The organism is Actinoplanes italicus, assembly GCF_003001815.1.
In the GTDB taxonomy this organism is placed as follows: domain Bacteria; phylum Actinomycetota; class Actinomycetes; order Mycobacteriales; family Micromonosporaceae; genus Actinoplanes; species Actinoplanes italicus.
This window is the reverse complement of record NZ_PVMZ01000018.1, coordinates 1-57,671: the sequence shown is the minus strand read 5'-3', so window position 1 is coordinate 57,671 and position 57,671 is coordinate 1. Positions and strand designations below refer to the sequence as shown.

Sequence of the window (57,671 nt, the reverse complement as noted above, 5' to 3'; positions counted from 1 at the left end):
GGTCCGCCGGTCCGGCAGGCCGAGCAGGTGACCGAACTCGTGCGCGGCGATCCGCGGCTGGTAGTAGCCCTGGTTGACGGCCTGCCGGCCCATGTACCACGAGCCGTTGCCCAGTGAGCTGGTGTAGGCGCGCGGCCAGCCGTTGTCGGCGTACACCCGGATGTTGGGGGTCCGGCCGGCGGTGACCGGCTGCAGGCGCACGTTGGTGACGCGGCTGTTCCAGATCTGGGCGCCCTGGTCCACGACGGACTTGAACTCCTGCGCCTGGCTGGCGTCGTAGTAAAGGATGCGCGGCGCGGCGGTGGCGGGCGCGGCGGTGACCGCTTGCACGCCTCCGAGCGCCAGCACGGCGAAGACGGCCGCCGCGATCTTGCGGATCAGCATGGCTTCCTCCGGGGAACGGGGGTAGGGACAACCCTTTATATCGAGAAATGTCGATGACTGCGGCATATCGGTTGAGCCCTCTGCCTCACGTGATGCCACAGAAGACGATCAAGCGGGTACGGTGCCCCGGTGGAAACCCAGATGCCGCCGCCACAGTGGAACGGCAAGACCAACGGCTTCTCGATCGCGTCGCTGTCGCTCGCCCTGCTCTGCCTCGGCGGAGGCATTCTCAGCATCGTGTTCGGGATCATCGGCCTCGTGCAGAGCCGCCGCAACGGCGACAAGCGCGGCAAGGTCTTCGCGATCGCCGGCCTGACCATCAGCGGACTCGTCCTGGCCGTCATCGTGGGTGCCATCGTCGTCGCGGTGGTCCGCGACGCCGCCGACGGGCCGGACCGCGACGCGAACGGCGCCATCCGCGGCGAGCGCTCCATCTCACTGCGGGAGCTGCAGGCCGGCGACTGTGCGAAGGACCTTGAGGAGCAGACCGGCAACTACATCGACGTGCTGCCCTGCACGTCGCCGCACAGCAGCGAGGTGGTCGGCGTCTTCGACCTGCCGGCGGACACAGCCGACAAGGCCGCCGCCGCGGACGCCGGCTGCGAGCAGCGGTTCGAGCAGTACGCCGGGAAGAAGCGGGAGGTCGGCGACCCCTTCATCGTCTTCACCGCCCGTCTGGAGGAGATCGGCGTGACCGGCGATCCCGGCGTGCTCTGCTTCGCCCATCAGGTCACCGGCACCGTCACCGGTTCGGTCAAGCGCTAGATTCGGCGGATGCCGGAACGCAAGGTCGACGTCCTGGTGGTGCGGTGGTACGAGCGGGCCGCCGGTGCCAGCGGCATCGCCGGCCGCTGGCTGGCCGCCGCCCGTGAGCACCTGCCCGAGGCGATGCCGCGCCGGTTCGGTGACGTGGAACCGCTGCGCGGCCGCCTCGACCGCGACGGCGAGGACGGCTTCCGCCAGGCCCACGAGCGGGCCGAACCGCTGCTGCACCTGGCCGGGACCGCACCCGTCTACAGCGCCTCACTGGCGGCGAATCATCCGGACTGGTTCGGGCCGACCGTCGCGCACTCGCTGAGCGCCGTCCTCGAACCGGGCGACGAGCGGGTGCGCCGGTTCGCGCTCGCGCTGACCTGCCCGGCGACGATCTACGTGTCGGCGTCCGTCGAGGGCGGTCAGACGCTCGACCGGGGGCAGCTGTGGGGGCCCGGCGACCGGCCCGCCGAACCGTTCCTCGCCGGGCTGGGGCAGTGGCTCGGACTGCCACCGGAGCCGCCACACTGGTGCTGGTTCGGCCCGGAATACCTCCGCCTCCTCGGCCGCGGCGTGCCCGGTGAGAAGGTCGGCGGCGGTCTGCTGTGGACGGGCGGGGCGTGGGCCGGTGAGAGTCTGCGGGCCCGACTGGACGAACGGGAACCCTCACACAGGTTCGCCGTCCGGCGGCCGGGAGGACTGCGACCGTCCATCTGGCGCAGAATGTTCTCCAGTTAACTACACCGTCGTCGATAGCCTGCTGGCATGTGGTGGCGGTCGCGGCGGCGAAGACTCGGGGGCATGAAACGCCTCGTCGCCACCGTTCGGTGCATCGTCCTCCTCCTGCTGGCGGTGGCCGGTTGGGCGTACGCCCTCGTTCTCTTGATCGCCCTGACCCTGGTGATCCCGTTTCCGGCCGCCTCGGCGGGCCGGGTGCGGCTCGCCGATCTGGGGCGCCGCCTGGCCCGCGACTGGGCCGGCGCCGGGCTGCCCGACCTCCCGCGCACGCCGCCGCCGGTCCCGCAACGCCGCGACGACGGCTGGTACTCCTACGGTGGCACCCTCTACCGGTCGCCGAGGATCCCGGCCTGGATGTCCCGGATCGATCACTACAGCGACGATCCGGAAGCCGTCCGGGAGTGGCGCTGGCTGGCCCTCACGCCGGTCACCGGCGGGCTCGCCCTCCTGCTCCCGCCGGCGCTGATCGTCCTGGGCGCTGTCGCGGCGGCCACGCGGCCATGGGGGCTGCTCGCGGCTGCTGCGGCGGTCATCGCGGCGTTGCTGGTCGCCCCGAGATCATTGCGATGGTACGGCCGGAGCACCCGGATGATGCTGCTGCCGAGTGACCGCGCACCGCGCCCGGCAGGCCGGATCAGCCGTGCCTGGACCGCGACCTGGCAGCTCGCCGGACTGGCAGGGCTCTCGCTGGCCGCCTTCGGCGCGGCCGCGCTCAGCCTCGTCGCCATCCTGCTGTCGTGGGGCGGCCTGCTGCCGATGGTCACCACGACGACCCGGCCGCTGACCGGAATCTATCGCAGCCGCGCCCGGCAGTGGTTCGGTGTGGACCTGCCCAGCCCGTACCGTCCGCTCCCGCCGCCACCCCAGCCGGAGGCGGACGGCTCCTACCGGGTCGGCCGCGGCCTCTACGACGATCGGGACGTCGCGATCAGCATGCAGCGGTACGGCTGGGCCGGCCGCGACCCGGCCACCTGGCGCGACCTGATCTGGGCGTTCGGCGCGGCCGTACTGGCGCCGCTGTCGTTCCTGCCGTCGATCCTGGTCGCCCTCGGCTTTTTCGGCCTCACCTGGCAGCCGCTGTCGTGGGCGCCGTGGGGCGTGCCGATCGGCCTGTTCACCGGCGAGTGGATCACCCCGTTCTACCTCTGGTACGGCCTGGAGCACGTGCACGTCGTCCCCGCCTGGATCCCGGACTGGACCAGCCTGCTCACCGGCCTCGTCATCGCCCTGCTCGGACTCCTGCTGGCCGCCCCGCTGGCCCGCCTGCACCTCTGGTGGGACCGGGCCATGCTCGGGCCGACCGCCGCCGCCGTCCTGGCCGGCCGGGTCGCCCGCCTGCACACCAGCCGGGCCGTCACCGTCGACGCGGCCGCCGCCGAACTCCGGCGCATCGAGCGCGACCTGCACGACGGCGCGCAGGCGCGGCTCATCGCGGTCGGGCTCGGCCTCGGTGCGGTGGCCCGGCTCATCGACACCGATCCGGTACGGGCCAAGCAGCTGCTCACCCAGGCTCAGGAGACGTCCGCCACGGCCCTTGCGGAACTGCGCGACCTGGTCCGCGGCATCCACCCGCCGGTCCTGGCCGAACGCGGCCTCACCGACGCGGTCCGCGCCATCGCGCTGGACACGCCCCTGCCGGTGACGGTCGACGGCGAGCTGCCCGGACGCCTGGAACCGGCCGTCGAGTCGGCCGTCTACTTCGCCGTCTGCGAGACGCTCGCCAACGCGGCCCGGGTCGCCTCCCACGTGATCCTCACGATGAGCCACCGGGACGGACGGTTGCGTATGGTGGTCACCGACGACGGCCCGGGGGGCGCCGACCCGGCCCGTGGCACCGGACTGGCCGGGATCGAGCGGCGGCTCGGCGCCTTCGACGGCGACCTGACCCTGCACAGCCCGCCCGGCGGGCCGACCGTCGTGATCATGGAGGTGCCGTGCGCGTTGTCCTCGCCGAAGACCTCCACATCCTGAGGGACGGCCTCGCGCTGCTGCTGGAGACGCACGGTTTCACGATCGTCGCGTCGGTCGCCGACGGCCCGTCCCTGCGCGACGCCCTGGCCCGGCACCGTCCGGACGTCGCGGTCGTGGACGTACGCCTGCCGCCGACCCAGACCGACGAGGGCCTGCAGATCGCCCTCGAGGCCCGAGGCGCCCGACCCGGCCTGCCGGTCCTGGTGCTGTCCGCGCACGTCGAGCAGCTGTACGCCCGCGAACTGCTCGCCGACGGCGCCGGAGCGGTCGGCTACCTGCTCAAGGACCGCGTCCTCAACGGCGACCAGTTCGCCGACGCCGTCCGCCGGGTCGCGAACGGCGGCACCGTGATGGACCCGCAGGTGATCGCGAAACTGCTGAACTCCGGCGGCCCCGGGTCCCCGCTCACCGCGCTCACTCCGCGCGAACGCGAGGTGCTGGAACTGATGGCGCAGGGCCGCTCCAACGCGGCGATCGGCCAGCGCCTGTTCCTGAGCGACAGCGCGGTCAGCAAGAACATCGCCGCCATCTTCGGCAAACTGGGCCTGTCCCAGTCCGACGACGACAACCGCCGGGTGATGGCGGTGCTGGCCTTCCTCAACGCCGGTACCTGAACGGGTGAACGCCCCACGGGACGCGACCCTCGACCGGGGCACTGTGGTGCTGTCGGCTACGTGCTGAGAAGGATCGGATCGACGGTCGCGGTGGCGGCCCTGCTGGCGGCGGCGACCACGGGGCCGGTCGCGGCCCGTTCGGCTGCCCCCCAGATCACGCAGCTGACCGCCGGTGGCAACTTCACGTGCGGAGTGGGCAGCGACTTGAAGGGCTACTGCTGGGGCCTCGGCGGCAACGGCCAGCTGGGCAGCGGTGACACCGGGGACCGGTCCCGGCCGCTGGCGGTGAGGGCCCCGGCGGGGGTTACCTTCACCCAGCTCAGCGCGGGCGGTAGCCACACCTGCGGGCTGGCCGGCGACACCCGGATGTACTGCTGGGGCAACGGCCTCTCCGGGCAACTGGGCAACGGCGACACCGGAGTGTGGTCGAGCCCCGTGGCGGTGAACGCCCCGGCCAGGGTGAGCTTCACCTCGCTCACCACCGGCAGCGGCCACTCGTGCGGGTTGGGCAGCGACACCAGGATCTACTGCTGGGGCGGCGGTGAATCCGGCCAGCTCGGCTACGGTGGCACATCAGACCGGGCGGTTCCCGTCGCGGTGAGCAGTCCGGCCGGGGTCACCTTCACCCAGCTCACCTCGGGCAGTAACCATGTCTGCGCATTGGGCCGCAACACCAGGGCCTACTGCTGGGGATATGGCACCCTCGGTCAGCTGGGCGACGGTGTTGTCGAGAACCGGTCGACGCCCGTGACAGTGGACGCTCCGGTCGGATTCACACAGCTCACGGCCAACGGCGCTCACACATGCGGGCTGGGCCTCGACAACAGGGCCTATTGCTGGGGCTACGGTGGCTCCGGTCAACTGGGCACCGGTGACACCGGGGACCGTTCGAGGCCGGCGGCGGTGAACGCCCCGGCCGGAGTCGCGTTCACTCAGCTCGCAGCGGGTTCGGATCACACGTGCGGACTCAGCATCGACACCAGAACCTACTGCTGGGGCAACGGCGGCTTCGGGAAGCTGGGCGACGGTTCCGGCGTCGACCGGTCGGCGCCGGTGGCGGTCAGCGCCCCGCCCGACGTCGTCTTCACCCAGCTCACCGCCGGCTACCACCACACCTGCGGGCTGGGCAGCGACAACCGGGCCTACTGCTGGGGCGCCGGCAACTTCGGTCAGTTGGGCGACGGCGCCACCGGGAACCGGGCGACCCCCGGAGCGGTGCTGCCGCTTCCACTACCGCCGGTCGGCCCGAAACCTCCGACCGTCGTCACCGTGACACCCGGTGACGAGGCGATCGAGGTGTCGTGGACCCGGGGGAATCTCGGTGACGGGTTGCTGAACGACTACATCGCGACCGCGGCCCCGGGTGGAGCCCGCTGCGTCACCAGCACGACGACGTGCGTGATCACCGGCCTGAGCAACGGCACCGCTTACACGGTCACGGTGACCGCCGACACGACCGCGGGAACGGCGACGAGCGCGCCCTCCGAGCCGGTGACCCCACGGCCCACGCCGCCGCCGGACGAGCAGGGCCCGGTCATCACCGTGACTCCGGGCAACCGGACCCTGGTACGCGGCACGCACTTCACCACGACGATCACCGCGTCGGACCCCGCCGGAGTCGACCGGTCCTACCTCGCCGACCCGGACGGCGCGGACCGTCCCCGCTCCTACACCACGGCCAGCGTGCGGAGCGGTGAGGACGGCAACCGGACGGTCACCTGGATCGCGCTGGACACGCTCGGCAATCTGACCAGCGCCGCACGTACCGTGATCGTCGACAACACCCCGCCCAGCGTGGCCCTCGGCAGGACGCCCAAGGACGGTGCCACGGTCGCCAAGGCCACGACGATCACCGCGTCCGCGAGCGACCGAAACGGCATCGCCCGGGTCCAGCTGCTGGTCAACGGCAGAGCGGTGGCCACCGACACCCGGTCCGCGTACACCTTCCGACTGGATCCGGCCCGGTACGGCAAGAGGTTCACCGTGAAGCTCCGCGCCTACGACCGGGCCGGCAACGTCGGGTACAGCGTCCAGCGCACCTACCGCCGGTAGGCGCTCAGCCGGTGGACAGAAGGTGGCTGACCTCGGGCGGGCCGTCGGCCAGGTCCAGGGCCCGCTGCTCGATCGCTCGGTCGGTGCCGGTCAGGCGGCCGGTGTGCTGGCGCAGGTGTTCGTCCCAGCTGGGGACCACGTACGCCTCGACCAGGCGGCCGGGCTGTTCGCCGTCATGGAACAGGCCCCAGCGCTCAGCGCCGGTACGCAACCGGCTGCGGCGTACGCCCGCCATGGCCTCGACGAACGCCGCCTCCCGGTCCGGCCGGACCCGGTAGGCGGCCAGAACCAGCACCGGGCCGCCGTGGTCGTCCGGGTCGATCTCGAGATGGGGTTCCGGCCAGAACACGGCAGGGTCCCGGTCCAGGCCGCTGGTGTCGTGCAGTGGCAGCCGGCGCAGCGTGGCCACCCCGGCCAGCATCAGCACCGCCGCGGCCAGATGCGCCGGCAGCAACCCCCACATGTCCGAGACGACACCCCAGGCCAGGGATCCGGCGGCCTGCGCTCCCGCGAAGACCATCTGGTAGATGGCCAGGCCACGGGCGCGGACCCAGTTCGGCAGGAACAGCTGCATCGCCGCGTTCACACTGGACAGCACCATCACCCACGCGACCCCGGCGGGCAGCAGCACGATCACCACGGCCGCCGTCGACGTCGCCGTCCCGAGCACCGCCAGCACGATGGCGAAGAGCACCCCGGAGATCAGCAGCAGCCGGTTCAGCGACCACCGCGCCCGCAACCGGGGCAGCAGCAGCGCCCCGGCCACCGCGCCCACGCCGACCGCTCCGAGCAGCACGCCGTAACCGCCCGAACCGAGGCCCAGCCCACGGCTCGCGACCAGCGGCAGCAGCGCCCACAGCGCACTGCCGGGCACCAGGAACAGACCGGCACGCAGCAGGATCCGCCGCACCACCGGCGAGTGCCGCACGTAGCGGCCTCCGGACCGGACCGCGGCCGCGAACCGCTCCGGCGTTCCGCCGCCGGTCGGCGCGGCGGGCCGCCAGCGCCACAGCACCAGCGCGAACACCGCGAACGACAGCGTGTTGAGTCCGAACACCACACCGGCGCCGGCCCGTGCGATCAGCGCGCCGGCCACCGCCGGGCCGACCGCCCGGGCCAGGTTCATGCTGATCGCACCGAGCGCCGACGCGGACGCCAGCTGCGGTCGCGGCACCAGCTCCGGAATGAGCGACTGCCACGCCGGCGCGGTCACCGCCTGACCGGCGCCCAGCACGAAGGTGAGCGTCAGCAGCAGGGTGGGCGGCATCTGCCCGGCGACCGTGAGGACGGTCAGCAGGGCGCCGGCCCCGGCCAGGAACACCTGGACGGCGATCAGCAGCCGCCGCCGGTCGAAGATGTCGGCCAGCGCACCGGCCGGCATGGCGAGCAGCACGATCGGCAGCGTGCTGGCGGTCTGCACGACCGCCACCAGGGTGTCGGTCCCGGACTCCTCGACGAGCAGCCACTGGGCGCCGACGGTCTGCATCCACGTGCCGATGTTGCTGGCCAGCAGCGCCAGCCAGAGGGCGCGGAACGCCGCGACCCGTAGCGGCGCCCACGCCGACGGCGGAGCGGTGGTTGCTTCGACGGTCACCTCACGGGGGTTTCCACGAGATCGCCGACCTACACGTGCGCGGGCTACGCGACGCTGAGGCGGAGGACGCTGCCGTCACCGGAGGCGCCCAGCAGGAGGGTGCCGTCCGGGGCGGTGGCCAGGGCCGCGAACTGGCGGGGCACGCCGGGCAGGCCCTCGATGAGCAGATCCGGCAGGGTGTGCCGGGGGACGGCCACCGGCAGATCCTCGGCCACCACCCGGGACGGCGGGCCGACCTCGACCAGGCGGCGGCGACCGGCCTCGACGACGAACAGGCGTTCGCCGCTGAAGGCCAGGCCCTGCGGGGTGTGCAGGTCCTCGGCGAGCGCCAGCGGCTTGCCGTCGTCGAGGCGATGGACGGCACCCCGGTCGGAGTCGGTGACGTGGACGCGGCCGTCGGCGTCGATCGCCACGTCGGCCGGGCGGCCCAGTCCCTCGGCGACGACCGACTTCGTGTCGTCGGGGGCGATCGCCAGCACGCGACCCGCTCCGGCCTCCGCGATCAGCAGGGTGCCGTCCGGCCGTACCGCGATGCCCTGGGGTTGATCGAGGTTCTCCGCCCTGGTCCGTGAGGTCCGCGTGGTCCGATCGAACGTCATCACCTGCCCGTACTGCGAGGTGACGTGCAGCAGGTCGCCGTCGGCGGCGAGCGCGTGGGCGAACGGCTGGTACGCGCCGTCGATCAGGTAGTGGTCGGCGACGGCGACCGTGCCGTCCGCGTCGGCGGTGACACCGTAGGGACCGACCAGGCCGCGCGGCAGCACCTCCCGCAGCCCGCCGCCGGGCAGGATCTCGGTGATGCCGCCGGACGCGAAGCTGGAGACGAACATCCGGCCGCCGGCGTCGAAGGCGGCGTTGTCCAGGCCCGCGATGCCGGTGACGATCTCGGTACGCTCGTCGCCGTCGATCCGGACGATCGTGCCGGCCTCGTCGAACGACAGGACGTACAGCACCCCGTCGCGGCCGAACCGGACGGCGACCGTCTGCGCGGCCTCAGCCACCAGCTCCGGCGTGCCTCCGCCGGGACCGATCCGGAAGACACCACCCGGGAACATGTGCGGGTAGTACAGGTTCCCGTCCGGGCCGAACTGCATGGCGTTGCCCATCACCAGGCCCTCGGCCAGCACCTTCGTACCGCCGGTGATCTCCAGCAGCCGCCCGTCGAAAGTCATCTCGTTGACGAAGATCCGGTTGCCGAGCGCGGCGATGCCGTTGGGGTTGCGCACCCCGTCGGCGGCCACCGTGAACTCGCCGCCGGGCTCGCGCCGCCACACCAGCCCGGGGGCGACATCCGTGACGTACATCGTGCCGTCGGCGTCGAAGACCAGGTCGTCGGGCGACTGCAGCGGACCGCCCGGCCCGGTGATCACCTCGGTCGCCCCGGTCGTGACGTCGACCGCGCTGATCCGGCCGTGCAGGTACTCGGCGACCCAGAGGCGGCCGTCCGGGCCGAACGTGATCCCGTTCGAACCGCGCAGCGGGGTGGGTCCGGTCACTCGTTCCACAGCACCTGCTCCATGCCTCCGTCGGTGCGCCACGTGCGCAGCAGCTGATGAAAGGCGATCGGGCCCGGGCCGAAGGAGAAGCTCATCGGCAGCGGATCGCCCTCGTTGTTGTAGTAGCCGGGCGTGCATTCACTCTGGAACCGGAAACTGTCGTGCGCGCATCGGTCGATCGTCGCGGCCCAGGCGTCCTCCGCCTCCCGGCTCGGTTCGATCCGCCGGGCGCCCCTCTCGAGGGCGGCGCCGACCATCGCGCCGATGTGAATCGCCTGCTCGTGGAGGATGTGCACGAAGTTCACGGCGTTCGCATTGTGCACCGGTCCGAGCTGGAACAGATTCGGAAAACCATGGGAGAAAAAGCCGTGGAGTGTACGGAAACCGTGCGCCCAATGGTCGAAGATGTTCTGCCCGCCGCGCCCGTGCACCTGCAGGGTCCCGGACAGGATGCCGGAGATGCCGACCTCGAACCCGGTCGCGAAGACGACGCAGTCGACCTCGTACTCGTCGTCACCGACGACCACGGCGGTCTCCGTCATCCGGGTGATGCCGCCATGATCGGCCGTGTCGACCAGGGTCACGTTCGGCCGGTTGAACGTCTGCAGGTACTCGTCGCTGAACGTGGGCCGCTTGCACATGTACCGGTACCAGGGCTTCAGCAGCGCCGCCACGGCAGGGTCGGTGACCACCTCGTCGACGCGGGCGCGGATGCCGTTCATCGTGGCGAGGTCGGCCAGCTCCAGCTGCTCCTCGGTGAGCTCGGAGCGGGTGCCGCTCAGGAACATGCGCTGCAGGTTCGCCGTCGCGGTCCACCGGTCGCCGATCAGGTCCACGTCGGCGTGCCCGCCGCTCACGATGGTGAGGAAGTTGTCCATCCGTTCCCGCTGCCAGCCCGGCCGCTGCCCGTCGAGCAGCGCCGGATCGGTGGGCCGGTTGTCGCGGACGTCGACCGTCGACGGGGTGCGCTGGAAGACGTACAGGTGCTTCGCGTCGCGGCCCACGTGCGGCACGACCTGGACGGCCGTGGCACCAGTGCCGACCACCGCCACCCGCTTGTCGGCGAGCCGGTGCAGGCCACCGTTCTGGTCGCCGCCGGTGTAGCCGTAGTCCCAGCGGCTGGTGTGGAAGGTGTGTCCCCGGAACGTCTCGACGCCCGGGATGCCCGGCAGCTTTGCCTGGGTCAGCAGTCCCGACGACAGCACCACGAACCGGGACCGGAACACGTCGCCCCGGTCGGTCGTCACGGTCCACTCGGCCGCGTCGTCGTCCCAGCGCAGGTCGACGACCTTGGTGTGGAACAGCGCGTGCTGGTACAGGTCGAACCGTTTCGCGATCGCGACCGCGTGCTGCCGGATCTCCTCACCCGGCGCATACCGCCACTTCGGTACGTAACCGACCTCCTCCAGCAGCGGCATGTACACGGTGGCCTCGATGTCGCAGTGGATGCCGGGGTAGCGGTTCCAGTACCAGGTGCCGCCGAAGTCACCGGCCTCGTCGACCATCCGGATGTCCTGGACGCCGGCCTGCCGCAGCCGGGCCCCGGTCAGCAGGCCGCCGAACCCGCCGCCCACCACGGTCGCCTCGACCCGGTCGGTCACCGGCTCCCGCTCGACGCGCTCGGTGTACGGGTCCTTCGCGTAGTACCCGAACTCACCGGTCGTCTGCCGGTACTGCCCGCCGCCGCCCGGCCGGATCCGCCGGTCCCGTTCGGCCCTGTACCTGGCTCGGAGGTCTGCGATCTCGGAGGTTGTTGACACCATGCCAGCTAAAACGTAGTGACGGTCATGAATCAAGCCTCTGGCCGAACACGGACATGAAAACGTTCGTACAAGGGGTGTGGCAGACTGCCGCCTCCCGGACAGGTAGGGGGCATGGACCAACAGGAGAGGTTCCGGGCACTGCACCGGGACACGTTCGCCGACCTGCTGAGATTCGTCGAGCGGCGGATCCCGGCGGACGAGGCCGAGGACGTCGTGTCGACCGTCTTCCTCACCGCCTGGCGGCGGTTCGCCGACATCCCCGACGACGCCCGGCCGTGGCTGTTCGCGGTGGCCCGGCGGACCATGGCCAACCAGACCCGCGGCTGGCTGCGGCGGCAGGCATTGGACGTACGGATGGCGGGCGCCGACACCCACGTCCCCGACGGATCGACCGGCGCCGCCGCCCGCATCGACCTCGAACGGGCCTGGAAGAGCCTGAGCGCGGCCGATCGCGAGGTGCTCGCGCTCGTCGCGTTCGACGGCCTGACCTCGGATCAGGCGGCGACCGTCCTGAACTGCCGGCGGTCGACGTTCGCGATGCGGCTCACCCGCGCCCGCAAGCGCCTGGCCGCGGCCCTGGAACCCACCACCCCCCTCGCACCCGTCAAGGAGCAGCAGTCATGGATGAGCGCATGAACGACCTGGACCGTCTCGCCGTGCTCGACCCGGCCCGCGACCGCGAGCCCACCCCCATGGAGCGGACGCGCTCGGAGGCGTTCATCGAGCGCACCATGGCCGGTCAGGCCACCCGTACCGCCCGGCCGCAGGCCCGCCGCTGGCTGATCGCCGGTGCCGGCGCCATGGCGGCCGGCGCAGTCGCCGCCGTCGCGATCCCGGCGCTGGTGCCCGGTGCCGCCGAGCAGGCGGTCGCCTCGTGGACGGCGATGCCGACCGCGCGTACCGGCGACCAGGTGTTGCCGCAGGCCCGGGCCTGTGCGGGCAACGGCGTCGGCGGCACGACCACCGCGAACCCGGCCGACGTCCTGCTCGCCGAGCAGCGCGGCGAGGCCACCTTCCTGATCATGCGCAAGGAGGCCTACCTCGTCGAGTGCCTGATGGTCGACGAGGATGCGGCGGCCTCGATGACCCTGATCGAGGAGTCGGCCGTGGTTGCCCCGCCCGCCGGCACCGTCAACCTGGAGACGTCCAGCTCCCTCGGCGAGGGCGACGGCCAGTGGTCGAACGCGCTCGGGCTGGCCGCGCCGGACGTCACCGCCGTCGAGGTCCGTCTCGCCACCGGTGGGACCGTGCACGCTAGCGTGAAGGCCGGCTGGTGGGCGGCTTGGTGGCCGGGTGCCGAGGGCGGCGAGGCCGACGGCTTCACCGTGATCGTCCACGCCGGCGACCGCACCACCACCCACCGAAGCTCCGACCTCCCGTAACCCACCCGCGCCACCCGCCGCCCGTCCGCGCCACCCGCCGTCCGTCGCGTCGCCGGTCGTTGGTTGCGTCGCCGGTCGTTGGTTGCGTCGCCGGTCGTTGGTTGCGTTGCCGGTCGTGCCGTTTGTCGGCCGCGCCGCGGCCCGCCGCCATTCCTCCGCAGATCTTGTGTGGTTCGGGTCGGTTGGGCGGCTTAGCCCCACAAGATCTCGCGGCTTCTTGCTTCGCTTCGTCCGCGTCGCCGGTCGTTGGTTGCGTCGCCCGTCGGCCATCGCGCCGCCCGTCGTGCCGTTCGTCGGCCGCGCCGCGGCCCGCCGCCATCCCTCCGCAGATCTTGTGTGGTTCGGGTCGGTTGGGCGGCTTAGCCCCACAAGATCTCGCGGCTTCTTGCTTCGCTTCGTCCGCGTCGCCGGTCGTTGGTTGCGTCGCCCGTCGGCCATCGCGCCGCCCGTCGTGCCGTTTGTCGGCCGCGCCGCGGCCCGCCGCCATCCCTCCGCAGATCTTGTGTGGTTCGGGTCGGTTGGGCGGCTTAGCCCCACAAGATCTCGCGGCTTCTTGCTTCGCTTCGTCGATCTTGGGTGGTTCGGGTCGGTTGGGCGGCGCAACCTAACAAGATCTTGCGGCTGCGGCTGCGGCTGCGGCTTTCGGATCTTGTGCGGTTGTGCCGGTGGTGCAATCGCACTGGACCGCCGTCGAGGGGCGCGGGCCGCGGCGGGCCAACATGGCGGCGGTTTGGTCGAAGCACTGCACGGCCATCTCGGGACGGGCTGCGAACTCGACCACCCCGAGACCGGTTTGCGGGTCGTAGCCGGCAGGGCCGGTGTGCCGTTCGGCGATCAGTGCGCCCTGACGGTCAAGTGCGCCCTGACGGTCAAGTGCGCCCTGACGGTCAAGTGCGCCCCTGACGGTCAAGTGCGCCCCTGACGATCAAGTGCGACCCTGACGGGCGACGGGTGCTGAGCCGGGCCTGGTTTGATGTTGTGGCCGAAGGCGGGTTGAGGGGCAACGGGTTCCGGTGGCTATGGGCGTCGTATGCGGTCAGCGCCTACGGGTCGGCGTTCGGGTTCGGGGCTCTGCCGCTGATCGCGGTGCTGGTGCTCGATGCCGGACCGGGCCAGGTGTCTCTGATGGCGCGGTCGGGCCTGCGCGGGGCGCCCTCATCGCGCTGCCGCTCGGGCCCAGGGCCGAAGCACGCCGGACGCGACCCGTGATGATCGCCATGGATGTCGTGCGGTTCGCGGCGCTGCTGACGATCCCTATCGCGTACGCCTTCGGGCCTGAGGTTCGGGCAAATGCTGGTCGTGGCGGCGGCGCGGATCGCGTTCCAGGCGTAGGCGGGCGCGTTCCTCAAGCATCGGGTCCGGCCGGGGGAACTGCTGGTGGCGAACGCCCGGTTCGAGTCGACGAACTGGAGCCCGATCGCGGTCGTCCCGCCGCTGGGCGGTGCGGCGATCGGACACCGGGATCGCCGTCGCCGGGCTGCTCGTCCTGCTCAGCCCGGTGCTGCTGACCGGGATCAGGCGACCAGAGCCCAGCTCTGCCGGCGACCGCGAGGCGGGTAGAGCAGGGTGACGGTGGCGAGCGCCCAGCGCATCCGTGGGACGGCCAGCTCGGGGTGGTCACCGTATTCGGCGGCCACGTCGGCGGCGCAGGCCCGGGTGCCGCCACGGGTGCGGACCGCAGTGCGGATGGCCTCGTCGACGACCTCGAGGGTCGGCCGGCTTCCGGTGGCCAGACCGGTGGTGAACAGTGCCTCGGCGCGAGCGGCGATGAGCATGGTGGTCATGATGGTTCCTCCTTCAGCGCGACGTTCTCGAATGTGGGTTTGATGCTCCCGGTGATGGAGACCGATCGGCGGCCTCGAACTCATCTCTGACGCTAATCCGGGAGTACGACAGTTTCTTCTCCGGCTGTGTCGTACACAGGGGTGAACGCCGCGCCGCCGGGAGTGGTTCAGACCTGCTCGTGCCGTACCGGGAAGTTCACCGAACGGGCGATGTAGCACAGCGTGTGGGCGCGCTCGTGGATGCCCGGCAGCAGGTCCGCCTGGTCCGGGTCGGCCAGCTCCACGCGGGGCCTGAGCACGACCTCGGAGAACTGGCCGCCACCGTCCGCGCTCTCGACCATGGTGCCGGCCGGGTTGTCGGTGTAGCCCGTGACGACCACCCCGTCGGTCGCGCACAGGTGCAGGAACCACAGCATGTGGCACTGGGACAGCGAGGCGACAAGCAGCTCCTCCGGGTTCCAGCGGGCCGGGTCGCCGCGGAACGCCGGGTCGGAGCTGCCCGCGATCGGTGTCTTGCCGTCGGCCGTGACCTCGTGGGCGCGCTCGTACGAGCGGTAGGAGCGGGTCTCCCCGGTCCAGCTCACCGTCACCTCGTAGTGATGTGACCGTGTCATCGACGCCTCCTACACGATGTCGAAGTTGGCCATCATGGCCATGTCCTCGTGCTCGAGATTGTGGCAGTGCAGCATGTAGCGGCCGCGATGGCCGGTGAAGTCGACCAGCACCTGGACGGTTTCGTACGGCCGCACGTCCACCGTGTCCTTCCATCCGGCGTCGGCGGGATCGGGGCCGCTCGCGCCACGGGACAGCACCTGGAAGTGGGCCATGTGCACGTGGACCGGATGGTGGAAGTCACTGGTGAACCGCCACAGTTCGACCGTGCCCAGACGCGGCGCGCACAGTGACGCCGCTGGATCGTACGGCTGATTGTTGATCGTCCACCGGCCCTGGCCGAACCGGAAGTCGAACTGCCGCTCGGTGACGGCCCTGCTCCGGTCGATCGTCTCGACGGAGGAGAGACGGCTCGGCACCGAGGAGGTGTCGGCGGCCGGGCCGGTGATCACGAACCGCATCACGTCCCCCGTCGGGCCCTCACCGAGCGTGTTCGTCACGGTGACTTCGGTTCCGGCCGGCAGTCCGGTGAAGTCGGCGATGACGTCGCAGCGCTCACCCGGCGCCAGCAGTACGTCCTCGCGAGGCAGGGGAGTGGTAAGGAGGCCGGCGTCGCTGCCGATCTGGGTGATCGTCCCGGCCGAGAACGACAGCCGGTAGCGGCGGGCGTTGGAGCCGTTGACCAGGCGCAGCCGGTGGCGGACGGCGGGCACCTCGGCGCGCGGCCACGGCGCGCCGTTGACGAGGACGACGTCGCCGAAGATCCCGGCGTGGAACAGGCCGTCGGCGCCCGGGTGGGTCATGTCGCGCTGCGGGTACTTGAGCGAGCCGTCGGCGGCGAACGACCGGTCGCAGATCATCAGCGGCAGGTCACGGTCGTCGCGGGGCAGCGGCAGCGCGTCCTCCACCTCGTCGGTGACCAGGAACATCCCGGCCAGGCCGCGCCACACCTGCGGGCCGGTGAAGTCCATCCGGTGGTCGTGGTACCAGAGCGTCGCGGCCCGCTGCGTCATCGGGTACGTGTAGTCGCGCGTGGTGTCGTGATGCTTGCCGGAGGCGCTGTGGTGGCCGGGCGGGGCGGGGGAGTAGCCGGCCGGCAGGATCAGGTCGGTGGGGAAGCCGTCCGACTCGGCGGGAGTGACACCGCCGTGCAGGTGCGTCGACGTCGGCACCGGCAGCTCGTTGCGGACGGTGACGACCATCCGCCGCCCTCTACGGCCGCGGAACGTGGGTCCGGGGAAGACTCCGTCGTACCCCCAGATCGGGGTCTTGATGCCGGGGATCAGCTCGACGTTCGCGACACGCTGGGTGACGAGGTAGTGGTCGGCGTCGGCGGTGACCTTGACCGGCCGGGCGACCGGCGGAATCGGCAGCGGCGTCCGGAACCGTTCGGGCGGCGGCAGGTCGCTGGCCAGCAGTTCACCGGTGCCGGGTCCGTCGACCGGCCGGGCGCAACCAGCTAGCGCGGCCGCGCCGGTCAGGGCGAGGACGCTTCGGCGGGACAGTCTCATGCCGCGACCCGCTGCCGGTAGGCGAGCGACCACCAGACGAAACCGCCGCTCAGGGCCATGATCGCTGCGCCGAGCGGGATGTGGGCCCCGACGAGGCGGGCGAAACCGATGCCGACCTGGATCGAGCACACCCACCACAGGGCGACGGAGAACAGGATCGGCCACCACGGGCCGCGGCCGGGCCGGAACAGCAGGATGGTGGCACCGCCCAGGAGCATCACGGTCATGAGGAGCATCGAGCCGTTGATGCTGTGGGCGTTCAGGTAGGTGATCTCGCCGCTGATGAAGCCGCCCGCGAAGGCGGCCTGCAGCAGCACCTGCAGGAGAACGATGATCGCGAACAGGCGGACCAGGGCTATCGGCCACCGGCGGGGCTGGTTTGTGGACACATGAGAAGGCTATTTACCAGGGGAAACTTCCGGATCCGGTGTGATCCCCGATGTCGGCCCCTCTTTTGCGGGCACTCCCGGCACGCCTCACGGCGTACCGGGAGTGGGGGACAACCCTGAGTCAGCGGACCCGGTCCAGGAGCTTCTGCCAGCGGCTGCGGGGGCGGCGCGACTGGGCGTACTTGCGGCCACCGAGCACGCCGGCAGCGGCGACGGCGGCGACCGCGAGGGCGGTCGCCGACGACACGACCGGACGCTTACGGACGGTCTGGACGGCCGCCGTCTCCTTCGTACGGTCGATCGCCTGCTTCACCCGGTCGCCGCTGGTCGCAATGTTCGGCTGGGCGCCCACGGTGCTGTCATAGGTGGTCATGAGAAACCCTTCAGTGGCTTGCAACTCGTACCCCGTCGATGTGCCCACCACCGCCGGGACCTAACCATGGGGTGTACCGACAGGGCACCCCTGGGCCGCGGAACGGGTCGTACCGTTTCAGGGGTGGACAACCGAGCAGAGGTTCGCGACTTCCTCACCACCCGCCGGGCCAAGATCACGCCCGAGCGGGCCGGCATCCCGGCCGGTGGGCAGCGCCGGGTCAAGGGCCTGCGCCGCAGCGAGGTCGCGGCGCTCGCCGGGATGAGCGTGGAGTATTACGCGAAGCTGGAGCGCGGCGCCCTCGCCGGGGTGTCCGCCGGCGTGCTCGACGCGATCGCGCGGGCGCTGCAGCTCGACGAGGCCGAGCGGGCACACCTGGTGAGCCTCGCCCACGAGGCGAACGGCAGCAACGCGATCCTGCGACCCGCCCGCCGCGCCCGGCAGTGGACGCTGCGCCCCAGTCTGCGCTGGTCGCTGGACGCCATCACGAGCCCGGCCATCCTGGTCAACAACCGGCAGGACATGCTGGCCGCCAACCACCTGGGCCGGGCCATGTACAGCGACGCCTACGCCGACCCGTCCGGCGTGCCGAACTTCGCCCGTTTCACCTTCCTGGACAGCGCGGCGCACCGGTTCTACCCGGACTGGTCGCTGGCCGCCGACATGACGGTGGCGAACATCCGCACCGCGGCCGGCAAGGACCCGCACGACAAGGGAGTGCACGACCTGGTCGGCGAGCTGTCGACCCGCAGCGACGAGTTCCGCCGGAGGTGGGGCTCGCACAACGTGCGCACCCACGCCACCGGCACGAAGTACTTCCACCACCACGTGGCCGGCGATCTCACGCTGGCCTGGGAGAGCCTCGACCTGCGGGCCGAGCCGGGCCTGACGCTGACCGTCTACACGGCCGAGCCCGGCTCGCCGACCGAGGAGGCGCTCGGCCTGCTCGCCTCGTGGGCCCTCACCGATCAGGCCCTGCGGTAGCGGAGTACGACCACGCCACTGGCCAGCGGCGTCGCGTCGATGAGCGCGAACCGGTTCGGGTCGAACCCGGTGGCCGCGAGGGGGACGCCGTCACCGGCGATCAGCGGGTTGAGCTTGATCACCAGCTCGTCGACGGCCGGAAGCAGCTGCCCGGCCAGGTTGCCGCCACCGCACAGCCAGATGTCCCTGCCGGGCTGCTCCTTGAGCTTGCGGGCGAAGTCGAGCGGGTCGTCGGCGACGATCCGCACGGCCGGATCCGGTGACTCGGTGAGGGTCCGGGAGAAGACGATCTGATCAAGATGGGCGTACGGACTGGCGATGCCCTCCCGCAACGCCGGCTCATAGGTGTTGCGCCCCATGAGCACGGTGTCGAAGACCCGGTTGGGCCCGTCGACGCCGAAGTGCGCCCGGATGTGCGTTGGCACCGTCTCCGGATATCGCGTGTTCATGAACTCCGTGACGTCCTCATGGATGCCGAAGAACTCCCACGAACCGTCGGGCGCGGCGATGTAGCCGTCGATGGTGGCGGCCACGAAGTACACGATCTTTCGCATCAGGTTCCCCTAACCACTATGGCTGTCGTGGTTCAAACTACAACAGCCGTAGTGGTTTCTGCTAGCCTCCCTCCCATGCCGAGCAACCCCGACCGCCGCCGCCTGCTCGCCGACGCCGGACTGCGGGTGCTCGCCGAGCACGGCGCCCGCGGCCTCACCCACCGGGCCGTCGACGCCGGGGCGGGCGTGCCGGCCGGCACCGCCTCCAACTACTTCCGCTCCCGCGACGCCCTGCTCGGCGCGCTCGGCGAGCGGATCATGGAGCGGTTCGCGCCCGACGAGAAGGTGATCGCCGAGCTCGGCGCCCGCGAGCCCGGCCGCGACCTGTTCGTCGACTACCTGCGCTACATCGTCGAGCGCACCACCCGGCAACCCGAGCTGACCCGGGCGCTGATCGAGCTGCGTCTCGAGGCGGCCCGCCGGCCGGGGCTCGCCGAGATCCTCGGCGGCACGCTGCGCCGCGGTTACGCCGGCGACGTGGCCTTCCACGCCACGACCGGGCTGGCCGGCGGGCCGTTCGAGATCGCGCTGCTGCACTACGCGCTGGACGGGTTGCTGCTCGACATGCTGACCACGTCGATCGGAGCCGACGCCGACCCCGACGACGTGGTCGCCGCGTTCGTCGACCGTCTGGTCGTCTGATCACACCCGCACGGCTCACGCCCGCGCGTCTCACACATGCGTCGATCTGGTGAGGTCTCGCCGCCCCGGCCGCCGGAACCTCACAGGGTCCGCGACAAGGGCGTGACGCGGAGCGTCTCGGCCAGGGTGGTCGCGCAGGTGTGACGGCGGTCGCCGCGCGGCTCCAGCAGGCCCTGCTCGCCGGCCGCGTACAGGTCGACCAGCTCGGTGGCCAGCAGCGGCGGGACGCCCGCCTCGGTGAGCGCGCCCAGCCATGCGGGCCGGGGCAGGGTGACCACCTCGAGCTTGCGGCCCAGCCGTTCACCGAGCTCCTCGGCCACCTGCCGCTCGGTGTAGACCGGCGCCTCCAGGTCGACGATCTCGCTCGCGGCCGGCGGATGCGTCAGCGCGTGCGCCACGGCCGCGCCGATGTCGCGGGTCGCCACCATCGGCACCGGCACGTCGGCGGACTCACCGAACACCGGGTAGATCCCCGCGCCGGTCGCCGCTCCGAGCAGATCCTCCACCTTCTCCTGGAAGTGCGGCGAGCGGATCGCGGTGACGACCGCACCGGTGTCGCGCAGCCGGTTCTCGAGGTGGTGCAGCCAGCGGATCGGCCCGGTCCCCTCGGCCAGGTCGGCGCCGAACGACGACAACATCACCACATGGGGTACGCCACTGTCCGCGACCGCGGCGGCGATGCTGTCCGCCATCGCGCGATGGGCGGCGTCGTCACCGTCCGCAATGGTCGGCAGCAGCACGAACGCACCCCGGCAGCCCGTGAACGCGGCCGCCAGCGCGGCCCGATCGGTGAAGCCGGCGACAACCGCGTCCGCCACTCGCCCGGGGCTGCGGACGACGGCGCGGAACGGCCGGCCCGCCTCGGACAGGGCTCGAGCGGTGGCTCCTCCGACGTGGCCGGTGACTCCCGTGATCGCGTACATGATGTCCTCCTGACTGGTTTTCGATGAATCCAGTCAAGTGGCAATCGGCGAGACGATCCATGTTCCAGGGGCTCCCGCACATGTCCGAGCGTCTACGATCGACCGGCATGGACCCACTCGGTGACCTCCTCGACGGGGTACGGGCCCGCACCGCCGCGTTCTGCCAGGCCGTCCTCGACCCGCCGTGGGGCCTGCGGATCGACGACCGGGCGCCGCTGGCCCTCGCCACCCCGTTGCGCGGACATGCCTGGGTGATCCTCGACGACGGTGAGAAAGTGCTGGTCGAGGCCGGGGGAGTGGCGATCGTTCAAGGCCCCGAGCCCTACACGGTCGCCGACAAACCGACCACTCGACCCCAGATTTCGGTACGGCCTGGCAACCGCCTGATCGACCTGGACGGGGTGGACATCACCGCCGAGACTCTCCAGCGCACCAACACGAGCCGTCTGTGGCGCCGCGCCGGGGTGGACGACGCGGCCGGGTCGACGATCCTGGCCAGCGGTACCTACCAGGTGGCGAACCTCGTCAGCGGACGGCTGCTGGCCGCCCTGCCCCGGATCGTGCACGTGCCCCGCGACCAGATCCACTCGCCGATCATGGACCTGCTCACCGCCGAGGTCGATCGCGACGAACCCGGCCAGCAGGTCGTCCTCGACCGCCTCCTCGATCTTGCGCTGATCGCCACGCTGCGCGCCTGGTTCGCCCGGCCCGCCGCCGATCCGCCCGGCTGGTACCGCGCTCACGGCGACCCGCTGATCGGTCCGGCACTGAGGCTCGTCCACGACGACCCGGCCCGCCCCTGGACCGTCGCCGGCCTGGCCGCCGCCACCGGCGCCTCGCGCGCGGCGTTCGCGAGGCGCTTCACCGACCTGGTCGGGCGGCCGCCCATGACGTACCTGACCCAGTGGCGTCTCGACCTGGCCGCCGAGGCGTTGCGCAACAGCGAGGCCACGGTCGGCGCCATCGCGCGGCAGGTCGGCTACGCCAACGCGTTCGCGCTGACGGTCGCCTTCAAACGCGTCCACGGCACCAGCCCCACAGACTTCCGCCGAGGCCCCGCCCACGACGATGCCCCAGCCCTGGAGCGGGCTGGGGCATCGGTGGATCAGTAACCGAAGTCCTGGGTGTAGTACGGGGTGCCGTCCGCGGCGTAGACGACGCCGACACCGACGGCCTTCGACTTGCAGTTCAGGATGTTGGCGCGGTGGCCCGGGCTGTGCATCCAGCCGTCCACGACCGCGGCCGCCGAGCGGTAGCCCCAGGCGATGTTCTCGGCGGACGGCTGACGGTAGCCGGTCGCCTTCGCGCGGGTGACGAACGACGAGCCGCCGCTGCCGATGTGCGAGAACTTCTTGGTCTGCGCCATCCACGCGCTGTGGGCCCGGGCGGCGGTGGTGAGCTGGTCGTTGACCTTCAGGCTCGAGCAGCCACCCTTGCCGCGCTCGATGTCCACCAGGCGGTTGACCTCGGTCTGCAGCGCCTGCTCGGAAGCCTTCGCCGGTGCGGCTTCGGCCGGGGACGCGATCATCGTCATGGCGCCGGCGGCGGCGGGGGCGAGGAGGGCGGCGACGGCGAGGCGGCGAAGAAGCTGGCGCAAGAGCAAACCCTTTCGGAGTACGTTCCCCGCGGTTCCGCGGGCTCACCATTCCCTTCGGCCCGCCCCCGTCCAGCGGTGATCGCCAACTCGGTGCGTGACGGTCGCGGATCGGTTGCCGCCCGTTCCGGCTGTTCCCGGCCGCGAACGGGGCGCCAGGATCAAGCGCGTCACCGCCTGAGCGGGAGAGGGCACCGGTGCCGGCGGCGGGTGCGCCCGGCGGGCAAGGCCAGGGCGGCGATGATCACCGGCAGGCAGGTGCCGCTGGCGAGCGGATCGGCCACCGCGTCGACCCCGGCCGCGCGCTTCACCCGTACGCCATCGTCTTCAGGGTTTTCGCAGTTTTCCGGCGCCCCGGATGCGGTAACCGTTCTCGCATGATCGATGAGGAGATCTGTCCGGCTGATCCGTGGCAGGTGCGCGAGACCCGTCTGGAGACGGCGCTGCTGGGGCCGATGGAGTCGGTGTTCGCGCTGGCCAACGGCTTTCTGGGGCTGCGCGGGAACCTGGACGAGGGTGAGCCGTTCGAGATCTCGGGGACCTATCTGAACTCGTTCTACGAGGAACGTCCGCTGCCGTATCCGGAGGGTGGCTACGGCTATCCGGAGCAGGGGCAGACGGTCGTGAACGTGACCGACGGCAAGCTGATCCGGCTGACCGTCGACGACGAGCAGTTCCATGTGGGGCGGGGCGTGCTGCACCGGCATGAGCGGGTCCTGGATCTGCGGGCCGGGGTGCTGCGGCGTGAGGTGGACTGGGAGTCACCGGCCGGGCGGCGGGTGACGGTGCGCAGTGTGCGGCTGGTGTCGTTCACGCAGCGTGCGGTGGCGGCGGTCGCCTACGAGGTGGTCGCGGGCGACGAACCGGTGCGGGTGACGGTGCAGTCGTGCCTGGCGGCCGACGAGGAGCAGGTGAGGGTCTCCGACGATCCGCGGGTCGCGGCGGCACTCGGCGATCCGCTGGAGGCGGTCGAGCAGGACACCGAGCAGCACGGCGCGGTGCTGCTGCACCGGACCCGCCGCAGCGGGCTGTCGCTGGCGGCGGGGATGGATCACGTCGTCGAGGCGGACGCCGGCTACGACGAGGAGACCGACGTCCGGGCGGACTGGGCGAGGACGACGGTGGTCACGGTCCTGCCGCCGGGCGGGCGGCTGCGGATCGTCAAATTCCTGGGGTACGCGTGGAGCGCATCGCGGTCCACGGACGCGTTGCGTGACCAGGTGGCGGCGGCGTTGAACGGTGCCCGCTACGCCGGGTGGGACGGTCTCGTGGCGGCGCAGCGTGCCTATCTCGACGACTTCTGGGACGCCGCCGACGTGGAGGTCGACGGTGATCCGGCGTTGCAGCAGGCGGTGCGGTTCGGGTTGTTCCACGTGCTGCAGGCGGGGGCGCGGGCCGAGGGGCGGCCGATCCCGGGCAAGGGCCTGACCGGGCCGGGATACGACGGGCACTCGTTCTGGGACTCCGAGGGGTTCGTGCTGCCGCTGCTGATGTACACGGTGCCGCGGGCGGCGGCGGACGCGCTGCGGTGGCGGTATTCGATCCTGCCGCACGCCAGGGAGCGGGCGCGGACGCTGGGGCTGTCGGGGGCGGCGTTCCCGTGGCGGACGATCGGCGGCGAGGAGTGTTCGGCGTACTGGCCGGCGGGCACGGCGGCCCTGCATCTGAACGCGGTGGTGGCGCGGGCGGTGGACCGTTTCCGGCTGGTCACCGGCGACGACGCGCTGGAGCTCGACTGCGGGCTGGAGATGCTGGTGGAGACGGCCCGGCTGTGGGTGTCGCACGGGCATCACGACGCGACGGGGGTGTGGCACGTCGACGGGGTGACGGGTCCGGACGAGTACAGCGCGGTCGCCGACGACAACGTGTTCACGAACCTGATGGCGGCACGCAACCTGCGGGCGGCGGCGGATGCGTGCGCACGGCATCCGGAGGCGGCGGCCCGGCTGGGAGTGGCGCTGGAGGAGCCGGACGTGTGGCGGGCGTGCGCGCACGCGGTGCACGTGCCGTTCGACGAGCGGCTGGGGGTGCATCCGCAGTCGGAGGGGTTCACCCGGTACGCGCCGTGGCACTTCCCGCAGCAGCGGCCGGAGGAGCCGTTGATGATGCTGGCGCCCTACTTCCAGCTGTATCGGCGGCAGGTGTGCAAGCAGGCCGATCTGGTGCTGGCGATGCACTGGTGCGCCGACGACTTCACGGCCGAGCAGAAGGCCCGCAACGTCGACTACTACGAGCGGATCACGGTGCGGGACTCGTCGCTGTCGGCGTGCACGCAGGCGGTGATGTGCGCGGAGGTGGGCCATCTGGAGCTGGCCCAGGACTACGCCTGGGAGGCGGCCATGGTGGATCTGCGTGACCTGCACGGCAACACCCGCGACGGGTTGCACGTGGCGTCGCTGGCGGGTGCGTGGTCGGCGATCGTCGAGGGCTTCGGCGGACTGCGGGAACGCGATCACGAGCCTGGTCCGGTGCTGGCGCCACGGCTGCCGGCGGGGATCGGGCGGCTGCGGTTCCGGTTGCGGCACAGTGGGGTGCGGCTGGTGGTCGAGGCCGATCACGAGACGGTCCGGGTCAGCGTCCGGGAGGGAAAACTGCCGATTCAGCTGTACGGGGAGGACGTGGAGGTGACGGCCGAGTGTCCGGTGTCCCGCCCGGTGGTGGCGCTCGAGCCGGTTCTGCCGCCGCCGCGTCAGCCTCCGGGTTACGCGCCCCGGCGGGGCTGACGGCCGGCCGTCGACTACCGTGCTGGTGTGTCGATGCCTGAACGGCTGCGCCTGCACGCCTCCCACCTGGACGAATTCAGGGTGCGGCTGGGCCGGGTGCGGGTGCTGGCGCAGCGGTTCGAGAAGGATCAGGCCGCATTCGGGGCACTCTGCGGGTGGATTCTGACCGGACTGGGTGACCGCTATGTGCGGCATGACGAGCTGATCGCCTATGTGGAGGAGACGTTCGTCATCACGGTGCTGGGACTGCGCCGCGTCGCCGGCGGCGGGCAGAGCCTGGCCGCGTTCGTGGGTACTCCGGACGACGGTCCACGGTCGGCCACCGAGATCATCGACGGGGTGCTGGCGACGGTCGCGAGCCGGGAGTGGGTGGAGCCGCTGCTGGCGGAGGCGGCGCCGGTGGCGGAGTTCGCCTTGCCGGTCGACGACGACGTGGCGGTGCTGCGGGCCGGTGGGCTGGATGTGGCGCTGAGCCGGATCCCGCCGCTGCGGCGGATGGTCGACGACCTTGCGGGCATGCCGGACGTGGTGGCCGAGCAGGCGGAGCTGTGGTCGGTGATGGCCGCTGATCTGCGGGTCATCGGCACGGATCTGCGGCGTTGCCTGGACGCCGACTTCGCCGGTCAGTGCGGAGACGACGTCCAGGCCTATCTGACGCTGATGGCGAACAACGTGGAGGCGCTGCGCGGGCTGGTGGCGACCTGCACGGCGATGACGGTGATCACGAAGGCGGCGGGGGATCTGATCCTGCTGGGCCGCGACATCGTGCGGGGACTGATCGCCGATGTGGTGCTGCGGGTGACCGGCTGGGTGGCGGATCCCGCGGTGGTGCCGTTGCCGGTGCTGGTGGCCCGGCTGGGTGTGGTGGTGGCGACGTCGTGGCGCATCGACGCCTATCTGACCGCGCTGGTCACGAGCATCGCCAACCTGTCCCGCACGATCGACGGCTGATCCCGCCGGGTGGGTAGGGTCGGCTCATGAGTGACGGTTGGGTCGACCATGTGATCTGGTGGCACGTGTATCCGCTCGGGTTCACCGGTGCGGAGCCGGCGGCCGAGCCGGGCCGGCCCGTCAGTCACCGGCTGGGTCACCTCGAGGCGTGGCTGGATCATCTGATCGGGCTGGGCTGCAACGGTCTGGCGCTGGGTCCGGTGTTCGCGTCCGGCACGCACGGCTACGACACCGTCGACTACTTCCGGATCGATCCGCGCCTCGGTGACGACGCCGATTTCGACGCGCTGGTGAAGGCGTGCCGGGAGCGCGGCATCCGGGTGCTGCTGGACGGGGTGTTCAACCACGCGGGCCGTGGTTTCGAGCCGGTCCGGCAGGCCCTCGAGGCGGGGTCCGGGGAGTGGGTTCGCTGGAGCGGGGAGTACCCGTACCTGTTCGAGGGCCACGACGGGCTGATCACCCTGAACCACGAGTCGCCGGCGGTGCGTGACTTCGTGGCCGACGTGATGATCCATTGGTTGGAGCGGGGTGCCGACGGGTGGCGGCTGGACGCGGCATACGCCGTGGCGCCGGAGTTCTGGGCCGCGGTGCTGCCGAGGGTCCGCGAGCGGTTCCCGGACGCCTGGTTCGTGGGCGAGATGATCCACGGCGACTACCGGGACTACGTGCACCGGGCCGGCCTGGACGCGGTCACCCAGTACGAGTTGTGGAAGGCGACCTGGTCGTCGCTCAACGACCGGAACCTGTTCGAGCTGGCCTGGGCGCTGGACCGGCACCGGGAGTTGACCGCTGACCTCCTGCCCCTGACGTTCCTCGGCAACCATGACGTGACCCGGATCGCGAGCCGGGTCGCCGACCCGCGGCACGTCGGGCACGCGGTGGCGCTGCTGTTCTTCCTGCCGGGGGTGCCGAGCGTATACTACGGCGACGAGTTCGGGTTCCGGGCGGTCAAGGAGGACCGGCCGGGCGGCGACGACGCGGTGCGCCCGGCCATGCCGGCACGCCCGGAGGAGATCACCGACCCGGGGCTCACCTCGCTCTACCAGGAGCTCATCGGGGTACGGCGGCGCCATCCGTGGCTGACCCGCGCCGCGATCACCGTCGAGCAGCTGGCCAACGAGCACGTCGTCGTGACGGCCGAGGGCGAGGGACGGCTGTCGCTGGCGCTCAACCTGGGCGACGAGCCGTTCGGGGCCGTCGGTCCGCACGGGTGGAAGCTGTCCGAGTGAAGAAGATCCACACGACGGCTTCATAGGTTTCGAACAGGCCGTCCCGATGCTGTGCGGCCATGAAGACCAGCTCCACATCACGACTGCACGCGCTCGACGGCCTCCGGCTGCTGTGCGCGCTGGCCGTGGCACTGTTCCACTACTCGTGCTCGTGGCGGATCGACGGCGTCAGCTCTCCGGAGCAGTCTCTTCCGTACGCCAGCCATGTGTTGATCTATGGTTTTCTCGGTGTCGAGGTGTTCTTCCTGATCAGCGGATTCGCGATCGGGATGAGCGTCTGGGACCGGTCGTTGCGCGGGTTCACGGCGGCACGGATGGCCCGGCTCTATCCGGCGTTCTGGGTGTCGGTGCTGCTCACCGCCGCGGTGGTGACCGTGCTGCCGGTGACGACCGGCGTGCCGGTGAGCGGCACCCCGGCGCCGGGCGACGTGCTGGTGAACCTGACGATGCTGGCCGAGCCGCTGGAGGTGCCGCTCGTCGACACCGTCTACTGGACGCTCTGGATCGAGCTGCGGTTCTACCTGATGTTCGCGGTCCTGGTGCTGTGGGGCGTGACCTACCGGCGGGTGGCCGGGTTCGCCACGGTGTGGCTTGTCGCCGCGTCGGCCGGGCCGCTGCTACCCGACTGGACCGAGCCGGTGATCATGCCGGGGTACGCGCCGTACTTCGCGATCGGTGTGGCGTTGTGCCTGATGCGCCGGTACGGGCCGACGCTGTGGCTGTGGGCGCTGGTCGTCGGCGGCTGGGCGCTGACCCTGCCGCGGCTCGTGGAGCGCACCACCGGCGTCCACCCCGGCTTCGACGTGCCGGTCGCGCCGTCGCTGGTGATCGTCACGGTCGCGGTGGTGGTGCTGACCCTCATCGCGCTCGGCGTGACCGACGGCTGGAACGTGCCGTGGCTCGCGGTCGCCGGCGCACTGACGTACCCGTTCTACCTCCTGCACCAGCGGATCGGGTACAGCCTGATCCGTACCGGTCACGACTGGACGGGCTGGCCGGCCTGGCTGCTGCTGTCGGGGACCGTCGTGGTGGTGCTGGCCGCGGCCTGGTCGGTGCACCGGTTCGTGGAGAGGCCGCTCGCACCCAGGCTGAGGAGGCTGATCGCGGGCAGCCACAGTTCGAAGGTGGTGCCCGCCCCCACGTCGCTGCGCGCCGACACGTCACCGTCGTGATCGCGGACGATCTGCCGGACGATGGCCAGGCCCAGCCCGCTGCCGCCGGTGCCGCGGCCACGCGCCGGGTCGGCGCGCCACAGCCGGTCGAAGACCAGAGGCAGATGCTCGGCGGCGATGCCGGTGCCGGTGTCGGTGACCTCCACGACGGCCCGCTCACCGGTGGTGCGGGCCCGCAGAGTGATCGACCCGCCGGGCCCGGTGGCGCGCAGCGCGTTGCTGATCAGGTTGCCGACGGCCTGCCGGATGCGGTCGGTGTCGGCGTCGGCCATGACCGGGCCGCACGTGTCGACGTCCAGGCTCACCCCGGCGGCCTCGGCCGCGGCCCGATGGGCGGTGCGGGCCGTCTCCAGCAGCTCGGCAAGGTCGGCCGGCGCCCGGTGATAGACCAGCGCACCCGCCTCGGCGAGCGCCAGCTCCTGGAGGTCACCGACGATGCGCTGATTGAGTATCACCTCATCGTGCAGGGACGCGTACAACTCGGGCGTCGGTTCGAGCACCCCGTCCTGCAGGGCCTCCAGATAACCGCGCAGATTACCCAGGGGGGTACGCAACTCGTGCGCCACATCCGCGATGAGCCGCCGCTGGTCGTCCTCCGCGGCCCGGACCGACTCGGCCATCTGGTTGAACGCCCGCGCCAGCTCCGCCAGCTCGTCACGGCCGTCGTCCGGCACCCGTCCCTCCCGGTCGCCGTCGCCCATCCGCCGGGCCGCCGCCGTGAGCGTGCCGATCGGGCGCAGCACCCGGCGGCTGATCAGCAGCGCGGCGCCGGTCGCCAGCAGCGCGACCAGAAGGGTGATCAGCAGGACCGGGCCGGTGTCGAGCACGCGTACCGGCTCGTCGCCGGCGCCGATCGTCAGCAGCAGGGTGTGCGGGGCGACCTCGGCCGCCGTGACCTGGCGGCGGAACACCTCCCGCAGACAGTCGTCCTGCGCCGGCCCGCACCGGCCTGCCTCCTCCCGGTCGTCGGCCAGCAGCCAGTCGTCGGCCGGAGCGGGCCGGCAGTCGTCCACCGCGACCGGGTCGTCGGTGGCCGGCCGGTGCCGGGGCACGCCGTCCGCGCCGGTCACGACCACCAGGTCGTACCCGTAGCCGAGCAGGCAGACGGAGAGCAGCGTGTCGGACCGGTAGGCGCCGATCGCGGCGACCGTGGCCGCCCGCCGGTCACCGCCGTCCGGCAGCACCAGTTCCGGCAGCGGGTCGACGAACACGGCGACCGAGCCGGGTGGCCGGGCGGCCCTGCGGTCCAGGTGGTCGGTGTCGGCGACGACCTCACCGAACGGGTCGACGAGCCGGATCCGCTGCCCGGTCTGCTGCCGCAGCCACCGCAGCGTGCCGTCGACACCCTGCCAGCTGGCGTTGCGCAGCGCGTGCTCGCGCAACCGGCCCTGGATCAGCTCGGTCGTCTCCCGCGACGCCGACGCCGCGTCACTGACCTGGTCACGGGCCTGCCACCAGGTCAGGGCCACGGTGCCGCCGATCGCGGCGAGCGCCACCAGCGCCATCAGCAGGAACACCCTGATCCGGAAACTCACGGGAGGTCAGCCAGGCGGTAGCCGCGTCCGTAGACGGTCTGCACCCAGCGGGGATCGTCCGGGTCGTCGCCGAGCTTGCGGCGCAGGTTCATCACGTGCGCGTCGACGGTGCGCTCCAGCACGTACCGGTCGAAGCCGAACGCCTTCTCCAGGATCTCGCCGCGGGTGAACACCCGGCCCGGCGCGCCGGCCAGCACCTCCAGGATGCCGAACTCCTTGGCGGTCAGCACCACCGGCCGGCCGGCGACGCGGGCCTCGTAGCGGCCGGTGTCGACCTCCAGCTCGCCGATACGCAGGACCGGCTGGTCACGCTCGCGCAGTGCCCCCGAGCGGCGCAGCAGCGCCCGCACCCGGGCCGCGAGCTCCCGCGGGCTGTACGGCTTCGTCAGGTAGTCGTCGGCGCCGGCGTCCAGGCCGCGCAGGATGTCGTCCTCGGCGGCGCGGGCGGTCAGCATCAGGATCGGCACGTCGGAGTCGGCGCGCAGCACCCTGCACACCGTGACACCGTCCAGCGACGGCATCATCACGTCCAGCACCACGAGGTCGGGCAGGTGCCGGCGGCAGAGCTCCAGCACGGCCGGGCCGTCCGCGACACAGGTCACCCGGTGACCCTCGCGGCGCAGGTACGCGCCGGCCAGGTCGGCGTGTTTCCGGTTGTCCTCGGCGATCAGAATCTCGGTCGGCACGGCCCCGATCGAACACCGGCCGGCGACCCGTCATACGGGTCGCCGGCCGGTACGGCACGTTATGGGGACCTTCTCCCCACCAGGCCGGTCGAACGATCAGGCCGGTCGAACGATCAGGCCGGTCGAACGATCAGGCCAGGTCGAACCGGTCCAGCTCGGTGACCTTCGTCCAGGCGGCCACGAAGTCCTGGACGAACTTCTCCTTGGCGTCGGCGCTCGCGTACACCTCGGCCAGGGCCCGCAGCTGCGAGTTCGAGCCGAAGATCAGGTCGACCGCGGTGGCGGTCCACTTGACCTGGTCGGTGGAGAGGTCGCGGATCTCGTACAGGTTCTCGGAGTCCTTCGACGCCGTCCACCGGGTGCCCGGGGAGAGCAGGTTGGCGAAGAAGTCGTTGCTGAGCACACCGGGCCGGTCGGTCAGCACGCCGTGCTCGCCGCCCGCGATCGCCCGCAGGCCGCCGATCAGCACGGTCATCTCCGGGGCGGTCAGGCTCAGCATGTACGCCCGGTCGACCAACAGGACCTCCGGCTGCGCCTTCTCGCCCGGCCGCAGGTAGTTGCGGAACCCGTCGGCGCGCGGTTCGAGGACCTTGAACGACTCGACGTCGGTCTGCTCCTGCGAGGCGTCGGTGCGGCCCGGGTGGAACGGCACCGTCACCGGCACACCCGCGTCCGCGGCGGCCTTCTCCACGGCCGCGTTGCCGGCCAGGATGATCAGGTCGGCCAGGGAGATCTTCGCGGTGCCCGAGGCGTTGAAGTCCTGCTGGATCTTCTCCAGCGCCTCGATCACCGAGATGACCGGCTGGTTGACGTCCCAGCTGCGCTGCGGCTCCAGGCGGATCCGGGCACCGTTCGCGCCGCCACGCTTGTCGGTGGATCGGAAGGTCGCCGCCGACGCCCACGCGGCCTGGACCAGCTGCGCCGTCGACAGGCCCGACTCTAGGACCTTCTTCTTCAGTACGCCGATCTCGGCGTCACCGACCAGCGCGTGGTCGACGGCCGGGACCGGGTCCTGCCACAGCTGCGCCTCCGGCACCCACGGGCCGAGGAACCGGCTGACCGGGCCCATGTCACGGTGCAGCAGCTTGTACCAGGCCTTCGCGAACGCCAGCGCGAACTCGTCCGGGTTCGCCAGGAAACGGCGGGAGATCTGCTCGTACGCCGGGTCGACGCGCAGCGACAGGTCGGTGGTGAGCATCGTCGGCTTGTGCTTCTTCGCCGGGTCGTGGGCGTCCGGGATGATCGCCTCGGCGTCCTTGGCGACCCACTGCTTGGCACCGCCCGGGCTGGTGGTCAGCTCCCACTCGTACCCGAAGAGGATCTCGAAGAAGCGGTTGCTCCACTGGGTCGGCTTGTCGGTCCAGGTGACCTCCAGACCGCTGGTGATCGTGTCGCCGCCCTTGCCGGTGCCGTGCGTGCTCAGCCAGCCGAGGCCCTGCGACTCCAGCGGGGCGCCCTCCGGCTCCGGACCGACGTGGTCGGCGGCGACACCCGCGCCGTGCGTCTTGCCGAACGTGTGACCGCCGGCGATCAGCGCCACGGTCTCCTCGTCGTTCATCGCCATCCGGCGGAACGTCTCGCGGATGAACCAGGCCGCGGCCTGCGGGTCGGCGCTGCCGCGCGGACCCTCCGGGTTCACGTAGATCAGGCCCATCTCGGCCGCGCCGACATCCGCGGTCATCTCCTGGTCGCCCACGTAGCGGGAGTCACCGAGCCAGGCGTCCTCCTGACCCCAGATGATCTCCTCGGGCTCCCACACGTCCTCGCGGCCGAACCCGAACCCGAACGTCTTGAAGCCCATCGACTCCAGCGACACGTTGCCGGCCAGTACCAGCAGGTCGGCCCAGGACAGGCTCTGGCCGTACTTCGCCTTCACCGGCCACAGCAGCCGACGCGCCTTGTCCAGGTTCGCGTTGTCGGGCCAGCTGTTGAGCGGAGCGAACCGCTGACCGCCGTCACCGGCACCGCCACGGCCGTCATGGATCCGGTACGTACCGGCGGCGTGCCAGCTGAGCCGGATCATCAGGCCGCCGTAGTGACCGAAGTCGGCCGGCCACCAGTCCTGTGAGGTGGTCAGCACCTCGACGATGTCACGCTTGACGGCCTCGACGTCGAGTTGCTGGAACGCCTCGGCGTACTTGAAGTCGGGCGCGAGCGGGTTGCCCTTAGACGAGTGGGCGTGCAGTACCGACAGGTCGAGCTGGTTGGGCCACCAGTCCCGGTTGCTGCGCGGACGGCCCGGGGTCTTTGCCGTCGGCGCCGGAATACCCGGGTTCTCGCTCTCGCTGCCGTCGTGCGCGACCGGGCACTTGCCGTTGGTGTTGTCCTGGTTGTCGCTCATCAGCTTCCTTCCGAACGTTTGGTCACGCAGGTGGGGCATGTGCCCCAATAGACGACCTCCGCCTCGTCGATCACGAATCCGTGATCGTCGGAGGCGATGAGACAGGGGGCGTTTCCGACGGAACAGTCGACGTCGGCGATCGTGCCGCAAGAACGGCAGACGACATGATGGTGGTTGTCGCGCACCCGCATCTCATAGCGGGCGGTCGCACCGGCAGGCTGGATGCGGCGCACCAGCCCGGCGTCGGTGAGGGCACGCAGCACATCGTAGACCGCCTGATGGGAAACGGTCGGGAGATCCCCGCGCACCAGCGCGATCACCGTGTCGGTGTCGACATGCGGGTGGTCGCGCAGCGCGGCCATCACCGCCAGCCGGGGCCTGGTCACGCGCAACGAGACCGCCCGGAGCCGAGCCTCGGAGTCGGACGTCATGCCCCGACCATAACCCGCTTTTCTGGAATCGTTCCACTTTTGCGGGCGGTGATCACGCGCCGTGGTGACACGTGGGTGCCATCTTCGCTAGCGTCGCCGCATGGCGGCGATCGAATCCACTGTGGCCCGGGCAGGCGGCCGGGCGGCGGCCTACATCGGAAAGATCGCCATCGACCGGGTACGCCGGAAGGCGCTCCTGAAGAGGGCGGAGTCACTGCTCGACCGCGCACCTCTGGAGGCGTTTCTCACATCCCTGACGCCCGCCCAGAGCAGCGCGTTCCTGACTTTCGTCGAGTCGCCGCAGTTCGAGCATCTGGCGCTGCAGACCACGGTCTGGCATCTGGCCGGCCGTTCCGAGGACGACCTCGCCGACATCCGGCACTCCGCCCGGCTGAGCCTGCGTGTCCGTCTCGAAGACCTGCCCGAGGACCGCCTGCTCACCGGCACCGATCTTGTCGTGCACCTGCTCACGGTGGCTTCCGAGGCCGCGATCCGCGAGCACAAGAACATCGACAGCGGATTCGCTGTGGGGATCGTCGCCGATCTGGCGGCGGCCACCGCCCGCCGGCATGAACTGCTCGAACGGCTGCCCGATCTGCGGGCCGTCGACCGGTTCAGCCGGCTGCTGCGGGCGCAGGTCGCGGCCACGCGGTCGAAGATGAGGCTGTCCCATCTGGGGCGTCGTGCGGGTGTCGAATACGCCGACCTGCACGTCGACCCGACGTTCCGGTTCCCGGGCAAGGACGACAACCGGTCGTCGGCGGACGCGCTCGGCCAGTACCAGCGGGTCGTCGTTCTCGGCGACCCCGGTGCGGGCAAGTCGACGTTCGCGGCGAAGCTCGCCCACGACCTCGCCGACGACGCTCTCGACGGGCTGTCCGGCAGGGTGCCGTTCCTGGTCGTCGTCCGCGAACACGCCGAAGCGCTGCGTACCAGCCACCGGCCGTTCACCGCGCTGCTGGAGGACGTGGCCAAGGCGCCCTACAACGTCACGCCACCCGCCGACGCCATCGAGTACCTGCTGCTCAGCGGCAGCGCCGTCGTGATCGTCGACGGGGTCGACGAGCTGGGAGACGCCGAGGCCCGGCGGCGGCTCGCCGAGCTCTTGGAGGCGTTCGCCCACCAGTACCCGCTGGTCGGGATCGTGGTGACCTCGCGAGTCGTCGGCTATGACGAGGCCTCCTTCGACCACACGCTGTTCCCCGACATCCGCATCGCGCGGTTCACCGATGACCAGGTCGCCGACTACGCCGAGCGCTGGTTCACCCTCGAACAGGATGGCGGGCTGGCCGAGTCGTTTCTTGCCGAGAGTTCGCGCATCCAGGATCTGCGCAGTAATCCGCTCCTTCTGTCTCTGCTGTGCTCGCTGTACGAGTCGAAGCACTACATTCCGGCAAACCGGGCACAGATCTACGAGAACTGCGCTGAACTGCTCTTCGAGCGCTGGGACCAAGGCCGGGGAATGTCGGTACCGATGCGTTTCGGTACTCATCTCCGGCCCGCTGTGGCCTGGCTCGCCTGGCGGATGTTCACCGACTCGTCAGCGCAGAAGGTGCTCAGCCGGGACAAGGTCGCTGACCTTCTCATCGAATACATGCTCGAGGAGCGGTTCGACGACTGGACGGAGGCTGCCGTTGCCGCGGCCGAGTTCCTGGACTATTGCGCCGGCCGGGCCTGGCTGCTCACCGAGATGGGAACGCGTGACGGTCAGCGCGTCTACGGATTCACCCACCGGACGTTCCTGGAGTACTTCACCGCCGTCCACCTGGTCCGGCTCGGCCCCAGCCCCGAGAGTGTGTGGCAGCGACTCGGCGGCCGGATCCCCGACACCTCCTGGAACAACGTCGCGCACCTCGCGGTGCACCGCCTGGAGCGAGACGCCCACGGCGGTGCCAGCGGATTTCTGGAGTTGCTTCTCGACGCCGCCGTGTCGTCGGGCGACGAGGTTCGCTATTTGAGTTTCGCAGCGGAAGTGGCGGGACAGGTCGCGCTCCGGTCGAGTGTCCTTCGCCGCCTCGCCGCCGAATGCGTCCGCCTGGCCGTGGAGACACCGGTGGATCAGCGATTCAGGTACACCTGGACGGCGGCTGCCTTCACCGGACAGAACGACGACGGCCCCTTCCTGCATTTGCTACAAGCCGAATTGCCCGAGAACCTCACCCGGCTCAGCGCGGCGATTCTGGAGGCGCTGCGCGCGCCCGGCAGCGCCGACGCCGGCGGGTTGATCGGCGGCATTCTTCTCGTCGACAGGCCCTGGCCGAGAGAATCGAAGTCGGTGGGTGACCACCTCATCCGCCAACCGGGCCTCCTCGCTGTGGAGGATGTGCGGCGATGGGAAGAGCGTCTTCGCAGGCCATCACCTCACGACATCCGCACGAACGGGCCGGGCATCCTGTACCGGCAAGCCAATCTCGGGCACAACACCGACGTCTCCAGCGTGGTGCGGGTACTGGAGAAATGCGTTTCCAACGAACGGGCAACCCCGGCAGACGCGCAATACCTCAGAACGGTCTATCCCGCCCTCGCCGCCAGCCCGTGGCCGTGGATCGAGTTGTCCGAGGACGACAACGACACAGCGTGGGATCTGGCACAGGAGGGTGACCTTATCGCCGACAGCGTCGACATGAGCAAGGTGGACGAGTTCGACGCGACGCAACGATCCTCCGCGTTGCTGCTCCTCCTGGTCTTCCTTCAGGAGACCGGCGGCAATGAATTTCCGGACGCTCTGAAGAACCTTCTTACCGCGCGAACGACCGGCGAGGGCCGAGCGGACGCCCTTGCTCAGGTTGCGGCCTGGAAACTCCTGCCGGAGGCGCACGAACTCGTCACCCGGTGGGTCAACGGCGAGGGCTCGCCGGTGCGGCGGAATCGGTGAGTCAGCGGTCGGACAGGCGCGGGGCGTTGTCGGTGCGGTCGAGCTGGTTGGCGACGTGCTGGCCCAGGGCACTGCGGTAGTGCATGGCCAGACCGCCGAGCTGTTCGACCTCCTCCAGCAGCTGTGCGCGCCGGTCGGACAGGCCCTCCATCGCCTCGGCGTGGCGTCGGCGGGCCGCGCCCTCGATGTCGGCGGCCTTCGCCCGGGCCTCGGCGGCCACCTGATCGGCCTGCTCCTCGGCGGTCACCAGGATCTGCTCGGCCTCCTGGCGGGCGTCCTCGAGATGGCCGTCGGCGGTGCGCTGCGCCATCGCCAGCACCCGCAGGTGGCGGTCGTCGCCGCCGGGCGGTGACGGGTCGCTGTGGCGGGCCCGTTCCAGTTCGGCGGCCACCTCGCGGGCGTGCTGCTCGGCGCGGTCGCGGGCGTCCTCCAGCATCCGCAGCCGGGCGGTCAGCTCCCGCAGTTCGTCGTGGTCGTCGCCGGGGCCGATGTGGTTCTTGAGGGCGTCGTTCTCGGCCATCAGACGGCCGAGTTCGCGTTCCACCTCGTCCAGGAACGCGTCGACCTCCTCCTCGCCGTAGCCGCCCCGGCCGAGGGCGGGCTTGGTGAACGAAACGTTGTGAACGTCAGCGGGGGTGAGCGGCATGCTGCTCCCTAAGAATGCCGTCGCGAGTCGCACACGTTACGCCGTTCCGTAGCCGTCTCACCACCGTCGTGACGACTCTTTTACGCAACACGCCGAATAGTCGTCTCCCGGCTTGTACCAGCGAAGATCGGCTGGATCAGGTCAGGAAGACCGCCGCTGTGAGCATCGCCGCCGCGGAGGCGACCGTGGACAGCATCACGACGTCGCGGGCCAGCGTCTCGGACTCGCGGTAGCGCAACGCGAACACGAACACGTTCTGCGCGGTCGGCAGCGACGACGTCACGACGGCGGCGAACAGGGCGGGCCCGGAAAGGCCGATCAGAAAACGCCCGATCAGGTACGCCAGGAGCGGCTGAACAATGATCTTGAGAACCACCGCGAGGTAGCGATCCGGCGCTTCCGGGCCAGGCCGCAGCGGACGCGCGCCGGGCAGCGACATCCCGAACGCCAGCAGCGCCGCCGGCACTGCTGCCGCCCCGACCAGCTCGAACGGTTCCATCAGCAGGGCTGGGGGAGTCCAGCCGGACGCCGCGACGGCGAACCCGGCCGCCGAGGCGATCATCAGCGGGTTCCGGGCGGGCAGCAGCGCCAGCCGCCGCAGCGACGGCCGGCCCTGCCCGCCCGCCAGATCAAGAACGGTCAGCGCCACGGGAGCGGCGAGCAGAACCTGAAAGACGAGCACGGGTACGACCAGCGACACGTCCCCGAGCACGTACGCCGCCACCGCGAGGCCCATGTTGCCCGCGTTGACGTACGACGCCGCCAGCGTCCCGATCGTCGTCGCGCCGGCGCTGCGTTTCCAGACCAGCCGGGCGACCAGCGCGTACACCGCCCCGACGAGCACCGTCGAGGTGACGAACGCCAGCAGCGAGCCGGTCAGGATCCGATCGAGGCTCGTACGGCTGAGCGTGACGAACAGCAGCGCCGGAGTGGCCACCGCGAACGCCAGCCGCCCCAGCACCCGCGGAGCGTGCTCACCCAGGATCCGCCCGCGGGCCAGCAGATAGCCCAGGGCCGCGATCGCCCAGACCGTCGTGAAACCGCTGAGCACCCCCGCCATTCAGCCGATCATGCCCGCCCGCGCCCCGCCGCAGCAGCGACTGTGACCGGTCTGGCAGAGGCCGGTCATGCCGCCCGCGCCCCGGCACGGCGGCGACGACCTGACCCTCAGAACCCGGAGCGTTCCGCGGCGATCTCCGACCGGACGAGTTCGAGCAGCCGCCCGAGCCGGCCGTCCCAGTAGCGGGAGAAGCCGTGATACTCGATGCGCGCGTCACCCGTACCGACAAGGATCTCGGCCAGGTCCGGATTCTGGCCGAACTTGGCCCGCAGAACCGTGTGCATCACCGCGTCCCGGAGCTGCGCCCAGCCCGGACGGATCGGTGCCCGCCCGGCGGTCGCCTCGGCGGCGCCCTTCGCGTCGCGGATCGCCTCGCGGGCCTCCACGTCGACGGTCGACAGCGCCCAGTAGGCGTGCGTCGCCGTCGGGAACGTCAGTCCGCCCAGATCGACCGGCACCGGGTACTCATTGCGCAGCGCCTCGACGCCGGGCGTCACGGACGGCCGCAGTGCATACGAATCCAGGATGACCGTCGGGTCGCGAGGATCCTGCGGACCGTCGGCGGCCCGGGCCTCCTCCTGCTTCCTCCGCCACCGGTCGCGTTCGGCGAAATACTGTTCGGCCTCGGCGTGGTCCGCCTCCGTGACGACCTCACGGTAGGTGGTCGTCCCGCCGACCGGCGTGCAGATCAGGCGGAGCGGCCGGTCCTTGGCATCCATGTCACCGAGTGCGTAGAGCCGCACCGTCTCCGGAATCGCGAGATACGCCGCGCGCAGTGCCCGCCTGTCGTCCTCGGTGCCGCTCGCGAGGAACCGGTCGAGGGCCTGATGGCAGCGGCCGGTGGAGTCCGGCCGGTTGTTCAGCACATCGATCTCGTCGGCGACCTCAGCCAGGAAAGACTCGGCGTCCGACCCGGACCACGGATCGGCGAAACGCCAGGTCCCGATGTCGTGGGCCGACGCCTCGGCACCTTCCTCGAGATCGAGCGCGACCCAGCCGTCCGCGAGTTTCCGCCGGAGCCCGCCGAGATCCACCCACTCCCAGCAGTTGATCATTCCGTCGGCGAAGATGTACAGCTCGGTGAGGTGGTACGCCCCGTTGCGGATGAACACCGGCCGCCAGGTGCCCTCGATCCGCTCACCGTCGACGACACGGTAGGTCCTGCGCTGCTTGATCACCGGCGAAGTCTAGAGATCCTCCGAGATCCGGGTCGCCGGCTCGTCGCCGGCCATCGGCTTGTCACCGGGTCGCCGGCTCGTCGCCGGCCATCGGTTCGTCGCGCTGGGTCTGACGACGGCGCCCCAGACCGCGTCGCTTCACCACTCGCTGCACCACCCGTGGGTCCCCGCTACCCGTGGGTCCCCTCCGCCCGCGGCCCGCGCAACCCTGGGCCACCGAACGATCACGACGTGCGGTTCTGTGTGCTGCCGCAGCCGCTCGCAAGCCGTGGGGCACACGCCGGGCTTCGCGTGTGCTCCCGACGTCGCAGGCAACAACGGTGAGGTCCCACACTGCAGGGCCGTGGACGCCCACCGTCGCCATCACGACGGCAGGGTCGCGCGCGGCAGCTAAGTGTGACCCCACCGCCGCAGCACCGGCCCCACGAATCCGCTCTCCCGGGTGCCGGATCAGGCCGCGCTCCTCCGAGCCCAGGCAGGCGAGCCTGCTGCCGATGAGATGGCTCGGCCACAGCTCGCGGCCCCGCCTCAGGCCCCGATCCCGAAAACTCTCCAGGTTCCGCCGACCGGCTGTGTCGTGCTGCTGTTTTGGGGTGGGAGGCAGCGGTCTGGCGTAGCCAGGTTGGACTGGCTGTGTCGTGCTGCTGTTTTGGGGTGGGAGGCAGCGGTCTGGCGTAGCCAGGTTGGACTGGCTGTGTCGTGCTTCTGTTTTGGGGTGGGAGGCAGCGGTCTGGCGTAGCCAGGTTGGACTGGCTGTGTCGTGCTGCTGTTTTGGGGTGGGAGGCAGCGGTCTGGCGTAGCCAGGTTGGACTGGCTGTGTCGTGCTTCTGTCTTGGGGTGGGCGGCAGCGGTCTGGCGTAGCCAGGTTGGACTGGCTGTGTCGTGCTTCTGTCTCGGGGCGCGGGAGGCAGCGGTGCGACACGGCTGGGAGAAGGAAGCCAAGTGGCTCGATTCTTTAAGGCCCTGTTAGGAAAGTGTTGGCTACGGTCCTGCCATCAGGGCAAACACGAGCCGAACGAGGTGTTCATGGTGCCGGTCATGGTCGCCGACAACGGCGCCGCCAGGCGTCCGCGGCAGGGGAGGACGCTCGATCTACTGGTCGGGCGCAAGCTGGAGTACGTGTGGCTGGGTCACGCGGTCGTGCTGGGTTTCACCGGCGGCTGCCAGGTGCTGATCGAGGCGGTCGCGCACCTCGACGGCCCGGCGGGACGCGCCGATGTGGAGCCGGGCGACGATCCGTCGGACGTGGTGGCCACGCTGCTCAGTGACGTGGTCCGGTCGGCGGTGACACGCGAGACCGGTGAGCTGGAGATCGGCTTCAGCAGTGGTGCGCGGTTGCTGGTGGACGCCGACGCGGATGCCGAGTCGTGGGCGGTCACAGGCCCCGACGGATACTTGATCGTCTGCCTGGCGCACGGCGAGATCGCGGTCTGGGGTGGCGCCGTCTGAGCGAAAGGCGGCTCGTCTGAGCAAAGGCGGGCCGCTTGCGCGAAAGCGGTCTGCCTGCGCGAAAGCGGCCCGCCGGGCAAGGATGGCCGATACGGGGGAGGGCGCCGGGGCGGCGGACGCGACATGCTGTGGGGATGCCCGGTCTGCGGAATGCCGAACTCGGCGCCTTTCTGCGCTCGCGCCGGCCCGAGGGTCTGCGCCTCGAGGACGTGGCCCGTTCCGCGGGTTTCAGCCTGGACTACTACACACGCATCGAGCGGGGTGAGGTCGACTACTTCGCCGACGCGGTGCTGGACAGCATCGCCCGCGCGCTGGAACTCGACGAGCCCGATCGCCTGCACCTGCTGCGCCTGGCCCGGCCACGGACCGCGGAGCAGCGGATGGTCGACGAGCAGGAGCCAGTGCGGGACTCGCTACGGCTGCTGGTCGAGGGCAACACGGGGCAGTCGGTGCTGCTGATCGGGCGGTACGGGGATCTGCTGGCCGCCAACCGGCTCGGTCACGCGCTGCTCGGCCTGATTCCCGGTGAGCAGGTCAACCTGGCCCGGCTGATGTTCCTGGAGCCGGCGACCAAGGATCTGCTGATCAACTGGGAGCAGGAGGCCGTGTCCGCGGCGGCCCGGCTGCGGGTCGCGGCGAGTGTCGATCCCGGCGATCCGGAGCTGGCGGCGCTGATCCGTGACCTGTGCGTGAAGAGCGACGACTTCGCCCGGATCTGGGCCGGCCATCCGGTCGCGGACGAGGCTGGGACGGTGCTGGAGTACCGGCATCCGGCCGCCGGTCACGTGACGCTGTACTGCGAGACGCTGGCTCTGCCCGGCGACCCGGGCAAGACGCTGGTGATCGGCACCGCGGAGCCGGGCTCACCGTCCGCCGGACGGCTCCGGGAACTGGGGTGACGGCCTGCCCGGCCGGGCGCGCCACGACGCGCCCGGCCGGTGATTCTCAGGCCGGCTCGTACCCGGTCAGGTGCAGCGAGAACGCCCGGATGGAACCGGTGTCGGTACCCACCCGGTCGGCGACGTGCAGGGTCCACGTGCCGTCGGCCGACGACTGACGCAGCCCGCCGAGCGCCGAGTTCGGCTTCCACGTGCCGGTGAACGGCGCGTTCGTCGACAGGGCCGACGCGAACGGTGTCGCGGCGGTGTCGTCGAACACGACCTGGCACAGGTTGTTGCCGCCACCGCCGGTGCGGGAGAACAGCGTGGCGCTGCGCCCGTCCGGTGCGGTGAGCGTGCCGACCAGGTCACCGACGAACGTGTGGTCGATGCCCACGGTCGTCGAGCCCGTCGTGGTGTTGCAGGCCGTGCCGTCGATGGAGAACGTCAGCGACGACGCGAACCCGACGCCGCTGACGTCCACGGTGGCCGAGACGCCGGTCGGGTCGTTGTCCGGGATCGGCACGGCCGCGCCGGTGTACGCGAAGTCCCGTACCGTAGCCGAAGGTTGTCCCGTAGCGACGGAGACGTTGTTGTCGGTGGGCGACAGGGTGCCGGCGAACGTGGCCCGGACCTTGAGGGTGACGGGGCGTCCGAGCGGGTACCCGGCCGCCAGTTTCAGGGTGTAGTCCCTGGTCTTCGACGCACCCGCGGCGATGTTGCCGTACGAGCGGGAGCGCGGTGTGACCGTAGCGAGCGGGTTGTCGGTGTCGACCACCACGCTGACGCCGGTGGCCGTACCGTCGCCGACGTTGACCGCCGGAAGGGTGACCGTCGCCTGCTCGCCGGGTTCCAGATAGGCGTCCCCGTCCCCGGTCGTCGGGGTGATGGTCGGTGTCCCGGCCTGCACCAGCGGTTGCGGGGTGGCGCCGGTGTTGCGCAGCAGCAGGTCGGCGCGGATCACGCCGAAACCGGTGCGGTTGTCGAACCCGGCCGGCGTGAGGTCCAGCGCGGTACCGGTGAGCGCCGCCCGGATCTCGTCGTTGGACAGGCCGGGGTTACCCGACAGCGCCAGCGCGGCGATCGCGGCGGCGTGCGGGGCGGCGGCCGACGTGCCGTAGAACGTCTCGAACCCGGGAACGGTGGTCACCGTGCCGTCGGCCGCGGTGATCTGCGGCGTCTTCCGTACCGTCCCGCCCGTCGCAGTGAAGTTCCCAGGCGTGATCGGCGTGCCGTCGGCGTTGTAGAACACCCGCCGCGGCCCGTCGGAGGTGAACCGTTCCGGCAGGCTCTGCCTGGTGAAGACGTTCGGGTACGGGCCGGTCGGGTTCGCCGGGTCGCCGTCCTCGAGATCGAACGGCAGCGGCGCGTTGGCGGGAGCGGCGGCGACCGAGAACGCGTTCACGGCCGCGCTGTGCCCGCGGGTCACGCCCGGGGTGGAGAAGCCCTTGAGCAGCCCGTCGGCCGAGTCGACGAAGCGGCCGCGGAGCGCGGACAGCTGCAGGTAGCGGTCGGCGCCGGTGAACTTGACGACGGCGAGTTTCTGGCCGCTCCCGGCGCCGAGCTGCAGGATCTCCCACGGGTCGTCGTCGCCGTCCTGCACGTCCTGCGAGAACTGGGTGACGTTGCCGAGCGAGTTGATCGCGTAGAGGTCGTAGTCGTTGGCCGAGGAGAGCAGGGCGTCGGCCCACCACAGCGTCACGATCTGACCCGCGCTGCCCGGTGACAGCGGGTTGAGCTCCTGCACACCCGGGCCGGGGTCGAAGTCGTGGGCGTCACCGGCGATCTTGCCGATACCCCGGCCGGAGTCGACGAAGTCGCCCTCCCAGTTGCCGGAGGTGCCGTCGATGGTGTTGCCCTCGTTGCCGGCCGAGCTGAAGTAGTAGGCGCCGTCGGCGGTCACGGCGTTGACCGACTGCGCGATGGCACCGTCCTGGAACGGGCTCTCGTGGAAGTACAGGATGTCGTCGACGATGATGTCGCAGCCGGCGTCGAAGCGCAGCGCCCGGATGTTCTCGGCGAAGCTGGCCTCGCTGGTGAACGCGGTCGCGAAGCCGAGCTTCGCGTTGGGCGCCAGGTCGTGGATGATCTCCAGCATGGCGGTGCCCTCGTCGCCGTCGCCCTCCTGGCCGGGCAGGACGTCGAGGTCTGCGGGCAGGTCGCCGCTGGCCTGGGAGTCGGCGAGCGAGTCCACGCCGTCGGACAGGGCGCAGATCTTCACACCGGTGCCGGTCACCTTGTAGCGGGTGCGGGCGGTGTCGGCGGCGTGGGTGCGGTCGCCCTCGGAGACGAGCGAACCCTGGTCGACGGCGATGGCGCTCCTGGACGCGGTCGCCTTCGGCGCGGCGGCCTTGGCGGTGCGCAGAGCGGTCTCGATCCGGGTGGTCTTCTCGGCCTTCGACTCGGTGGCCGGCTTGGCGTTCGGGTCGGTCTGGCGGCCGGTGATCGCGCCGTGCTTGAGACCGACCGAGGTGACGTCCTTCCAGCCGGCGATCGTCGGCAGGGCGGTGAGCGGTGCCTCGACCACGACGGTTCCGGTGGACGGCGACGGGAAACGGATCCCGGCGCCGGCGCCGCGCAACCGGGCGAGCAGGTCGTTGCCGACCTTCTCGGCGCGGATCTCGACCTCGGTGGTGCCGGACTTGCTGACCGCGACGCCGGTGCTGAGCGCGGGCAGTGCGTTCGTGGTCGCCTTGTCCGAGCGTTTGCGCAGCTCGATGGCGAGCCGGCTGTCGAGTTTGCGCTCGGTCTCGGTGAGCGATTTCTTGATCGCCTGGAGCGCGGCGATCTGATCGTAGGCCTTGGTGACGGGATCGTCCGGTGCCGCGGTGGCGGCGCCCGGGGCCGCGAGTGCGATGACGGTGGCTCCGGCCGCTAAGACGGTCACCGATCGGCGGAGGTTACCTTGACTGAAGATGTTCAATTCCAGCCCCCCATTGATCTATTCAGATCTCTGCTGAGGGACTCTATCGGCGATAGTCGATATAGGACAGCCTCAATCTGTTACAGGAGTGTGTTCCTCGACCCGGCGCAGGTTGCGGACCGCCGGGACGATCAGCAGCACGGCGCAACCCAGCACGCCGACCACCACCGAGGTGCCGAGCACCCGCTCCGCGCCGACCACACCGGCCACCGGCCCGGCCAGCGCCTGGCCGATCGGCAGACTTCCGGTGGAGCCGAGCACCTCGTACGACGTCATGCGGTTGAGCATTCGCGGCGGCACCCGGGTCTGCACGCTGGTCTGCCACATGATCGACCAGAACGCCCAGACCAGGCCGTTCGCCCAGGCCGCGGCGAGCAGTAGCGGGAGCGTGGCGTGCATCGCGATCGCCAGCGGCAGCAGCACGAACCCGAACATCGCCACCGCGCCCGCGGCCAGGGGCCGTCGCGGCCGCAGCCGTAGTGCCGCCACCCCGCCGCACAGGGTGCCGGCGCCGAGCGCGGTCTGCATCCAGCCGTACGCCGAAGCGCCCAGATCACCGCTGACCAGCACCGCCCCGAGTGGGATGAGCGGGCCGAACAGGAAGATCCCGTAGAAGACCCAGACCAGGATCACGCTCCAGATCCACTGCTGCGACCGGAACTCGTGCCAGCCGTCGATCAGGTCGCGCACCATCGTGGACGGCGCCGTGGGCTTCGGCAGCTTTCCGAGGCGCAGTCCGGCCAGGCAGAACGCACTGATCGCGAACGTGGCGGCGTCCACCGCGTAGACCGGCCCGGCGCCGAAGAACGCGAACAGCAGGCCCCGCCGTGGCGGGGCCGAGCAGTTCGGCGAGCGCGACCGCCGTACGGATGGTGGCGTTGGCCTTCTGTGGATCGTCGCTGACCAGCGGGACCAGGCCGTTGACGCCGGGCTGGAACATCGCGGCGGCCGCCCCGCTGACCGCCGAGCAGGCGATCAGCAGGGTCATCGACGGGGTGCCGGTGAAGAACGCGACCGCCACGACCGCCTGCGCGGCCAGCCGGACCAGGTCGGCGCCGAGCATCAGCGGCCGGGCCCCGATGCGGTCCGACAACACGCCGCCGAAGAGGATGAACCCGAGGAACGGCACCATCCACGCGGCCAGCACGAAGCCGACGCCGGTCGCCCCGTAGACCTCACCGATCGACAGGGCCGCCGCCACGGTGAGCATCGCATCGCCGAAAACGGACACCGCGCGGGCGATGAAGTAACGAGTGAAGGCCGCTGACCACATTACTTGATCTTCTCCCGTGCCCGGGCTGTCCCTCCAGGGGATTTCCCGGTTCCGGAACCGTCGCACGTCGCAGGCGGCGGTCCGGCAGGCCGTGCTCGACCTGTTCGCGCCAGACCTGGACCACCTGCGACTGCGCGGCGCGGTCGTGGAGGACCGAGCCGGAGCCCGGTCAGGCCGTGGAGCAGGGCGCGCCGTTGAGGGTGAACGACAGGGGTTTCGCGGTGTCGCCGGTGTGGGTCGCCTGGAAACCGATGCCGACCGAGGCGCCGGGGGCGATCGCGGCGTTGTAGGAGAGGTTCTTCGCCGTGACCTGTCCGGTGGCCGGGGAGTAGGTGGCGTTCCACCCCGACGTGATCCTCTGGCCTGCGGGCAGGGTGAAACTCAGCGACCAGCCGTTGACGGCGGTGTTGCCGGTGTTGGTGACCGTGAGGCTCTCGGTGAGGCCGGTGTTCCACGCGCTGACGGTGCCGGTCACCCGGCATGCGGTGTTGGCCGGGGGAGGGCTGCTCGGGGGAGGGCTGCTAGGGGGAGGACCGCTGCTCGGCGGGGGGCTGGAGGGCCCGCCGGAGGTCAGACCGAAGAACTCGAGGGCGTACGCGGCCATGCCGCTGGACGGCAGGCTGTGGCCGGCCCCCTGAATGCTGTACGCCTCGACCTGGACGGTGCCGGAGGAGTCGGCGTACCGGCTGCGGTTCCAGCCCTGCTGCGGGGTGTCGGTCGACGTCGGCGTCTGACCGAGGCCGAAGACGTTCGTCCACTGCTCGACGGACTCGCGGAGCAGGGAGTACGGCACGAGAGTGTCGCTGGTGCCGTGCCACAGCTGGACCCGGGGGCGCGGGCCGGTGTAGCCGGGATACGCCTGGCGCACCGCGTCACCCCACTGCTGCGGGGTCCGGTCCATGCTGCCGTTGGTGCACCGGCCGCCCGGCGGATAGTCGGCGGCGTTGGCGAAGCAGTTGAACGGCACACCCATGAAGGACGCGCCGGCCTTGAACACGTCCGGGTAGACGGCCAGCATGTGCTGGGTCATCATGCCGCCGGAGGAGCTGCCGGTGGCGTACACCCGGTTCGGGTCACCGCCGTACTGCCGCTGGGCGTAGGTGACCATGGAGACGATGGACACCGGATCGCTGCCGCCGCCGCGGCGCTTGGCGGCGTCCGACCAGGTGTCGAAGCACTTCCCGAAACCGGCTTCCTGCTGCGCGCTCGGATAGATCACGACGTAGCCGTACCGGTCGGCGAGGCGGGCGAACTCGCTCTGCTGGTAGAAGCCCGGCCCCGATCCGCCGCATCCGTGCATGGCCACGACGATGGCGGGGTTGGCCGGGCGGGCGTCCGGCACGTAGACGTGCATGCGCATGCCGCCGGGGTTCGTGCCGAAGCTGGTGACCTCGACGAGTGAGGCCGCGTAGGCGGGCTGCAGGGCCGGGACGGCGAGGCCCGCGGCCGCCAGTGAGGCGGCTGCCGCGAGCAGTAACAGGCGTCGGATTCTCATGGCCGGACTCCTTCAGGTGGGGGATGGCGCACGGCCCGCGGGGACAGGCGGTACGCCTATCGTGCGTCAGTTACTCTCCCCCTGGGTCACTGAAGTGTCAATCGACGTAAGTGGATGCTGCCGCACTCAGCTCCGCGACCGTGCGAGCCCGGATGTCACGCGGCGGGCCGTCCGTGAACCGGGCGACGACCTCGCGGACGTGCTCCTGGGCAGGTTCGGCCAGCCCGTCGTACACGGCGGCGAAGACCTCACGGGCGCGGCTGCGCGGCCAGTCCGGCGGCAGCAGGCGGGTGGGCAGCAACGGATCGACGACGGGGAAACGGCGGTAGGTGTCCATCACCCCGGTACGCGCCTGCACCGCCTCGACACCGCGGACGCCCCCGGAGCGGATCCTCGGCAGCACCGGCTCCCAGGCCCGCACGAAGGCCTCGTACTGCCCGGCGATGGCTACGAGGTCCCACGCCTCGATGGGGTCACGGCCCGCCGCGGCGCCGGCCTCGACATGACGGGCGCGGAACACGGTCATCGCGCCGAGATCCGCCGCGGCGAGCTCGGCCGCGGCCCGGGGCCCGGGCGAATGCGGGGACACCCACAGCCCGTCGTACAACGGCGCGTACCCCAGCCACCGCAGCTGCCCCCGCAGCGCACGCCGCCGGGTGCCCTGATCCTTCGGCAGGGAGAAGGCCACCAGCGTCCAGGAGCCGTCCCAGGTGTCGGCGGACGCCGCGAACGCCGCGATCCGCCCCCCGCCGACCGACAGATGGGCGGCGGCGGGGGAGGTCAGCCGATACGAGCTGTGCCGCCCGTGCCGGGCGCCCTCGAGAACCCCGCGGTTGGCCAGGCGGCTCACCGCGGTCCGGGCGCCGGCGCTGCTCACACCCGCCTCGCCGAGCAGCGCCACGATCGCCGCGGACGGCAACCAGGCGCGGGTGCCGAGGGTGTAGTCGGCCACCAGCGTGACCGCCAGTCCCTGCGGCGAGCTGCCCGCCTGCCTGCGGGGCAGAACCGATCCGCCGCCGGTGTCCGGGAAGATCTCGCCGATGTCGAAGGGGTCGACCGCCGGCACGTTCTGTTCGGAGGCAGGCACGACTACGCACTTTAGACGATCACCACGGGTCGCTACCGCGGTCGCAGTACTGCGACTGCGGTAGTCCGGGACGGCGCTGACCTGGGCTAAAGTGCGCCTATGCGAGCGGGAAACCGGATAGCCGCGGTCGGCGTGGCCGGCACCCTGCTGGCGACCGCCCTGGCCACCGAGCACCCCGCCGCACGGCTCGAACCGCTCGGATACGCACTGGTGCTGACCAGCGGACTGGCACTGGCCGCGGCCCGCCGCGCCCCGGTCGTGACCCTCGCCGTCACCGGGCTGAGCGTGCTCGCGTACAACCTGCTCGGTCTTGCGGTGCCCGCCCTGGCGTTCCTGTGTGCCGCGTACGCCGGCTTCCGGGCCGGCCGCCGGCTGCCCACCGTGGTGGCCGCGGTGACCGTGCTGATCGCCCTCCCGCTGGCGATCATGGCGTCGCCGGCGGGCCCGGCCGCAAAGGAGGCGCTCGCCGAGTCGCGCGGCGTGCTGCAGATCGCCTGGCTGGTCGCCGCCTGCGCCGCCGGTGAGGCGCTGCGGCAGGCCGAGCGCCGCGCCGACGAGGCCGAACGCACCCGCGAGGAGACCGCCCGGCTCCGCGCCACCGAGGAGCGGCTGCACATCGCCCGCGAGCTGCACGACTCGCTCACCCACCAGATCTCGATCGTCAAGGTGCAGGCCGAGGTTGCCGTGCACCTGGCCCGCAAGCGCGGCGAGGAGGTCCCGGAGTCGCTGCTGGCGATCCGGGAGGCGGGCCGGGCCGCGACCCGTGAGCTGCGGGCCACCCTGGACACGCTGCGCGACAGCGCCGACACCCCGTCGCGGGGGCTCGATCACCTGCCGGAACTGCTCGCCGGGGCGGAGGGCATCGGGCTGCGTACCGAGCTCACCATCGAGGGCGAACGCCACGAGGTGCCCGACGCGGTGGCCCGCACGGCGTACCGGATCGTGCAGGAGTCACTGACCAACACCGCCCGCCACGGCGCGGCCTCCACCGCCACGGTCCGCATCGACTACCGGCCGGACACGCTGGCCATCCGGGTCGACGACGACGGCACCGCCCGTCCCGGGACGACACCGGTGCCCGGCGTCGGCCTCTCGGGCATGCGGGAACGGGTCACCGCCCTCGGCGGCCGGCTGCTCGCCGGACCCCGTACCGAGGGCGGGTTCACCGTCCAGGCCGAACTGCCGCTGGAGCGCATCGCATGATCCGGGTCCTGCTCATCGACGACCAGCCCCTGCTGCGCAGCGGGTTCCGGGCGCTGCTCGACGCCGAGGACGACATCGAGGTGGTGGCCGAGGCCGGCAACGGCCGCGACGGGCTGGAACTGGCCCGGCGCCACCGGCCCGATCTGGCTCTCGTCGACATCCAGATGCCGGTCATGGACGGCATCGAGACGACCCGGCGGATAGCGGCCGACCCGGAGCTCGCGGCGGTCCGGGTCGTCATCCTCACCAACTACGGCCTCGACGAGTACGTCTTCGACGCGCTGCGCGCCGGCGCGGCCGGGTTCCTGGTCAAGGACATCACGCCCGACGACCTGCTGCACGCCGTGCGGGTCGCGGACCGCGGGGACGCGCTGCTCGCCCCCTCGATCACCCGGATGCTGATCAGCCGGTACGTGTCCGAGCGCCCCGGGCCGCGCGCCGACGCGTACGCCGAGGAGCTGACCAACCGGGAGCGCGAGGCCGTCGCCCTGGCCGCGAAGGGCCTGTCCAACAATGAGATCGCGGCCACCATGGTGATCAGCCCGCTGACCGCTAAGACCCACGTCAACCGTGCCATGACCAAACTGCGGGCACGCGACCGCGCCCAGCTGGTGGTCTTCGCTTACGAATCCGGCCTCGTCACGCCCTCCCGGTAGACCTGGTGAGGTTGCGCCGCCGGCTCGCCGGCTGGCTCGCCCGCCCGCCCGCTCGCCGGCTGGCTCGCCCGCTCGCCCGCTCGTTCGCCGGCCCGCGCGGCGGCCCGTCCGCTCGCCACTGGCGGCGATCTTGTGAGGTTCGGGTCGCTGTGGGGGTGAAACCTCACAAGGTCTGCTGGCTTGGCCGCTGTTCGCCCGCCACTGGCGGCGATCTTGTGAGGTTCGGGTCGCTGTGGGGGTGAAACCTCACAAGGTCTGCTGGCTTGGCCGCTGTTCGCCCGCCACTGGCGGCGATCTTGTGAGGTTCGGGTCGCTGTGGGGGTGAAACCTCACAAGGTCTGCTGGCTTGGCCGCTGTTCGCCCGCCACTGGCGGCGATCTTGTGAGGTTCGGGTCGCTGTCGGGGCTAAACCTCACAAGATCTGCGAGGAAGGCGAGGAAGGCGAGGAAGGCGAGGAGGGCGAGGAGAGGCGAGGAAGGTGGGTGGTTCAGCGGCGGTCGGTGATGCGGTGGCGGAACTCGGCCTGGGCGGTCGCGAACACCTCGTTGAGCCGCCCGATCTCGGCCTCGGTCGGCTCGCGCCGCAGATGCACGTCGATCTTGAAGTCGCCGTCGACGATGTCGACGTCCAGGTGGTCGAGCAGGTCGGCCGGCAGGCGGGTGATGACGAACTCGCGGAACGCCGCGGCGATCGTGGACGGCATGTCGCCGCAGCCGCAGGTGCGCCCATCGAGCACCGCGCCCAGATGGCTGCGCCCGACCAGTGCGTCCGGGTGCACCGGGTCGATGACGGCCAGACCCTCCCCGAGGATCTTCCGCGCCTCGTCGAGGCGGCCCTCATGCTGCAGGAACAGTCCGAGCGCCACGCCCGCCCGGCCGACCGTGTCGTGGTCGGCGCCGCGGCGTGCCTGCTCCAGGGCCTCGGCCAGCCTCTGCTCGGCCTCCTCGAGACGCCCGGCCTCCTTCAGCGCCAGGCCCCAGTTGCGCAGCACCTGGCTGATCACCTCGGGGCGGCCGATGCCGCGCGACCGCTCGTACGCCGAGGCGTAGGTGCGCAGCGAACCCTCGGTGTCTCCGGCGTCGTCCTGCGCCATCGCCAGGCCCAGCGCCGCCATCAGCGCCTCCTCGGTGCGGCCCTGCCGGTCGTAGGAGGCCAGCACCCGCTCGATCGCGTCCACCCGCCCGGCTTCGTCGCCGATGTCGCGGCCCAGGTTTGCCAGGGCGGACAGCGCGTTGATCGTGCCCTGATGGTCGGGGCCGAGCCGCTGCTCCAGGACCGCGACCAGGGTGGTGAACAGTGCCTTGCGGGCCGCGCCGTCCTCGACCGGCACCCCGGCGATGACCTGGCCGATCTGCTCGACGACGTGGTCGGGCAGCTGATCCAGGCCCACGAAGAGCGGCTCACCGGTACCGCCGGCCTGCACCACGGCCGCCCGCAGTGCCAGTGCGGAGGCCACCCGCTCGTGGCCGTTGTTCCAGAAGTTGGCGACCGCCTCCTCGACGACCTGCCGCGCCCCGGCCACGTCGCCGCGCTCCAGCAGCAGCGACGCCAGCGGCTCGAGCCCGAACGCGTATCCGGCGTGCTCGCGGCCGTAGAACGCCAGCCTCTCCTGCGCACCCTGGCGCAGCTGCTGCTCGGCCTCCTCGAGCCGTCCGGCCATCCGCATCGCCATACCGACGTTGAGCCGGTACGTCAGCTGGTCCTTGTGCGATTCGTGGTCACGCGGCGCGACCGCGGCGGCCTGCCGGAAGCACTCGATCGCACGGTCCAGCTGGTCGGCGTTGAGCAGCACGTTGCCTAGGTCGCACTGGGCCGAGGCCCACTCCGGACTGCCCGGCCCGTGCCGTTCGGCGACGGCCCGCACCTCGCGGGCCATCAGGTTCTCGGCGTCGCCGAAACGGCCCTCGCGCAGCAGGGAGAAGGCCAGGTCGGCCGCGGGAGGGGTAGTCGTCACGGGCGGATTCTATGCCCTAGATCCAGACCGCTCGGACCGTGTCGGCGAGCACGGTTCCCTGGCGCAGACCGGCCCGTACGGCCGCGGGGCGGCTGCTCGGATCCATGACGTTCTGGCCGAAGGCGGCCAGCGCCTCGGGGTCCGGCTCGATCAGCAGCGTGCTCGGGGCGCCGGACGCGGCGATCTCGGCGACGATCCGGTCCCGGCCGAGCACGGCGAGCGGGGCGATCACCACCAGCCGCTCGGCGCCGGCGGCCAGGTCGGCGCCCGCACCCAGGCGCACGCCGCCGTCCATGTAACGCCGGTCGCCGATGGAGACCGGCGGCATCAGGCCGGGCACGGCGCAGCTGGCGGCCACCGCCTGCAGCAGCGGCACCCCGGACGCGGCGTCCAGCACCAGGTCGCGGCCGTCGGCGGTGTCGACCACTGTGATCCGCAGGTCGCGGTCCGGCCATTCTCGTACGGGCAGCACCGCCTCCATCTGGGCCAGGTACGCCTGCTCGTCGAGGCCGGCGGCCAGCGCCATGGCACCGACCCGCACGCGAGCCTCCAGCGCCGGGACCGATGGGTCGGCCAGCACCGCCATGGCGGTCAGCCACTCGCCGTTGCCACCGCCGCGAGAGGAGCTGCCGCGAGAGGAGCCACCGGGGGAGGAGCCGCCGGGGGAGGAGCGGCTCGGGGAGACCTCCCGTTCTTGCAGAGCCACCGCGGCCTCCAGGTCGGCACCGGCGGTCACGATCGTGCCGACGACCGATCCGGCCGACGTGCCGATCACCGTGTCCGCGTCACCGAGCGGCACACCGGCCCGCTGGAGACCGCAGAGCACACCCAGATGCCAGGCGATGCCGGTGATGCCGCCACCACCGAGGACGAGAGTCTTTTTCACGAACACGCACGTTATCGAGACGGGGCCGCCGGGGGAAGACGCCGGTGCAGCACGCAGAACTCGTTGCCCTCCGGATCGGCGAGCACGGTGAACCCCTCGTCGCCAGTCTGGCCCACATCGGTACGGGTCGCGCCCAGCGCCAGCAGCCGGTCCACCTCACGGGCCACGTCGCCGTCGGCGGCGACCAGGTCGGGATGGTCGCGGTTCTTGCCGTTCTTCGGCACGTCCGTCGGCTGCAGCCACACGCTGAGACCGCCGTCCGGCGGCCACAGGTGGGCGTCACCGTCGTCGCCGTAGTCGATCTCGTAACCGAGCGCCGCGGACCAGAACTCGGCCTGCCGCCGCACGTCGTGCACGTCCACCGTCCACTGCGCGAATCGGCTGGTCACGACACATCCTCTCGTGACAGGGGCTGATTGGCGGGGCCCTGCAGCACCCCTCCGTCGATGTCGAACCGCGAACCGTGGCACGGACACTCCCAGGCTGTCTCGGCGTCGTTGAAGCGGACGATGCAACCCAGGTGGGTGCACCGGGCCGACACGGCGTGCACCGTGCCGGCGTCGTCGCGGTAGACCGCGCACTGCTTGCCTCGTACCCGGACGATCGCTCCGGTACCCGCATCGACGTCGTCGATCCCGTCGACGTGCGACGGGCGCAGCCGGTCTCCGACGAAGTGACCGGCCACCCCGGCCCCGAGTTTCAGCATCGACACCGCCTCGCGCAGCGGGTGCAGCCGGCGCGGGTCGTAGAGGCCGGCCCACTCCGGGGCGGCGCCGGTGATCGACGCGGCCAGCAGCTGCCCGGCCATCACGCCGGTGCTCATGCCCCAGCCGCCGAACCCGGTGGCGACGTAGGTGTTGCGGGCGCCCGGGTGGAGTCTGCCGACGAACGGCACCTGGTCGGTGCTGGTGTTGTCCTGGGCGGCCCAGCGGTAGGCGATGTCGCCGACGCCGAACCGGTCACGGGTCCATTCGGCGAGCCGGTCCCAGCGCTCGGTCACGTCCCCGGCGCCGGGCGTGAAGTGTTCGCCGGTCACGATCAGCAGGCGCTGCCCGTCGTGGTACGGCGCCGTCCGTACCGACCTGGTGTCGTCCTCCGGGGTTATGAAGACGCCGCCCGGGTCGTGGTGCGCCGGCACGGGCGCCGCCACCACCAGCTCCCGTCGCGGCTCCAGCCGTGCGAACAGCAGCGCGCGGTCGAAGATCGGATAGTGGGTGGCGATCACCACCTGTTCGGCGGTGACGGTGTGCCCGTTCTCGGTGGTCACCGTGCAGGGCTCTCCGTCGCTCAGGCCGGTGACGCGGGTCCGCTCCCAGATCGTGCCGCCGAGCCGGAGGAACGCCTCGGCCAGCGCGAGCAGGTACTTGCGGGGGTGGAACTGGGCCTGGTCCTCCACCCGGACGGCGCCGGCCACTCCGAACGGCAGGCCGGTCTCGGTCACGAACGACGCGGCCAGTCCCGCCTCGGTGGCGGCGTCGGCCTCGGCGCGGATCAGGTCCACCCGCTCCGGTGACTCCGTCCAGGTGAACGCCGGCACCCGTTCCAGATCGCAGTCGATGTCCAGCTCGGACACCAGCTCGGCGACCCGGTCGACGGCCTGCTGCTGCGACCGGGCGTACCAGCGCGCGTGGTCCGCGCCGTGGGTCTTGCGGATGCCGCTGTAGATGAGGGTGTGCAGGGCCGAGAGCTTCGCCGTGGTGTAGCCGGTGACTCCGGCGGCGATCCGGTCCGCCTCGAGGAGTACGACCTGCAGACCGGCCTCTGCCAGCTCGAACGCGGCTGACAGGCCCGCGATGCCCCCGCCGACGACGACCACGTCGGTCTCCGTGTCGCCGGCCAGTCGTGGATAGGACGTCGCCGGGGTCGAGTCCATCCAGAACGATTCCTCGATGTGCTCGCTCATGGCTCTCGGCTACCCCGACAATCGTCGCTCAATCCGGCGATTGACATAGTTATCTAGGTTGTGCGCGTGAACATCAGGTACCTACTTCACAACGCGTACGGGATCGGTGGAACCATCCGTACGGTCTTCAATCAGGCCAACGCGTTGTGCGAGACCCACGACGTCGAGATCGCCAGCGTGTACCGGACGGCGGAGGAGCCGTCCTTTCCGCTCGATCCACGCGTACGACTCGTCTCGGTGACAGAGTTACGGCACGACGGTTCACGATGGACGAGCGGCCCGGACGCCCGCCGCCGCCTGTTGCGGAAGACGCGAAGACTGCCGAACCCGCTGCCGCACGGCCGGGACTTCCGGTACAGCCGCTGGGACCCGATGGTCGACCTCAAACTGATCCGCTACATGCGTTCCCAGCGTGACGGCGTGCTGATCACCACGCGGCCCGCGCTGAACCTGCTGTCGGCCTGGTTCGCGCCGCGCCGGGTGATCCGGATCGGCCAGGACCACATGAACTTCGGCAGCTACCGGCAGCGCCTGCAGGACCGGATCGTCCGCGCCTACCCCCGCCTGGACGCCGTCACCGTCCTGACCCACGCCGACCTGGCCTCCTACCGGGCCGCCCTCGGTGACTCGGTGCCGCTCGAGCGGATCCCGAACGGCATTCCGGTCCGGCCGCCCACGCCGGCCGCCGAGCGCGGCAAGGTCGTCGTCGCGGCCGGCCGGCTGGGCCGCCAGAAGGGCTTCGACCTGCTCGTCCAGGCCTGGGTGGGCGTCCGTGAGGTGCATCCGGACTGGCAGCTGCACATCTTCGGGGCGGGCAAATGGCGTGACAAGCTGTCCGGCATGATCGCCGAACGGAACCTCGGCGACGTGGTGAAGCTGCGCGGCGTCACCCGTGACCTGGACGGCGAGTTCGCGAAGGCGTCGGTGTTCGTGCTCTCCTCCCGCAAGGAGGGCCTGCCCATGGTGCTGCTCGAGGCGATGGGCGCCGGTCTGCCGGTGGTGTCGTTCGACTGCCCCACCGGCCCGGCCGACGTGGTCGACGACGGGGTCAACGGGCTGCTGGTGCCGGCCGAGGACGTGCCGGGCCTGGCCGCCGGGCTGTCCCGGCTGATGGGGAACGCCGGCGAGAGGGCGTCGCTCGGCGCGGCCGCGCGGGTCACGGCCGCCGACTATGCGATGCCGGTCGTCGCCGGGCGGTGGAACGATCTGTTCACCCGCTTGAAACTTCTGCAGAATGGCGAAAGTTTCAGTGAGGTACGGGCATCGACCGGTTCATCCATGTAATTCAATGTCCGGGTGAACCCGTTCCCCCGAAGAGCCACCATGCTGGCGGCGGCGGTCCTCGTCGCCGCCGCGGCGGTGTTCGCCATCCCCACCACCGCCCTGGCCGCCGCCGTCGAGGACGACGGCGCCGACTGTCCCGTACCCCCCTCCAACGCCATCAGCAGCAGTCAGCTGCCCGACCCGTTCACCCGCATCGACGGCACCCGGATCACCACTACCGGTGACTGGCGCTGCCGCCGCGCCGAGATCCGTGAGATGGCCGAACGCCACGTCTACGGCCAGAAACCCGCCAAGCCGGCGACCGTCGGCGGCACCGTCTCCAGCTCGAACATCACCGTCAACGTCACCGACCAGGGCCGCGCCGCGAGTTTCGGTGCGAGCGTGCAACTTCCGACCACCGGCAGCGCGCCGTACCCCGCCGTCGTCGTCATCGGTGGTTTCGGCGCCGACACCACCACCATCCGCAACTCCGGTGCCGCGGTGATCAGTTTCGACCCGCTCGCGGTCGGCCGTGAGGGCACCGGCCGGGCGAACAAGCAGGGCGCCTTCTACACCCTCTACGGCTCGACCAGCAGCACCGGCATCCTGATGGCCTGGGCCTGGGGCGTCAGCCGGATCATCGACGTGGTCGAACAGTCCGGCGGATCCGTGCTGCGCGCCGACTCGCTCGGCGTCACTGGCTGCTCCCGGTACGGCAAGGGCGCGTTCACCGCCGGCGCGTTCGACCAGCGGCTCGCCCTGACCATGCCGATCGAGTCGGGCACCGGCGGCGTGCCGATCTGGCGCGGGGTGCCCGGCGAGTCCGGCGCCCAGCCGCTGAGCAGCGCCTACGGCGAGCAGCCGTGGCTCGGTGACGCGTTCGGCTCGTTCACCGGCAACCCGAACGGCCTCCCGCTCGACACTCACGAGATCGTCGGCCTGGTCGCCCCTCGGGGACTGTTCATCATGGAGAACCCGCACGTGGACTGGCTCGCGGCCCGGTCCGGCAGCGTGGCCGCGCTCGGCGGCGCCGAGGTCTACAAGGCCCTCGGTGCGGGCGGCAACATCTCGTACTGGTCCGACGTCAGCGACGGCACTCACTGCGCGGCACGCAGCGAATGGCGCGGGCCACTGCAGCAGAACATCCAGAGATTCCTTCTCAAGACCGGCGGCGGTACGGGTGCGTTCCGGATCTCCAGCCGCAAGCAGGGCGACCTCGCCCAGTGGCGCAGCTGGCTGACCCCGAGCCTGACCGGAGGCCCGGTTTCACCGCCGCCGTCCTCACCGCCGCCGTCCTCACCGCCGCCGTCCTCACCGCCGCCGTCCTCACCGCCGCCGGCGGGCTCCTGCACCGCGACGATCACTCCGGGCACCGTCTGGGGTGACCGCTACAACACCTCGGTGACGGTCGCGGGCAGCACCAACTGGACGGTCACCGTCGCGATCACCTCTCCTCAGCAGGTCACCACGACCTGGAGCGGCGCCTTCACCAACAGCGGCGGAACCCTGACCGTCCGCCCGAACGGCAGTGGCAGCACATTCGGCTTCACCACGATGATGAACGGCAACACCTCAGCCCGCCCCCGCATCGTCGCCTGCACCACCTGATCCACGCGCGTGGTGACTTGCGGTCCGTATGCGGGCACAAGTCACCACGCAAGCGTGCTGGGCCTGCCCCGTTTTGACGGACATCCAAGATCAGGGGACCTGGGGTCTCCGGGAGGATGTCCAGCATCATGGAGAGCGTGGGAAAGAAGCGAT

At 71.1% G+C, this 57,671-nt stretch carries 47 protein-coding genes and 2 pseudogenes (1 of these 49 running past the window's edge); 21 read left to right on the top strand and 28 right to left on the bottom strand.

Going from position 1 to position 57,671, the window contains the following annotated elements; genetic code table 11:
* Positions 1-384: the 5' portion of a snapalysin family zinc-dependent metalloprotease gene (locus CLV67_RS35060; RefSeq protein ID WP_106326267.1), read on the bottom strand. It extends 156 nt beyond the left edge of the window; only the first 384 of its 540 coding nucleotides appear in the window; it begins with the start codon at positions 382-384; the stop codon falls past the left edge of the window.
* 129 nt (positions 385-513) lie between these two features.
* Between CLV67_RS35060 and CLV67_RS35055 the strand changes: the two genes are divergently transcribed.
* The 5 genes from CLV67_RS35055 (at position 514) to CLV67_RS35035 (ending at position 6,512) form a co-directional block, all read left to right on the top strand.
* Positions 514-1,149: a DUF4190 domain-containing protein gene (locus tag CLV67_RS35055; RefSeq protein ID WP_146169407.1), complete on the top strand. Its 636-nt coding sequence runs from the start codon at positions 514-516 to the stop codon at positions 1,147-1,149.
* Positions 1,150-1,158: 9 nt separating this feature from the next.
* Positions 1,159-1,875 carry a hypothetical protein gene (locus tag CLV67_RS35050; protein ID WP_106326263.1) on the top strand — a complete coding sequence of 239 codons (717 nt, stop codon included), beginning with the start codon at positions 1,159-1,161 and terminating at the stop codon, positions 1,873-1,875.
* A 63-nt stretch (positions 1,876-1,938) separates the two neighbouring features.
* Positions 1,939-3,846 (top strand): sensor histidine kinase, encoded by a 1,908-nt coding sequence (locus CLV67_RS35045; RefSeq protein WP_106326261.1) that lies wholly within the window; start codon positions 1,939-1,941, stop codon positions 3,844-3,846.
* A complete protein-coding gene (locus CLV67_RS35040; RefSeq protein WP_106326259.1) occupies positions 3,810-4,460 on the top strand; it encodes a response regulator transcription factor in 651 nt (216 codons plus the stop codon). The genes CLV67_RS35045 and CLV67_RS35040 overlap by 37 nt, the downstream gene beginning before the upstream one ends.
* 60 nt (positions 4,461-4,520) lie before the next feature.
* The gene (locus CLV67_RS35035) at positions 4,521-6,512 is read left to right on the top strand and encodes an RCC1 domain-containing protein (RefSeq protein ID WP_106326257.1); all 1,992 of its coding nucleotides are present in this window, start codon (positions 4,521-4,523) and stop codon (positions 6,510-6,512) included.
* Positions 6,513-6,516: 4 nt separating this feature from the next.
* Here the strand turns inward: CLV67_RS35035 and CLV67_RS35030 are convergent, their stop codons facing one another.
* Genes CLV67_RS35030 through CLV67_RS35020 form a run of 3 tightly spaced genes read right to left on the bottom strand, consistent with a single transcriptional unit; the run spans position 6,517 to position 11,365 of the window.
* Positions 6,517-8,106 (bottom strand): MFS transporter, encoded by a 1,590-nt coding sequence (locus CLV67_RS35030; protein ID WP_106326255.1) that lies wholly within the window; start codon positions 8,104-8,106, stop codon positions 6,517-6,519.
* A gap of 44 nt (positions 8,107-8,150) precedes the next feature.
* Positions 8,151-9,611: an NHL repeat-containing protein gene (locus CLV67_RS35025; RefSeq protein WP_146169406.1), complete on the bottom strand. Its 1,461-nt coding sequence runs from the start codon at positions 9,609-9,611 to the stop codon at positions 8,151-8,153.
* Positions 9,599-11,365 (bottom strand): flavin-containing monooxygenase, encoded by a 1,767-nt coding sequence (locus tag CLV67_RS35020; protein ID WP_106326251.1) that lies wholly within the window; start codon positions 11,363-11,365, stop codon positions 9,599-9,601. The genes CLV67_RS35025 and CLV67_RS35020 overlap by 13 nt, the downstream gene beginning before the upstream one ends.
* A 111-nt stretch (positions 11,366-11,476) precedes the next feature.
* Here CLV67_RS35020 and CLV67_RS35015 point away from each other — a divergent pair, with 111 nt between their 5' ends.
* Positions 11,477-12,001: an RNA polymerase sigma factor gene (locus tag CLV67_RS35015; protein ID WP_106326249.1), complete on the top strand. Its 525-nt coding sequence runs from the start codon at positions 11,477-11,479 to the stop codon at positions 11,999-12,001.
* Positions 11,986-12,747, top strand: coding sequence for a hypothetical protein (locus tag CLV67_RS35010; RefSeq protein ID WP_146169405.1), 762 nt, complete (start codon positions 11,986-11,988; stop codon positions 12,745-12,747). The genes CLV67_RS35015 and CLV67_RS35010 overlap by 16 nt, the downstream gene beginning before the upstream one ends.
* Positions 12,748-14,261: 1,514 nt before the next feature.
* Here CLV67_RS35010 and CLV67_RS34995 read toward each other — a convergent pair.
* From CLV67_RS34995 to CLV67_RS34975, 5 genes are all read right to left on the bottom strand, one after another.
* Positions 14,262-14,531, bottom strand: a complete 270-nt coding sequence (locus CLV67_RS34995; protein WP_106326243.1) for a hypothetical protein — start codon at positions 14,529-14,531, stop codon at positions 14,262-14,264.
* Between the two features lie 167 nt (positions 14,532-14,698).
* On the bottom strand, positions 14,699-15,145 hold the full coding sequence (locus tag CLV67_RS34990) for an OsmC family protein (RefSeq protein WP_106326241.1): 447 nt from the start codon (positions 15,143-15,145) through the stop codon (positions 14,699-14,701).
* Positions 15,146-15,154: 9 nt separating this feature from the next.
* Positions 15,155-16,654: a multicopper oxidase family protein gene (locus tag CLV67_RS34985; protein ID WP_106326239.1), complete on the bottom strand. Its 1,500-nt coding sequence runs from the start codon at positions 16,652-16,654 to the stop codon at positions 15,155-15,157.
* Positions 16,651-17,043, bottom strand: a complete 393-nt coding sequence (locus tag CLV67_RS34980) for a hypothetical protein (RefSeq protein ID WP_106326237.1) — start codon at positions 17,041-17,043, stop codon at positions 16,651-16,653. The genes CLV67_RS34985 and CLV67_RS34980 overlap by 4 nt, the downstream gene beginning before the upstream one ends.
* A gap of 121 nt (positions 17,044-17,164) precedes the next feature.
* Positions 17,165-17,416, bottom strand: a complete 252-nt coding sequence (locus CLV67_RS34975; RefSeq protein WP_106326235.1) for a hypothetical protein — start codon at positions 17,414-17,416, stop codon at positions 17,165-17,167.
* Positions 17,417-17,539: 123 nt separating this feature from the next.
* Between CLV67_RS34975 and CLV67_RS34970 the strand changes: the two genes are divergently transcribed.
* Entirely contained in the window at positions 17,540-18,400 is an 861-nt protein-coding gene (locus CLV67_RS34970; RefSeq protein WP_106326233.1) for a helix-turn-helix transcriptional regulator, read from the top strand.
* Here CLV67_RS34970 and CLV67_RS34965 read toward each other — a convergent pair.
* Positions 18,385-18,954, bottom strand: a complete 570-nt coding sequence (locus CLV67_RS34965; protein ID WP_106326231.1) for a dihydrofolate reductase family protein — start codon at positions 18,952-18,954, stop codon at positions 18,385-18,387. The two genes, CLV67_RS34970 and CLV67_RS34965, sit on opposite strands and share 16 nt — an antisense overlap.
* A gap of 75 nt (positions 18,955-19,029) precedes the next feature.
* Here CLV67_RS34965 and CLV67_RS34960 point away from each other — a divergent pair, with 75 nt between their 5' ends.
* Entirely contained in the window at positions 19,030-19,596 is a 567-nt protein-coding gene (locus tag CLV67_RS34960) for a TetR/AcrR family transcriptional regulator (RefSeq protein WP_106326229.1), read from the top strand.
* An 80-nt stretch (positions 19,597-19,676) separates the two neighbouring features.
* Here CLV67_RS34960 and CLV67_RS34955 read toward each other — a convergent pair whose 3' ends face one another.
* On the bottom strand, positions 19,677-20,519 hold the full coding sequence (locus tag CLV67_RS34955) for an NmrA family NAD(P)-binding protein (protein ID WP_106326227.1): 843 nt from the start codon (positions 20,517-20,519) through the stop codon (positions 19,677-19,679).
* A gap of 107 nt (positions 20,520-20,626) precedes the next feature.
* Here CLV67_RS34955 and CLV67_RS34950 point away from each other — a divergent pair, with 107 nt between their 5' ends.
* Positions 20,627-21,631, top strand: coding sequence for an AraC family transcriptional regulator (locus tag CLV67_RS34950; RefSeq protein WP_106326619.1), 1,005 nt, complete (start codon positions 20,627-20,629; stop codon positions 21,629-21,631).
* Here CLV67_RS34950 and CLV67_RS34945 read toward each other — a convergent pair.
* The gene (locus CLV67_RS34945; RefSeq protein WP_239166383.1) at positions 21,625-22,116 is read right to left on the bottom strand and encodes a CAP domain-containing protein; all 492 of its coding nucleotides are present in this window, start codon (positions 22,114-22,116) and stop codon (positions 21,625-21,627) included. The genes CLV67_RS34950 and CLV67_RS34945 overlap by 7 nt on opposite strands.
* A gap of 374 nt (positions 22,117-22,490) precedes the next feature.
* Between CLV67_RS34945 and CLV67_RS34940 the strand changes: the two genes are divergently transcribed.
* The 4 genes and pseudogenes from CLV67_RS34940 to CLV67_RS53810 all read left to right on the top strand — a co-directional run.
* Positions 22,491-24,836 carry a glycoside hydrolase family 65 protein gene (locus CLV67_RS34940; protein ID WP_106326225.1) on the top strand — a complete coding sequence of 782 codons (2,346 nt, stop codon included), beginning with the start codon at positions 22,491-22,493 and terminating at the stop codon, positions 24,834-24,836.
* 27 nt (positions 24,837-24,863) lie between these two features.
* Positions 24,864-25,787 carry a hypothetical protein gene (locus CLV67_RS34935; protein ID WP_106326223.1) on the top strand — a complete coding sequence of 308 codons (924 nt, stop codon included), beginning with the start codon at positions 24,864-24,866 and terminating at the stop codon, positions 25,785-25,787.
* A gap of 26 nt (positions 25,788-25,813) precedes the next feature.
* Positions 25,814-27,016, top strand: coding sequence for an alpha-amylase family protein (locus CLV67_RS34930; protein WP_106326221.1), 1,203 nt, complete (start codon positions 25,814-25,816; stop codon positions 27,014-27,016).
* Between the two features lie 59 nt (positions 27,017-27,075).
* Positions 27,076-28,005 (top strand): annotated as a pseudogene (locus tag CLV67_RS53810) (acyltransferase family protein); the annotation flags it as partial.
* On the opposite strand, the gene CLV67_RS54420 reads toward CLV67_RS53810, so the two are convergent.
* The 4 genes from CLV67_RS54420 to CLV67_RS34905 all read right to left on the bottom strand — a co-directional run bounded on the left by CLV67_RS54420 (position 27,993) and on the right by CLV67_RS34905 (position 33,181).
* Positions 27,993-29,693 carry a sensor histidine kinase gene (locus tag CLV67_RS54420; protein ID WP_282958718.1) on the bottom strand — a complete coding sequence of 567 codons (1,701 nt, stop codon included), beginning with the start codon at positions 29,691-29,693 and terminating at the stop codon, positions 27,993-27,995. The pseudogene CLV67_RS53810 and the gene CLV67_RS54420 sit on opposite strands and share 13 nt — an antisense overlap.
* A gap of 26 nt (positions 29,694-29,719) precedes the next feature.
* Complete coding sequence (locus CLV67_RS34915; protein WP_106326215.1) at positions 29,720-30,409, bottom strand: response regulator transcription factor; 690 nt, start codon at positions 30,407-30,409, stop codon at positions 29,720-29,722.
* A 130-nt stretch (positions 30,410-30,539) separates the two neighbouring features.
* Complete coding sequence (gene katG, locus CLV67_RS34910) at positions 30,540-32,750, bottom strand: catalase/peroxidase HPI (protein WP_106326213.1); 2,211 nt, start codon at positions 32,748-32,750, stop codon at positions 30,540-30,542.
* Positions 32,750-33,181: a Fur family transcriptional regulator gene (locus CLV67_RS34905; protein WP_106326211.1), complete on the bottom strand. Its 432-nt coding sequence runs from the start codon at positions 33,179-33,181 to the stop codon at positions 32,750-32,752. Before CLV67_RS34905 ends, katG begins: the two co-directional genes overlap by 1 nt.
* A 100-nt stretch (positions 33,182-33,281) precedes the next feature.
* Here CLV67_RS34905 and CLV67_RS34900 point away from each other — a divergent pair, with 100 nt between their 5' ends.
* Complete coding sequence (locus CLV67_RS34900) at positions 33,282-36,056, top strand: NACHT domain-containing protein (protein ID WP_106326209.1); 2,775 nt, start codon at positions 33,282-33,284, stop codon at positions 36,054-36,056.
* Position 36,057: 1 nt separating this feature from the next.
* Here the strand turns inward: CLV67_RS34900 and CLV67_RS34895 are convergent, their stop codons facing one another.
* The 3 genes from CLV67_RS34895 to CLV67_RS34885 form a co-directional block, all read right to left on the bottom strand.
* Positions 36,058-36,702 (bottom strand): DivIVA domain-containing protein, encoded by a 645-nt coding sequence (locus CLV67_RS34895; protein WP_106326208.1) that lies wholly within the window; start codon positions 36,700-36,702, stop codon positions 36,058-36,060.
* A 136-nt stretch (positions 36,703-36,838) separates the two neighbouring features.
* Complete coding sequence (locus tag CLV67_RS34890) at positions 36,839-37,762, bottom strand: AEC family transporter (protein WP_106326206.1); 924 nt, start codon at positions 37,760-37,762, stop codon at positions 36,839-36,841.
* A 107-nt stretch (positions 37,763-37,869) separates the two neighbouring features.
* Positions 37,870-38,940, bottom strand: a complete 1,071-nt coding sequence (locus tag CLV67_RS34885; RefSeq protein ID WP_106326204.1) for an NADAR family protein — start codon at positions 38,938-38,940, stop codon at positions 37,870-37,872.
* Positions 38,941-39,966: 1,026 nt separating this feature from the next.
* On the opposite strand from CLV67_RS34885, the gene CLV67_RS34880 reads away from it, so the two are divergent.
* Positions 39,967-40,389, top strand: a complete 423-nt coding sequence (locus CLV67_RS34880) for a DUF6188 family protein (protein ID WP_146169404.1) — start codon at positions 39,967-39,969, stop codon at positions 40,387-40,389.
* 134 nt (positions 40,390-40,523) lie between these two features.
* The gene (locus tag CLV67_RS34875) at positions 40,524-41,288 is read left to right on the top strand and encodes a helix-turn-helix transcriptional regulator (RefSeq protein WP_106326200.1); all 765 of its coding nucleotides are present in this window, start codon (positions 40,524-40,526) and stop codon (positions 41,286-41,288) included.
* Positions 41,289-41,334: 46 nt separating this feature from the next.
* Here CLV67_RS34875 and CLV67_RS34870 read toward each other — a convergent pair whose 3' ends face one another.
* The 5 genes and pseudogenes from CLV67_RS34870 to CLV67_RS34855 form a co-directional block, all read right to left on the bottom strand.
* Positions 41,335-44,154: a S8 family serine peptidase gene (locus CLV67_RS34870; protein WP_106326198.1), complete on the bottom strand. Its 2,820-nt coding sequence runs from the start codon at positions 44,152-44,154 to the stop codon at positions 41,335-41,337.
* Between the two features lie 108 nt (positions 44,155-44,262).
* Entirely contained in the window at positions 44,263-44,970 is a 708-nt protein-coding gene (locus CLV67_RS54415; RefSeq protein ID WP_239166384.1) for an MFS transporter, read from the bottom strand.
* 100 nt (positions 44,971-45,070) lie between these two features.
* A pseudogene (locus CLV67_RS54410) lies at positions 45,071-45,400 on the bottom strand (MFS transporter); the annotation flags it as partial.
* Positions 45,401-45,632: 232 nt separating this feature from the next.
* Complete coding sequence (locus CLV67_RS34860) at positions 45,633-46,958, bottom strand: extracellular catalytic domain type 1 short-chain-length polyhydroxyalkanoate depolymerase (protein WP_106326196.1); 1,326 nt, start codon at positions 46,956-46,958, stop codon at positions 45,633-45,635.
* A 97-nt stretch (positions 46,959-47,055) separates the two neighbouring features.
* Positions 47,056-48,045 carry a PaaX family transcriptional regulator gene (locus tag CLV67_RS34855; RefSeq protein WP_239166385.1) on the bottom strand — a complete coding sequence of 330 codons (990 nt, stop codon included), beginning with the start codon at positions 48,043-48,045 and terminating at the stop codon, positions 47,056-47,058.
* Between the two features lie 99 nt (positions 48,046-48,144).
* Here CLV67_RS34855 and CLV67_RS34850 point away from each other — a divergent pair, with 99 nt between their 5' ends.
* Both CLV67_RS34850 and CLV67_RS34845 read left to right on the top strand, forming a co-directional pair.
* Positions 48,145-49,248, top strand: a complete 1,104-nt coding sequence (locus tag CLV67_RS34850) for a sensor histidine kinase (RefSeq protein WP_106326194.1) — start codon at positions 48,145-48,147, stop codon at positions 49,246-49,248.
* A complete protein-coding gene (locus CLV67_RS34845; RefSeq protein WP_106326192.1) occupies positions 49,245-49,904 on the top strand; it encodes a response regulator in 660 nt (219 codons plus the stop codon). Before CLV67_RS34850 ends, CLV67_RS34845 begins: the two co-directional genes overlap by 4 nt.
* Before the next feature lie 487 nt (positions 49,905-50,391).
* Here the strand turns inward: CLV67_RS34845 and CLV67_RS34840 are convergent, their stop codons facing one another.
* The 4 genes from CLV67_RS34840 to CLV67_RS34825 are packed head-to-tail and all read right to left on the bottom strand — an operon-like array spanning position 50,392 to position 54,647.
* Positions 50,392-51,858, bottom strand: coding sequence for a tetratricopeptide repeat protein (locus tag CLV67_RS34840; protein WP_106326190.1), 1,467 nt, complete (start codon positions 51,856-51,858; stop codon positions 50,392-50,394).
* 16 nt (positions 51,859-51,874) lie between these two features.
* Complete coding sequence (locus CLV67_RS34835) at positions 51,875-52,744, bottom strand: patatin-like phospholipase family protein (protein WP_106326613.1); 870 nt, start codon at positions 52,742-52,744, stop codon at positions 51,875-51,877.
* Between the two features lie 11 nt (positions 52,745-52,755).
* On the bottom strand, positions 52,756-53,133 hold the full coding sequence (locus CLV67_RS34830; RefSeq protein ID WP_106326188.1) for a VOC family protein: 378 nt from the start codon (positions 53,131-53,133) through the stop codon (positions 52,756-52,758).
* Entirely contained in the window at positions 53,130-54,647 is a 1,518-nt protein-coding gene (locus tag CLV67_RS34825) for an FAD-dependent oxidoreductase (protein ID WP_106326186.1), read from the bottom strand. The genes CLV67_RS34830 and CLV67_RS34825 overlap by 4 nt, the downstream gene beginning before the upstream one ends.
* Positions 54,648-54,713: 66 nt before the next feature.
* On the opposite strand from CLV67_RS34825, the gene CLV67_RS34820 reads away from it, so the two are divergent.
* Positions 54,714-55,931 carry a glycosyltransferase family 4 protein gene (locus CLV67_RS34820; protein ID WP_106326611.1) on the top strand — a complete coding sequence of 406 codons (1,218 nt, stop codon included), beginning with the start codon at positions 54,714-54,716 and terminating at the stop codon, positions 55,929-55,931.
* 12 nt (positions 55,932-55,943) lie between these two features.
* Entirely contained in the window at positions 55,944-57,518 is a 1,575-nt protein-coding gene (locus CLV67_RS34815) for a glucuronyl esterase domain-containing protein (protein ID WP_239166386.1), read from the top strand.
* Positions 57,519-57,671 lie beyond the last annotated feature (153 nt).

What these genes read in the sequence shown, in the direction of transcription:
- CLV67_RS34965 (WP_106326231.1), bottom strand. Translation starts at nt 18,954, where the DNA reads ATGCGAAAGATCGTGTACTTCGTGGCCGCCACCATCGACGGCTACATC.
- CLV67_RS34825 (WP_106326186.1), bottom strand. Translation starts at nt 54,647, where the DNA reads ATGAGCGAGCACATCGAGGAATCGTTCTGGATGGACTCGACCCCGGCG.
- CLV67_RS35045 (WP_106326261.1), top strand. Translation starts at nt 1,939, where the DNA reads ATGAAACGCCTCGTCGCCACCGTTCGGTGCATCGTCCTCCTCCTGCTG.
- CLV67_RS35010 (WP_146169405.1), top strand. Translation starts at nt 11,986, where the DNA reads ATGGATGAGCGCATGAACGACCTGGACCGTCTCGCCGTGCTCGACCCG.
- CLV67_RS34975 (WP_106326235.1), bottom strand. Translation starts at nt 17,416, where the DNA reads ATGACCACCTATGACAGCACCGTGGGCGCCCAGCCGAACATTGCGACC.
- CLV67_RS35050 (WP_106326263.1), top strand. Translation starts at nt 1,159, where the DNA reads ATGCCGGAACGCAAGGTCGACGTCCTGGTGGTGCGGTGGTACGAGCGG.
- CLV67_RS34875 (WP_106326200.1), top strand. Translation starts at nt 40,524, where the DNA reads ATGCCCGGTCTGCGGAATGCCGAACTCGGCGCCTTTCTGCGCTCGCGC.
- CLV67_RS34845 (WP_106326192.1), top strand. Translation starts at nt 49,245, where the DNA reads ATGATCCGGGTCCTGCTCATCGACGACCAGCCCCTGCTGCGCAGCGGG.
- CLV67_RS34950 (WP_106326619.1), top strand. Translation starts at nt 20,627, where the DNA reads ATGGACCCACTCGGTGACCTCCTCGACGGGGTACGGGCCCGCACCGCC.
- CLV67_RS35015 (WP_106326249.1), top strand. Translation starts at nt 11,477, where the DNA reads ATGGACCAACAGGAGAGGTTCCGGGCACTGCACCGGGACACGTTCGCC.
- CLV67_RS34930 (WP_106326221.1), top strand. Translation starts at nt 25,814, where the DNA reads ATGAGTGACGGTTGGGTCGACCATGTGATCTGGTGGCACGTGTATCCG.
- CLV67_RS34880 (WP_146169404.1), top strand. Translation starts at nt 39,967, where the DNA reads ATGGTGCCGGTCATGGTCGCCGACAACGGCGCCGCCAGGCGTCCGCGG.
- CLV67_RS34955 (WP_106326227.1), bottom strand. Translation starts at nt 20,519, where the DNA reads ATGTACGCGATCACGGGAGTCACCGGCCACGTCGGAGGAGCCACCGCT.
- CLV67_RS34905 (WP_106326211.1), bottom strand. Translation starts at nt 33,181, where the DNA reads ATGACGTCCGACTCCGAGGCTCGGCTCCGGGCGGTCTCGTTGCGCGTG.
- CLV67_RS34990 (WP_106326241.1), bottom strand. Translation starts at nt 15,145, where the DNA reads ATGACACGGTCACATCACTACGAGGTGACGGTGAGCTGGACCGGGGAG.
- CLV67_RS54420 (WP_282958718.1), bottom strand. Translation starts at nt 29,693, where the DNA reads ATGGCGCTGGTGGCGCTCGCCGCGATCGGCGGCACCGTGGCCCTGACC.
- CLV67_RS34895 (WP_106326208.1), bottom strand. Translation starts at nt 36,702, where the DNA reads ATGCCGCTCACCCCCGCTGACGTTCACAACGTTTCGTTCACCAAGCCC.
- CLV67_RS34850 (WP_106326194.1), top strand. Translation starts at nt 48,145, where the DNA reads ATGCGAGCGGGAAACCGGATAGCCGCGGTCGGCGTGGCCGGCACCCTG.
- CLV67_RS34995 (WP_106326243.1), bottom strand. Translation starts at nt 14,531, where the DNA reads ATGACCACCATGCTCATCGCCGCTCGCGCCGAGGCACTGTTCACCACC.
- CLV67_RS34860 (WP_106326196.1), bottom strand. Translation starts at nt 46,958, where the DNA reads ATGAGAATCCGACGCCTGTTACTGCTCGCGGCAGCCGCCTCACTGGCG.
- CLV67_RS34900 (WP_106326209.1), top strand. Translation starts at nt 33,282, where the DNA reads ATGGCGGCGATCGAATCCACTGTGGCCCGGGCAGGCGGCCGGGCGGCG.
- CLV67_RS34960 (WP_106326229.1), top strand. Translation starts at nt 19,030, where the DNA reads ATGCCGAGCAACCCCGACCGCCGCCGCCTGCTCGCCGACGCCGGACTG.
- CLV67_RS34890 (WP_106326206.1), bottom strand. Translation starts at nt 37,762, where the DNA reads ATGGCGGGGGTGCTCAGCGGTTTCACGACGGTCTGGGCGATCGCGGCC.
- CLV67_RS34940 (WP_106326225.1), top strand. Translation starts at nt 22,491, where the DNA reads ATGATCGATGAGGAGATCTGTCCGGCTGATCCGTGGCAGGTGCGCGAG.
- katG (WP_106326213.1), bottom strand. Translation starts at nt 32,750, where the DNA reads ATGAGCGACAACCAGGACAACACCAACGGCAAGTGCCCGGTCGCGCAC.
- CLV67_RS34985 (WP_106326239.1), bottom strand. Translation starts at nt 16,654, where the DNA reads ATGAGACTGTCCCGCCGAAGCGTCCTCGCCCTGACCGGCGCGGCCGCG.
- CLV67_RS35020 (WP_106326251.1), bottom strand. Translation starts at nt 11,365, where the DNA reads ATGGTGTCAACAACCTCCGAGATCGCAGACCTCCGAGCCAGGTACAGG.